56 protein-coding genes and 1 tRNA gene (1 of these 57 cut by a window edge) are annotated in these 56,350 nt (G+C 63.2%); 18 read left to right on the forward strand and 39 right to left on the reverse strand.

The window, feature by feature from the left end; all coding sequences use genetic code 11:
• Positions 1-508: 508 nt before the first annotated feature.
• The 3 genes from purM to HMPREF2736_RS00765 are packed head-to-tail and all read right to left on the reverse strand — an operon-like array spanning position 509 to position 3,507.
• Complete coding sequence (gene purM / locus HMPREF2736_RS00755; protein WP_070483391.1) at positions 509-1,576, reverse strand: phosphoribosylformylglycinamidine cyclo-ligase; 1,068 nt, start codon at positions 1,574-1,576, stop codon at positions 509-511.
• Positions 1,576-3,114, reverse strand: coding sequence for an amidophosphoribosyltransferase (purF, locus tag HMPREF2736_RS00760; protein ID WP_083322927.1), 1,539 nt, complete (start codon positions 3,112-3,114; stop codon positions 1,576-1,578). Before purF ends, purM begins: the two co-directional genes overlap by 1 nt.
• Positions 3,115-3,129: 15 nt before the next feature.
• Complete coding sequence (locus tag HMPREF2736_RS00765) at positions 3,130-3,507, reverse strand: sterol carrier family protein (protein ID WP_070422523.1); 378 nt, start codon at positions 3,505-3,507, stop codon at positions 3,130-3,132.
• A 24-nt stretch (positions 3,508-3,531) separates the two neighbouring features.
• Between HMPREF2736_RS00765 and HMPREF2736_RS00770 the strand changes: the two genes are divergently transcribed.
• Positions 3,532-4,542: an acyl-CoA thioesterase gene (locus HMPREF2736_RS00770; protein WP_070422522.1), complete on the forward strand. Its 1,011-nt coding sequence runs from the start codon at positions 3,532-3,534 to the stop codon at positions 4,540-4,542.
• Here HMPREF2736_RS00770 and purL read toward each other — a convergent pair.
• Genes purL through purS form a run of 3 tightly spaced genes read right to left on the reverse strand, consistent with a single transcriptional unit; the run spans position 4,539 to position 7,723 of the window.
• The gene (gene purL / locus HMPREF2736_RS00775) at positions 4,539-6,815 is read right to left on the reverse strand and encodes a phosphoribosylformylglycinamidine synthase subunit PurL (protein WP_070828674.1); all 2,277 of its coding nucleotides are present in this window, start codon (positions 6,813-6,815) and stop codon (positions 4,539-4,541) included. The two genes, HMPREF2736_RS00770 and purL, sit on opposite strands and share 4 nt — an antisense overlap.
• Before the next feature lie 6 nt (positions 6,816-6,821).
• Positions 6,822-7,496 (reverse strand): phosphoribosylformylglycinamidine synthase subunit PurQ, encoded by a 675-nt coding sequence (gene purQ, locus HMPREF2736_RS00780; RefSeq protein ID WP_070828675.1) that lies wholly within the window; start codon positions 7,494-7,496, stop codon positions 6,822-6,824.
• Complete coding sequence (gene purS / locus HMPREF2736_RS00785; RefSeq protein ID WP_070422519.1) at positions 7,493-7,723, reverse strand: phosphoribosylformylglycinamidine synthase subunit PurS; 231 nt, start codon at positions 7,721-7,723, stop codon at positions 7,493-7,495. The genes purQ and purS overlap by 4 nt, the downstream gene beginning before the upstream one ends.
• Positions 7,724-7,832: 109 nt before the next feature.
• Between purS and HMPREF2736_RS00790 the strand changes: the two genes are divergently transcribed.
• The 4 genes from HMPREF2736_RS00790 to HMPREF2736_RS00805 are packed head-to-tail and all read left to right on the forward strand — an operon-like array spanning position 7,833 to position 12,656.
• Positions 7,833-10,235, forward strand: coding sequence for an ExeM/NucH family extracellular endonuclease (locus tag HMPREF2736_RS00790; RefSeq protein ID WP_083322934.1), 2,403 nt, complete (start codon positions 7,833-7,835; stop codon positions 10,233-10,235).
• Positions 10,236-10,251: 16 nt separating this feature from the next.
• Positions 10,252-11,151, forward strand: coding sequence for a metal ABC transporter solute-binding protein, Zn/Mn family (locus HMPREF2736_RS00795; protein ID WP_083322928.1), 900 nt, complete (start codon positions 10,252-10,254; stop codon positions 11,149-11,151).
• A gap of 15 nt (positions 11,152-11,166) precedes the next feature.
• Entirely contained in the window at positions 11,167-11,838 is a 672-nt protein-coding gene (locus tag HMPREF2736_RS00800) for a metal ABC transporter ATP-binding protein (protein ID WP_070568790.1), read from the forward strand.
• The gene (locus HMPREF2736_RS00805) at positions 11,835-12,656 is read left to right on the forward strand and encodes a metal ABC transporter permease (protein ID WP_070828677.1); all 822 of its coding nucleotides are present in this window, start codon (positions 11,835-11,837) and stop codon (positions 12,654-12,656) included. The genes HMPREF2736_RS00800 and HMPREF2736_RS00805 overlap by 4 nt, the downstream gene beginning before the upstream one ends.
• Here HMPREF2736_RS00805 and HMPREF2736_RS00810 read toward each other — a convergent pair.
• The 3 genes from HMPREF2736_RS00810 to HMPREF2736_RS00820 are packed head-to-tail and all read right to left on the reverse strand — an operon-like array spanning position 12,638 to position 16,325.
• Positions 12,638-13,312, reverse strand: coding sequence for a DUF2334 domain-containing protein (locus HMPREF2736_RS00810; RefSeq protein ID WP_070828678.1), 675 nt, complete (start codon positions 13,310-13,312; stop codon positions 12,638-12,640). The genes HMPREF2736_RS00805 and HMPREF2736_RS00810 overlap by 19 nt on opposite strands.
• An 8-nt stretch (positions 13,313-13,320) precedes the next feature.
• Positions 13,321-15,417, reverse strand: a complete 2,097-nt coding sequence (locus HMPREF2736_RS00815; RefSeq protein WP_070828679.1) for a S9 family peptidase — start codon at positions 15,415-15,417, stop codon at positions 13,321-13,323.
• Positions 15,418-15,428: 11 nt separating this feature from the next.
• Positions 15,429-16,325 (reverse strand): phosphoribosylaminoimidazolesuccinocarboxamide synthase, encoded by an 897-nt coding sequence (locus HMPREF2736_RS00820; RefSeq protein WP_070422513.1) that lies wholly within the window; start codon positions 16,323-16,325, stop codon positions 15,429-15,431.
• Between the two features lie 19 nt (positions 16,326-16,344).
• Between HMPREF2736_RS00820 and HMPREF2736_RS00825 the strand changes: the two genes are divergently transcribed.
• Positions 16,345-16,872 (forward strand): hypothetical protein, encoded by a 528-nt coding sequence (locus HMPREF2736_RS00825; protein ID WP_070828680.1) that lies wholly within the window; start codon positions 16,345-16,347, stop codon positions 16,870-16,872.
• Here HMPREF2736_RS00825 and purB read toward each other — a convergent pair.
• Entirely contained in the window at positions 16,869-18,302 is a 1,434-nt protein-coding gene (gene purB / locus HMPREF2736_RS00830; protein ID WP_371326397.1) for an adenylosuccinate lyase, read from the reverse strand. The two genes, HMPREF2736_RS00825 and purB, sit on opposite strands and share 4 nt — an antisense overlap.
• Positions 18,299-19,549, reverse strand: a complete 1,251-nt coding sequence (gene purD, locus HMPREF2736_RS00835) for a phosphoribosylamine--glycine ligase (RefSeq protein ID WP_070828682.1) — start codon at positions 19,547-19,549, stop codon at positions 18,299-18,301. Before purD ends, purB begins: the two co-directional genes overlap by 4 nt.
• Before the next feature lie 31 nt (positions 19,550-19,580).
• Between purD and HMPREF2736_RS00840 the strand changes: the two genes are divergently transcribed.
• Positions 19,581-19,997 (forward strand): HIT family protein, encoded by a 417-nt coding sequence (locus HMPREF2736_RS00840; RefSeq protein WP_070422510.1) that lies wholly within the window; start codon positions 19,581-19,583, stop codon positions 19,995-19,997.
• On the opposite strand, the gene HMPREF2736_RS00845 is transcribed toward HMPREF2736_RS00840, so the two are convergent.
• The 3 genes from HMPREF2736_RS00845 to HMPREF2736_RS00855 all read right to left on the reverse strand — a co-directional run bounded on the left by HMPREF2736_RS00845 (position 19,975) and on the right by HMPREF2736_RS00855 (position 22,327).
• Entirely contained in the window at positions 19,975-21,369 is a 1,395-nt protein-coding gene (locus tag HMPREF2736_RS00845) for a sensor histidine kinase (RefSeq protein ID WP_070422509.1), read from the reverse strand. The two genes, HMPREF2736_RS00840 and HMPREF2736_RS00845, sit on opposite strands and share 23 nt — an antisense overlap.
• Before the next feature lie 15 nt (positions 21,370-21,384).
• Positions 21,385-22,089, reverse strand: a complete 705-nt coding sequence (locus HMPREF2736_RS00850; protein WP_070422508.1) for a response regulator transcription factor — start codon at positions 22,087-22,089, stop codon at positions 21,385-21,387.
• Between the two features lie 165 nt (positions 22,090-22,254).
• Positions 22,255-22,327, reverse strand: a tRNA-Thr gene (locus HMPREF2736_RS00855).
• Positions 22,328-22,393: 66 nt separating this feature from the next.
• Here HMPREF2736_RS00855 and HMPREF2736_RS00860 point away from each other — a divergent pair.
• The 6 genes from HMPREF2736_RS00860 to HMPREF2736_RS00885 are packed head-to-tail and all read left to right on the forward strand — an operon-like array spanning position 22,394 to position 27,400.
• Complete coding sequence (locus tag HMPREF2736_RS00860; protein WP_246822022.1) at positions 22,394-23,842, forward strand: threonine/serine exporter ThrE; 1,449 nt, start codon at positions 22,394-22,396, stop codon at positions 23,840-23,842.
• Between the two features lie 58 nt (positions 23,843-23,900).
• Entirely contained in the window at positions 23,901-24,275 is a 375-nt protein-coding gene (locus HMPREF2736_RS00865) for a hypothetical protein (RefSeq protein WP_070422506.1), read from the forward strand.
• Complete coding sequence (locus HMPREF2736_RS00870; protein ID WP_070828684.1) at positions 24,275-25,552, forward strand: alpha,alpha-trehalose-phosphate synthase (UDP-forming); 1,278 nt, start codon at positions 24,275-24,277, stop codon at positions 25,550-25,552. Before HMPREF2736_RS00865 ends, HMPREF2736_RS00870 begins: the two co-directional genes overlap by 1 nt.
• The gene (locus tag HMPREF2736_RS00875; RefSeq protein ID WP_070828685.1) at positions 25,549-25,950 is read left to right on the forward strand and encodes a YajG family lipoprotein; all 402 of its coding nucleotides are present in this window, start codon (positions 25,549-25,551) and stop codon (positions 25,948-25,950) included. The genes HMPREF2736_RS00870 and HMPREF2736_RS00875 overlap by 4 nt, the downstream gene beginning before the upstream one ends.
• Positions 25,944-26,651, forward strand: a complete 708-nt coding sequence (locus tag HMPREF2736_RS00880) for a trehalose-phosphatase (protein WP_070828686.1) — start codon at positions 25,944-25,946, stop codon at positions 26,649-26,651. The genes HMPREF2736_RS00875 and HMPREF2736_RS00880 overlap by 7 nt, the downstream gene beginning before the upstream one ends.
• Entirely contained in the window at positions 26,633-27,400 is a 768-nt protein-coding gene (locus tag HMPREF2736_RS00885; RefSeq protein ID WP_246822023.1) for a CE1 family esterase, read from the forward strand. Before HMPREF2736_RS00880 ends, HMPREF2736_RS00885 begins: the two co-directional genes overlap by 19 nt.
• On the opposite strand, the gene rlmB is transcribed toward HMPREF2736_RS00885, so the two are convergent.
• The 6 genes from rlmB to HMPREF2736_RS00915 all read right to left on the reverse strand — a co-directional run bounded on the left by rlmB (position 27,379) and on the right by HMPREF2736_RS00915 (position 33,046).
• Entirely contained in the window at positions 27,379-28,311 is a 933-nt protein-coding gene (gene rlmB / locus HMPREF2736_RS00890; protein ID WP_070422501.1) for a 23S rRNA (guanosine(2251)-2'-O)-methyltransferase RlmB, read from the reverse strand. The two genes, HMPREF2736_RS00885 and rlmB, sit on opposite strands and share 22 nt — an antisense overlap.
• Positions 28,312-28,314: 3 nt before the next feature.
• A complete protein-coding gene (gene cysS, locus HMPREF2736_RS00895; protein ID WP_070828687.1) occupies positions 28,315-29,673 on the reverse strand; it encodes a cysteine--tRNA ligase in 1,359 nt (452 codons plus the stop codon).
• A gap of 5 nt (positions 29,674-29,678) precedes the next feature.
• Entirely contained in the window at positions 29,679-30,164 is a 486-nt protein-coding gene (ispF, locus tag HMPREF2736_RS00900) for a 2-C-methyl-D-erythritol 2,4-cyclodiphosphate synthase (RefSeq protein ID WP_070422499.1), read from the reverse strand.
• Entirely contained in the window at positions 30,161-31,636 is a 1,476-nt protein-coding gene (locus HMPREF2736_RS00905; protein ID WP_070828688.1) for an HNH endonuclease signature motif containing protein, read from the reverse strand. The genes ispF and HMPREF2736_RS00905 overlap by 4 nt, the downstream gene beginning before the upstream one ends.
• Positions 31,637-31,735: 99 nt before the next feature.
• Positions 31,736-32,458, reverse strand: coding sequence for a 2-C-methyl-D-erythritol 4-phosphate cytidylyltransferase (gene ispD / locus HMPREF2736_RS00910; protein ID WP_070422497.1), 723 nt, complete (start codon positions 32,456-32,458; stop codon positions 31,736-31,738).
• Between the two features lie 9 nt (positions 32,459-32,467).
• Positions 32,468-33,046, reverse strand: coding sequence for a CarD family transcriptional regulator (locus tag HMPREF2736_RS00915; RefSeq protein ID WP_070450262.1), 579 nt, complete (start codon positions 33,044-33,046; stop codon positions 32,468-32,470).
• 157 nt (positions 33,047-33,203) lie between these two features.
• Between HMPREF2736_RS00915 and HMPREF2736_RS00920 the strand changes: the two genes are divergently transcribed.
• Together HMPREF2736_RS00920 and radA are read left to right on the forward strand one after the other, a co-directional pair.
• Entirely contained in the window at positions 33,204-33,743 is a 540-nt protein-coding gene (locus tag HMPREF2736_RS00920; RefSeq protein ID WP_070422495.1) for a hypothetical protein, read from the forward strand.
• A gap of 118 nt (positions 33,744-33,861) precedes the next feature.
• Positions 33,862-35,226 carry a DNA repair protein RadA gene (gene radA / locus HMPREF2736_RS00925; RefSeq protein ID WP_070483429.1) on the forward strand — a complete coding sequence of 455 codons (1,365 nt, stop codon included), beginning with the start codon at positions 33,862-33,864 and terminating at the stop codon, positions 35,224-35,226.
• A gap of 10 nt (positions 35,227-35,236) precedes the next feature.
• Here radA and HMPREF2736_RS00930 read toward each other — a convergent pair whose 3' ends face one another.
• Together HMPREF2736_RS00930 and HMPREF2736_RS00935 are read right to left on the reverse strand one after the other, a co-directional pair.
• On the reverse strand, positions 35,237-35,917 hold the full coding sequence (locus tag HMPREF2736_RS00930) for a hypothetical protein (RefSeq protein WP_070828689.1): 681 nt from the start codon (positions 35,915-35,917) through the stop codon (positions 35,237-35,239).
• Between the two features lie 9 nt (positions 35,918-35,926).
• Positions 35,927-36,547: a carbonic anhydrase gene (locus HMPREF2736_RS00935; protein ID WP_070828690.1), complete on the reverse strand. Its 621-nt coding sequence runs from the start codon at positions 36,545-36,547 to the stop codon at positions 35,927-35,929.
• 133 nt (positions 36,548-36,680) lie between these two features.
• Here HMPREF2736_RS00935 and HMPREF2736_RS00940 point away from each other — a divergent pair, with 133 nt between their 5' ends.
• Complete coding sequence (locus tag HMPREF2736_RS00940; RefSeq protein WP_371326396.1) at positions 36,681-37,433, forward strand: HhH-GPD family protein; 753 nt, start codon at positions 36,681-36,683, stop codon at positions 37,431-37,433.
• Here the strand turns inward: HMPREF2736_RS00940 and HMPREF2736_RS11825 are convergent.
• Positions 37,412-37,582 (reverse strand): DUF4236 domain-containing protein, encoded by a 171-nt coding sequence (locus HMPREF2736_RS11825; protein ID WP_083319467.1) that lies wholly within the window; start codon positions 37,580-37,582, stop codon positions 37,412-37,414. The two genes, HMPREF2736_RS00940 and HMPREF2736_RS11825, sit on opposite strands and share 22 nt — an antisense overlap.
• A gap of 24 nt (positions 37,583-37,606) precedes the next feature.
• Between HMPREF2736_RS11825 and HMPREF2736_RS00945 the strand changes: the two genes are divergently transcribed.
• Positions 37,607-39,070 (forward strand): lipase family protein, encoded by a 1,464-nt coding sequence (locus HMPREF2736_RS00945; protein WP_070828691.1) that lies wholly within the window; start codon positions 37,607-37,609, stop codon positions 39,068-39,070.
• Here the strand turns inward: HMPREF2736_RS00945 and HMPREF2736_RS00950 are convergent.
• Positions 39,022-41,763 carry an ATP-dependent Clp protease ATP-binding subunit gene (locus HMPREF2736_RS00950; protein WP_070422490.1) on the reverse strand — a complete coding sequence of 914 codons (2,742 nt, stop codon included), beginning with the start codon at positions 41,761-41,763 and terminating at the stop codon, positions 39,022-39,024. The genes HMPREF2736_RS00945 and HMPREF2736_RS00950 overlap by 49 nt on opposite strands.
• Before the next feature lie 160 nt (positions 41,764-41,923).
• Between HMPREF2736_RS00950 and HMPREF2736_RS12845 the strand changes: the two genes are divergently transcribed.
• A complete protein-coding gene (locus HMPREF2736_RS12845; RefSeq protein ID WP_168167605.1) occupies positions 41,924-42,151 on the forward strand; it encodes a hypothetical protein in 228 nt (75 codons plus the stop codon).
• Here HMPREF2736_RS12845 and HMPREF2736_RS00955 read toward each other — a convergent pair.
• The 15 genes from HMPREF2736_RS00955 to ftsH form a co-directional block, all read right to left on the reverse strand.
• The gene (locus tag HMPREF2736_RS00955; RefSeq protein ID WP_070450280.1) at positions 42,148-42,960 is read right to left on the reverse strand and encodes a MetQ/NlpA family ABC transporter substrate-binding protein; all 813 of its coding nucleotides are present in this window, start codon (positions 42,958-42,960) and stop codon (positions 42,148-42,150) included. The genes HMPREF2736_RS12845 and HMPREF2736_RS00955 overlap by 4 nt on opposite strands.
• Positions 42,961-43,017: 57 nt before the next feature.
• Positions 43,018-44,709, reverse strand: a complete 1,692-nt coding sequence (gene ptsP, locus HMPREF2736_RS00960; protein WP_070828692.1) for a phosphoenolpyruvate--protein phosphotransferase — start codon at positions 44,707-44,709, stop codon at positions 43,018-43,020.
• A 10-nt stretch (positions 44,710-44,719) separates the two neighbouring features.
• The gene (locus HMPREF2736_RS00965; protein ID WP_070828693.1) at positions 44,720-46,717 is read right to left on the reverse strand and encodes a glucose PTS transporter subunit IIA; all 1,998 of its coding nucleotides are present in this window, start codon (positions 46,715-46,717) and stop codon (positions 44,720-44,722) included.
• Between the two features lie 69 nt (positions 46,718-46,786).
• Positions 46,787-47,647: a hypothetical protein gene (locus HMPREF2736_RS00970; RefSeq protein WP_141761567.1), complete on the reverse strand. Its 861-nt coding sequence runs from the start codon at positions 47,645-47,647 to the stop codon at positions 46,787-46,789.
• Positions 47,648-47,652: 5 nt separating this feature from the next.
• Positions 47,653-49,194 carry a lysine--tRNA ligase gene (lysS, locus tag HMPREF2736_RS00975; RefSeq protein WP_070820576.1) on the reverse strand — a complete coding sequence of 514 codons (1,542 nt, stop codon included), beginning with the start codon at positions 49,192-49,194 and terminating at the stop codon, positions 47,653-47,655.
• Between the two features lie 16 nt (positions 49,195-49,210).
• Entirely contained in the window at positions 49,211-50,464 is a 1,254-nt protein-coding gene (locus tag HMPREF2736_RS00980; RefSeq protein WP_070450286.1) for a hypothetical protein, read from the reverse strand.
• 38 nt (positions 50,465-50,502) lie between these two features.
• Complete coding sequence (locus HMPREF2736_RS00985; RefSeq protein ID WP_070422484.1) at positions 50,503-51,300, reverse strand: pantoate--beta-alanine ligase; 798 nt, start codon at positions 51,298-51,300, stop codon at positions 50,503-50,505.
• A 12-nt stretch (positions 51,301-51,312) separates the two neighbouring features.
• Positions 51,313-52,014: a 6PGD fold domain-containing protein gene (locus HMPREF2736_RS00990; RefSeq protein ID WP_070568718.1), complete on the reverse strand. Its 702-nt coding sequence runs from the start codon at positions 52,012-52,014 to the stop codon at positions 51,313-51,315.
• The gene (locus HMPREF2736_RS00995) at positions 52,015-52,833 is read right to left on the reverse strand and encodes a DUF6779 domain-containing protein (RefSeq protein WP_070828708.1); all 819 of its coding nucleotides are present in this window, start codon (positions 52,831-52,833) and stop codon (positions 52,015-52,017) included.
• Between the two features lie 10 nt (positions 52,834-52,843).
• Positions 52,844-53,311 (reverse strand): DUF3180 domain-containing protein, encoded by a 468-nt coding sequence (locus tag HMPREF2736_RS01000; RefSeq protein ID WP_070828696.1) that lies wholly within the window; start codon positions 53,309-53,311, stop codon positions 52,844-52,846.
• Positions 53,308-53,766 (reverse strand): 2-amino-4-hydroxy-6-hydroxymethyldihydropteridine diphosphokinase, encoded by a 459-nt coding sequence (gene folK / locus HMPREF2736_RS01005; RefSeq protein WP_070828709.1) that lies wholly within the window; start codon positions 53,764-53,766, stop codon positions 53,308-53,310. The genes HMPREF2736_RS01000 and folK overlap by 4 nt, the downstream gene beginning before the upstream one ends.
• Positions 53,767-53,771: 5 nt before the next feature.
• The gene (gene folB / locus HMPREF2736_RS01010; protein ID WP_070828697.1) at positions 53,772-54,143 is read right to left on the reverse strand and encodes a dihydroneopterin aldolase; all 372 of its coding nucleotides are present in this window, start codon (positions 54,141-54,143) and stop codon (positions 53,772-53,774) included.
• The gene (gene folP, locus HMPREF2736_RS01015; protein ID WP_070828698.1) at positions 54,136-54,978 is read right to left on the reverse strand and encodes a dihydropteroate synthase; all 843 of its coding nucleotides are present in this window, start codon (positions 54,976-54,978) and stop codon (positions 54,136-54,138) included. Before folP ends, folB begins: the two co-directional genes overlap by 8 nt.
• A 7-nt stretch (positions 54,979-54,985) precedes the next feature.
• Complete coding sequence (folE, locus tag HMPREF2736_RS01020) at positions 54,986-55,561, reverse strand: GTP cyclohydrolase I FolE (RefSeq protein ID WP_070828699.1); 576 nt, start codon at positions 55,559-55,561, stop codon at positions 54,986-54,988.
• Positions 55,548-56,350, reverse strand: partial view of an ATP-dependent zinc metalloprotease FtsH gene (ftsH, locus tag HMPREF2736_RS01025; protein ID WP_070828700.1) — the final stretch only. 1,546 nt of this gene lie beyond the right edge of the window; 803 of the gene's 2,349 nt are visible here — the last part of the coding sequence; the start codon falls outside the window, past its right edge; the stop codon is at positions 55,548-55,550. Before ftsH ends, folE begins: the two co-directional genes overlap by 14 nt.

The following is a 56,350-nucleotide window of genomic DNA, read 5'->3' on the forward strand; positions in this document are numbered from 1 at the left end:
GCATGCATAGTATGCGCTTTAAGGGTGTTTTCAGGCGAAACCCGCCTGTTTGAATCGCGACCTGCGGAAATGCCGGAACACCACCCGAAAACGTCCTAGAAATGGTCGGAAAGATTGTTCAACGACCGTGGAAACGGCCTGAAATGGTCGTAACGTGCGGATTGTTCAGCAATCCACACCACCGCCCTACCCCCGCAAATTACCCCCGTTTTACGAGCACAGACGCAACAACAGCGCTCAAGACACGAAAACAGGGTGTTTCACGCCCGTCTGCGCCGCCACAACGACCATCGTCTAGCTCCCCGAAACGCCAACCAGACGATCAGCTCCATAGTGACAATGACCCTCAACACCACCTGGGGGTTTGGAGCCGTCGAAACGAGACCGTCTAGCAACATCACGAGACCAGCTAGACGACCAGCAAAAGACACCGCGCCCTAAAAGCAGAAACGGGCTGATACGAGAACGAATCCTCGTATCAGCCCGAAAACAGGCCTAGCGATCGCGTTTAGTACTGCGGGTGGGAGCCTGTCAGCACGGCGCGTTTCTCGTCGCCTTCGCTGGTGGCGCGGACCTCGCCGAGCACCCACGCATCCACGTGACGGGCGGCCAGGATGGCCAGGGCGCGATCGCGGTCTTCCTCGGCAACGACGGCAGTCATGCCGACGCCCATGTTGAAGGTCTTCTCCATCTCCTCGTCCGGGACCTGGCCGACGGACTTGATGGTGCGGAAGATCGGACCTGGGGTCCAGGTGTTGCGGTGCATCTCTGCGACAAGGCCCTCAGGAATGATGCGTTCCATGTTGCCTGCCAGGCCACCGCCGGTGACGTGGCAGAACGTGCGGACCTCGCACTCGGCGGCCAGTTCTAGGCAGTCGAGTGCGTAGATGCGGGTTGGCTCGAGAAGTTCCTCGCCGAGCGTGCGGCCCAGCTCTTCCATCTCGGCGTCCAGGGGCAGGCCGGCGCGCTCGAGAAGCACGTGGCGGGCCAGGGAGTAGCCGTTGGAGTGCAGGCCAGACGATGCCATACCGATGATGATGTCGCCCTCGCGGACCTTTTCAGGACCAAGCAGTTCCGAGGCCTCAACGACACCGACGGCGGTGGCGGAAACGTCGTAGTCGTCCGGCTCCATCACGCCGGGGTGTTCAGCGGTCTCGCCGCCGAGCAGAGCACAGCCAGCCTGGACGCATCCCTCGGCGATGCCGCCGACGATTTCGGCGACCTTCTCCGGCACGACCTTGCCAATAGCGATGTAGTCCTGCAGGAACAGCGGCTCGGCACCACAGACGACAAGATCGTCTACGCACATTGCGACGAGGTCGATACCGATGGTGTCGTGCTTGTCCATCGCCTGCGCAATGGCCAGCTTGGTGCCCACGCCGTCAGAGCCTGCTGCCAGCAGTGGCTCCTTGTACTTGCCCAGCGCGAACAGGCCTGCAAAGCCGCCGAGGCTGCCACGAACCTCAGGACGGGTGGCGCGCTTGGCGTGCGGGGCGAACAGTTCGACGGCCTTATCGCCGGCCTCGATGGATACGCCGGCGGCCTCGTAGGAAACTGGGGTCTGCTCAGTGGTCATTAGGCTTCAGCACCTTTCTGGATGCGTCGGACAAGGTCGGCGTTGGGGTTACCGTCGGGCAGCCCCAGGGGGTATTTGCCTGTAAAGCAGGCGGCACAAAGGTTGTCTTCGTGTTGGTTCGTGGAGGCGATCATGTCGTCGATAGGCACGAACGCGAGCGAGTCCGCCCCGATCATGGTGCGGATCGACTCCGCGATCGCCTCATCGGAATCAGTACGGCCGTGGTTGGCGATGAGTTCGCCGGGGCTTGCGAAATCGATGCCGTAGAAGCACGGCCACTTCACCGGCGGCGACGCGATACGCACGTGCACCTCGGCGGCGCCGGCTTCGCGCAGCATGCGGATGAGTTTGCGCTGGGTGTTGCCGCGCACGATGGAGTCGTCGACAACGATGAGCTTTTTGCCCTCGATGACTTCGCGCACCGGGTTCAGCTTCAGGCGCAGGCCCAGCTGACGCAGGGTGTCCGACGGCTGAATGAAGGTGCGGCCGACATAGGCGTTCTTCATCAGGCCCTGCTTGAACGGGATGCCGGACTCTTCCGCGTAGCCGATGGCGGCGGGGGTGCCGGATTCGGGCACCGGCATTACCAGGTCGCCGTCCACCGGGGTGACGCGGGCGAGACGGCGGCCGATCTCGATGCGCGACAGGTTGACGGTCTGGCCGTCGATGATGGAGTCGGGGCGGGCGACGTAGACGTACTCGAACACGCAGTGCGCCTTCGGGGTCTCGGCGAAGCGTTCGGAGTGGACGCCCGCGTTATCAATCGCCACAAGCTCGCCCGGCTCGATATCGCGCACGAACGAGGCGCCGACGATGTCCAACGCACACGTCTCGGAGGCGATCACCCAACCGCCGTCGAGGCGGCCCAGCGACAGCGGGCGCACGCCGTGCGGGTCGCGCGCGGCGTAGAGGGTCTGGCCGTCGGTGACCATGAAGCAGAATGCGCCTTCGACGCGTGGGAGGAGTTCCCGTGCGGCGTCGAGAAGCGTCTTGTCCTCAGTGACCAGATCCGCCAGCAACGCAGACACCACAGCGGTGTCTGAGGACGAGCCCTGTCCATCCACGCCCGACGCCGGGATGAGCTTGCGCTCGATCGCTTCTTCTTCGAGTTCCTTGAAGTTCACCAGGTTGCCGTTGTGCGCCAACGCAATGTCGGTGCCATTGGGCGAGGTGCGGAACATCGGCTGGACGTTTTCCCAGGAGTTCCCGCCAGCTGTGGAGTAGCGGGTGTGGCCGATCGCCACATCGCCCTGCAACGCCTCCAGGACAGGTTCGTCAAAGACCTGGCTGACCAGGCCGGTGTCTTTAAACACCACGACGTTGTCCTTGTCGCCTACGGCAATGCCGGCGCCTTCCTGGCCGCGGTGCTGCAGCGCGAACAAGCCGAAGTAGGTCAGCTTGGACACGTCCTCGCCCGGTGCCCAGACACCGAACACGCCACATTCGTCGCGTGGTTCGTCGGCCTTGTCAACACGGTCGACAAGGCTGTTTTCGAAGTTGGTCTTCCCCGTGGGGCTCTTCGTATGCACGACAAACACTGTATCCGAGGAATGTCAGCGGAGGGCAATTACTGGAAGACCCGCCGCGATCTCGCCTGCGCGCGATCCGGAAGCATCCACGTTGCCTTGCGCGAGTTCTTCCTCGAAGGTGGTTAAACCGGTGGCCAGTCGCATCCAGGTGCGGGGATCCATCTCCACCACGTTTGGCGGCGTGCCACGAGTGTGGCGTGGGCCTTCGACGCATTGCACGGCCACAAATGGGGGCACGCGCAGTTCCACGGAGTGGCCGGGGAGTTCTTCGGCGAGGGTGCGCGCGGTTCGTCGACAAGCATTTGCAATCTCGCTTCTCGACGACTCCTCATCCCCCTCAATCCATGCTTTGACCGCATCGACGGCCTGGCGTGTCAGTATCGGGTCCTGCTTTTGCACCATGTGGACCCATATTAAGGTGTCGGCATGTCCAAAACCCATGTAGTTGCTACCGAACGCTCCCCGCGCGTCACCCTGCGGTTTATGGCCTCCCCCACCGATGTGCTCCACTACGGCGCACAGGGTGTCTCCGGTGGTCGTGTGCTGGAGTGGATCGATAAGGCCGCCTACGCTTGCGCCGCCCAGTGGTCCGCCACCTACTGTGTGACCGCGTATGTGGGCCACATTCACTTCACCCGCCCGATCCCTTCGGGCCACATTGTGGAGGTGCGCTCGCGCATCGCCATGACGGGGCGATCCTCGATGCACATTGTCAACGAGGTGCTTTCCGCCGACCCGCGCGAGGGCGTGTTCACCCGCGCCTGCGACTGCCTGGTCATTTTCGTGGCAAAGGACCCGGACACGGGCAAGTCCATGCCTGTGCCGACATTCGTTCCGACCAACGCCGAGGAGCGCCGCGTGGCCGAAGCAGCAAAGTCGCGCATCGACCTGCGCAAGGCCATTGAGGCGGAGATGGAGTCGCAGACATACACCGACGACTCCACGGCGCAGCGCATCGTGCACCGTTTTATGGCGAAACCAACCGATGTGAACTGGGGCGGCAACGTCCACGGTGGCACCGCCATGGAATGGATCGATGAGGCCGGCACGGCCTGCACCATGGAATGGTCCGGGGAGCGCACCGTCGCCGTCTACGCGGGTGGTATTCGCTTCTACCACCCGGTGCACATCGGCGACCTGATTGAGGTGGATGCGCGCATCACCCGTACGGACGCGCGTTCCATTCACACCTCAGTGCACCTGCGCGCGGGCGACCCGCGTGGTGGCCGCGACAACTTGAAGGATGCGATCCACGCGACGTTTACCTACATCGGCATGGATATCGACGGCACCCCGCTGCCGGCACGTAAGTTCACGCCGGTTACGGATGAGGACAAGCGCCTCTGGGATCACACGCAGACGCTGAAAGACCTGCGCGCACAATATGAGCCGGTGCCCATTGTAGAACAGGCACCGGCTATGCAGCGGACGGACTAGACGGCCGCGTTCGGCGCGGTTGCGGCTGCGAAGTGCGACGGCATGGTCGCAGCCCACGCATCGGCAAGCTCCTGCACGGAGATTTCTTCGCTGGCGACGCGCAGGACGCCGTCGCCAGTCGTGTCGCCAAGCACTGCGACCGGGATGCCGGCTGCGGTAGCACGCTCGACCGCTGCTTCTGCGCGGTCACGAGAGACTGCTACGAGCACGCGGGATGCGGACTCGGAGAACAGCGCGGTAAACGCGTCCTCGTGGACGCCTTCGAGGTTCAACTCAGCGCCCTTCTTGGAGCCGAGCAGCATCTCGAACACAGCCTGGGACAGGCCGCCCTCGGACAGGTCGTGTGCTGCTGCTACACCGGCTGCGTTGCCGCCGAGGAACTGCGCAAGGCGTTCCTCGTTAGCAAGGTCCACCTGCGGCGGAAGGCCCGACAGGCCAGCGCCGGAGATGTCCTGCCACACGGAACCGCCGAACTCGTCCTTGGTTTCGCCGAGCAGGACCAGGGTGTAGTCCTCCTCATCTGCGGGCAGGGCGTGCGGGATTGCCTGGGCAACGTCCTCGATGACACCGAGCACACCAACAACCGGGGTCGGCAGGATCGGGGTCTCGCCGGTCTGGTTGTAGAAGGAGACGTTGCCGCCGGAGACCGGGATTTCCAGTTCGGCGGAGCCGTCTGCCAGGCCGTGGACTGCTTCGCGGAACTGCCACATCACGTCCGGGTTTTCCGGGGAGCCGAAGTTCAGGCAGTTGGTTACCGCAAACGGGGTGGCGCCGGTGACGGCGACGTTGCGGTAGGCCTCTGCCAGCGCCAGGCGTGCGCCCATATTCGGGTCCAGGTAGGTGTAACGGCCCGACGCGTCTGCGGAGATGGCGACGCCGCGGTTGGTCTCCTCGTTGATACGCAGTACACCGGAGTTGGCGTACTTGGCCTGTACGGTGTTGCCGCGCACGTAGCGGTCGTACTGCTCGGTGATGAAGTCACGCGAGCACAGTGCCGGGGAGGCAACCATCTTCAGCCAGGCATCCTTGATGTCCGCCTGCTTATCGACGACACCACCGCCCTGCACCTCATCCAGCCACGCCGGACGTGCGTACGGGCGCTCGTAGACCGGGCCTTCGTCAATCGTTGACGGCGGCGCGTCCACCACGAGTTCACCGTTGTGGAATACCTGCAGGCGGTCCTTGTCGGAGGTGACCTCACCGATGACGGAGGCCAGCACGTCCCACTTGGCGCAGATTTCCATGAACTTGTCCACGTCCTCCGGCGCCACTACAGCACACATGCGCTCCTGGGACTCGGAGGCGAGGATCTCTGCTGCGGACATGTTCTCAGCGCGCAGCGGCACGTTGTCCAGGTTGACGGTCATGCCGCCGTCGCCGGATGCAGCCAGCTCGGAGGCGGCACACGACAGGCCACCGCCGCCGAGGTCCTGAATGCCTTCGACCACACCTGCGGCGTAGAGCTCGAGGCAGCACTCGATGAGCACCTTCTCCGCGAACGGGTCGCCCACCTGGACTGCCGGAAGCTTGCGCTCTTCGCCTTCCTCGAAGGTGGCGGAGCCCAGCACGGACACGCCGCCGATGCCGTCGAGACCGGTGCGGGAGCCAAACAGGATGACCTTGTTGCCGGTGCCGGATGCGAACGCGAGGTGGAGGTCCTCCACCTTCAGGGTGCCCACACACAGGGCGTTGACCAGCGGGTTACCGGCGTATGCTTCGTCGAAGACGGTCTCGCCGCCGATGTTCGGCAGGCCCAGGCAGTTGCCGTATCCGCCGATGCCGTGGACCACACCCGGCAGGACGCGCTTGGTGTCCTCGGCGTCGATCGGGCCGAAGCGGAGCTGGTCCATCACGGCGATCGGGCGGGCACCCATGGCCATGATGTCGCGGACGATGCCGCCGATGCCGGTGGCAGCACCCTGGTACGGCTCGACGAAGGAGGGGTGGTTGTGGCTTTCCACACGGAAAGTCACGGCGTCGCCGTCTCCGATGTCTACCACGCCAGCGTTCTCACCGATGCCGGCGAGGATCTTCTTTTCCATCTCCTCGGTCATGGTCTGACCGAAGTAGCGCAGGTGCGTCTTGGAGGACTTGTAGGAGCAGTGCTCCGACCACATCACGGAGTAGAGCGTGAGCTCCGCGTCCGTTGGGCGGCGGCCGAGGATTGCCTTGATCTTCGCGTATTCGTCATCCTGCAACCCGAGTTCCGCGTACGGCTGCTCAAGGTCAGGGGTGTCGACGGCGTTTTCAACGGTGTCATTGTGCACAGTCATGGTCTTTTACGCTCCGATCTTCGAAATCGCGTCGATGGCGGAAGTGAACAGGCCCAACCCGTCGGCAGACGGCCCGGTGAGCGTCTCAATCGCATGCTCCGGGTGCGGCATGAGCCCCACAACGCGGCCGGTTTCGTTGGTCACGCCGGCGATTGCGTTGATGGAGCCGTTGAAGTTGTCGGTGTAGCGGAAGACCACGCGGCCTTCCTTCTCCAGCGCCTCGATGGTTTCCGGGGACGCCTGGAAGCGGCCTTCGCCGTGCTTGGCAGGCACGTAGATGCGCTCGCCCAACTGGCTGGTCCATGCGGTGTCGTTGTTGGCTACTTCAAGGTAGGTGTCCACGCAGTGGAAGTTCAGGCCCTGGTTGCGGGTCAGCGCGCCAGGCAGCAGGCCGGCTTCGGTGAGGATCTGGAAGCCGTTGCAGATGCCAAGGACCGGCATGCCCTTCTTCGCGGCCTCCACAACAGCGCCCATCATCGGGGCCTGCGCGGCGATCGCGCCGGAGCGCAGGTAGTCGCCGTAGGAGAAGCCACCCGGGACGACAACGGCGTCGACGCCAGTCAGGTCGTTGTCGGCGTGCCAGAGTTGCTTCGGCTCGGCACCGGCGAGGCGGACGGCGCGCAGCGCGTCAACGTCGTCGAGGGTGCCGGGAAAAGTAATGACTCCGATAGTTGCGCTCATCGCACAACCTCGAAGTCTTCAATCACAGTGTTAGTCAGCAGGGTTTCCGCCATGCGCTGCAGTTCGGCGTCGGTGACGGAGTCGTCCACCTCGATCTCGAATCGCTTGCCTTGGCGGACGTCGCTCACCCCCTCGACACCGATGCGGCCCAGTGCGCGCAGCACCGCCTGACCCTGGGGGTCAAGAATTTCGGCCTTGGGCATGACATTGACGACGACTCGTGCCATGAGAATCCTTCACATTTCGGGAGGTTGATCGACCTTTGCGGTACGGCAGCGAGTATATCGGACGGACAGACGCGTCCAGCAATATCGGATGACCGGCTACGTTAAGGGAATGTTTCGGGCTCGTCTGCTGTGGTTAGTGCTGGTGTCGTCGTTAAGCATCGCGCTTGTGCCACACGCTGAGGCGGTGGTGATCAACGAGGTCTACGGTGGCGGCAGCAACGCGCAGGCGCTACTGAACGCGGACTTTGTGGAACTGTTCAACCCCACCGGTCAGGACGTTTCAATCGACGGCTGGGAGCTGGAGCAGTTTTCCGCCAAGGGCAACTCCGGCACGGTGGTTGAGTTGTTCGGGGTGGTGCCGGCGGGTGGGTATTACCTGATCAGCGGGGTTTCCGGCGAGACGGGAGCCGATCTGCCGGCGCCGGACCGTGAGGCCGCGTTTAACTTTTCTGCCACGAGTGCGGTTGCGGTGCTGCGCAACGCGGACGGCGAGGTAGACCGTGTGGCTTGGGGTGATACGCCACCCGATCTCGCGGAGGGCACACCCGCCGAGAAGACGACGAACCAACTGTCCATCCAGCGCGTCACCGATGGCGCGGATACCGACAACAACGCCGCCGATTTCCGCGCGGGTGCCCCCACTCCGCGCAATTCTGGGATCGCGCAAGCAGATCCGCGGGTGTTGACCATCGCGGAGATCCAAGGCACCGGTGCGACCACTCCATATGAGTCAGCGACCGTGATCACCACCGGCGTAGTCACGGCAGTCTACGACGAGGGCGGCAAGCGCGGCTTCTTCATGCAGACGGGCGGATCCGGCCAGCCGAAGCAGCCGGGGGACGCCTCGGACGGCATTTTCGTGTTCGTGGGCAAGCAGGGCCGCTATCCCGCCCACGGCGATTCGGTGCGAGTGGAAGGCACGGCGAAGGAGTTCTACGGCCAGACCCAGATTTCAGCGAGCAGCATCTCGCTTCTCGACGACCCCCTGCCCGCCCCAACGCCCATCCCCCTCGATGCCCTACCGGCGGGCGACGCCGCCCGCGAGCCTTACGAGGGCATGCTGGTCAGGCCCGGCGCCTACACCGTGACCGGCAATGACAACCTCAGCCAGTACGGCACCGTGGGTCTGGCACCGGGCGCCGAGCCGCATTTTTGGCCCACGGAAAAGATCCGCCCCGACGCCCACCAGGTAGCGCGGATGAGCGCGCAGCAGGCGGCGGAGTTCGTCAACCTCGACGACGGACGCACCCGCAACTACGCCAAAGAACCCGACGTGCCACTGCCGTACATTTCCCACACGAGGTCCATCCGCACATTCGACACCGTGGCCTTCCAACAAGATGTGGTGGTGGGCTACAACAACGGGGATTGGACGTTCCAGCCGTTGCGCCCAATCACCGGTCAAACCCGTGCCGAAGATCTGCCGATCACCTGGGACGATTCCCGCGCAGGCATCCTCGATGAGCCAGCGAAGGTACGCGGGAATTTGTCCATCGGGTTTTTCAACGTGATGAATTACTTCACCCACTTCCCCGACATCGACCCGGAGACCGGCTGCACGAACTGCCACCTGTTCCGCGGCGCGCACGATGCGCAGGCCCTCGCGCTGCAAGAGGCGAAACTCGTGAACGCAATCAACCGGCTCGACACCGCCATCCTCGGCCTGTCAGAGGTGGAGAACACCGCCCGCACCACAGGCGATGTCGCCCGGCGCGACGAGACGCTGCAGCACTTGGTCGATGCGCTCAATGCTGCGGCGGGGGAGGATCGGTGGGCGGTGGTGTCGTCGCCAAGCGAGCTTGGCACTCGCGAAGATGCGATCCGCGTGGCGTTTATTTACCAGCCGGCGAAGGTGCGTCCGGTTGGGCAGTCGCGCATTTTCGACGACCCCACGTTCACCGGCATCGCCCGCCAGCCGCTCGCCCAGGAGTTCGCGCCTGTCGCCGGCGGTGACCACATTGTTGCGGTGGTGAACCACTTCAAGTCCAAGGGCACAGTCTCGCGTAATGACGACGCCACCGCCGACGGCCAAGGCAACAACGCCCGACTCCGCGCAGACATGTCGCGGACGCTGCTGGAACACCTCGACATGCAAGACGACTGGCACGGCCTACCCACGTTCCTCATCGGCGACTTCAACGCGTACTCCCAAGAAGACGCGATCGCCGTGCTCAACGACGCCGGCTACGCCACGATCCCGCAGGAACGCCCGTCGTATCAGTACGACAACAAGGTAGGCTCACTCGACCACGTGTTAGCCAACGATGCCGCGATGGACCTCGTGAAAGATTCCCTGGTGTGGGCGATCAACAGCGACGAACCGCTCATCGACGAGCCCGGGACCCCATTCCGGTCCTCCGATCACAATCCGGTGAAGGTGGGTTTCGACGCCACCAGCTCACAGTCGTTGTCGTACCTCCGCGCCGGGTGGATTGTGGGCGCGGTGTTGTTGATGGCACTGCTCGCAGCACTGGTTCTTCGTCCGAAACAGATTGAAAACAGTTTCCAATAGTGATTGAATACCGCGTATGCACAATCGTTTTCAGGCCAAGACCCTTGCCACGCTGGCTGCACTCACTCTTGCAGGCACCGCGCTGACCGCATGCTCTACGGAGTCCGAAGACGCGGCCGAAGGTTCCGGCATCATCGCCACCACCGGGGTGTGGGCAGATGTTGCCGCCGCCGTGACCGGGGAGGACGTGGATGCGATCATCACCGGCGACGCTGTAGACCCGCACCACTTCGAGCCGTCCGCCAAGGACCTGTCTCGTATCAAGGAGGCGGCGACGGTCGTCGCTAATGGTGGCGCCTACGACGCGGCCTTGTACACCGTCGCGGAGCAGGACCGCATCGTGCACGCCATCCCGCTGCTCGACCACGCAGAGCACGAGCACGCCCACAGCGATCACCTGCCGGAGTCCCTCGACGAGTTGGAGCACGCCTGGTTCGCACCGTCAAAGGTCCGCGAGGTAGCCGATGCGGTGGCGCAGCGTACCGGTGGGGATGCTGGGGTCGTCGATACGCGAATTGCTGCGATCGAGGAGAAGCTCGCTTCCGTGCCGCACGTGCACATCGGCATGACCGAGCCGATCGCCGCCGGGCTTGTATGGGGCACTGAACTGCACGACATCACCCCGGAGGAGTACGTCAAGGCCAGCCTGAACCACCAGGAGCCGTCTGCGGCTGCGGTGTCGGCGTTTTTGAACCAGATCAAACAGGGCGACATTGACATGCTTTTCGTCAACCCACAGAGCACCAACAGCGCCACCGAACGGTTGGCCGCTGTCGCGCAGATGAAAAATGTCCCCATTGTTGAGATTCGGGAAACTCCCCCGGCAGGCGAGAACTTCCTCGACTACTTTGAGAAGATCGTGGACCAAATCGTGGAGATCGCCAACAACGCCGAGCCGAGCTTCCACCACCATTAGTCAGGACATACACATTTGATTGCTGAGCTACGCGGCGCCGCCGTCGACCCGTTGTGGTCGGGCCTCGACCTGACCATTGAACGCAGCGAATTCATCGCGGTGCTCGGCCCCAATGGGGTGGGCAAATCCACCCTGTTGGGCACGTTCATGGGAACCCGCCGCCTCACGCACGGCTCGGCGGAAGTGCACGGCCGCATCGGGTTTATCCCGCAGCAACACATGTTCCCCAAAGACCTCCCCGTTCGCGGGCGTGACCTGGTCAAACTTGCAATGGGGAAACGTACAAAACCAGAAGACGTCGAGGCGCAGCTTGCCTCCGTCGGCGCGCAATCGTTCGCCGACCGCCGCGTCGGCATCCTCTCCGGTGGGCAGCAACAGCTCATCCGCCAAGCACAAGCCTTCGCACAGGATCCGGAGCTTGTGCTTGCCGACGAACCCCTGCTCTCCCTCGACCCCGCCCGCGCACGCGATACTGTTGAGCGTTTAGCAGGGCACCCAGCTGCCGTAGTGTGCGTGACGCACTCCATCAACCCGGTGCTCGACGTGGTGGACCGAGTGCTCTACATCGGACCTGAGGGCCACGTCATCGGGCCCGTGGCCGAGGTAATGCGCTCGGAGGTGCTTAGCGAGCTCTACGGCACACGAGTAGACGTTGTGGAAGTCGACGGACGGATGGTGGTCCTGTGAGCACGTTTATCGCCGATACCTCGTACCTGCTTGGCCAGGACTTCGTCCAGACCACGCTCATCGCGTGTGCGTTTCTGGGCATCCTGTCAGGCGTGATGGCGCCACTGATCGTGCTGCGCCAGATGTCGTTTTCGGTCCACGCCACCTCTGAGCTAGCGCTCATGGGCGCGTCCGCCGCGCTGTTGTTCGGCCTCAACGTCGGATTCGGCGCGGTCGCGGGTGCGATCGTGGCGGCGCTGGTACTCGCTGCGCTGGGGCTGAAAGGCCAGCAAGATTCCGCCGTGGGCGTGGCGATGAGTTTCGGCATGGCCCTATCCGTGCTGTTTATCCACCTCTACCCCGGCAACTCCAACCGTGCGCTGGCACTTCTGACGGGCCAGATCGTGGGTGTGTCCGCCCAGAACGTGATGCTGTTGGCGGCAACCACGGTCCTGGTCGCCGTCGCGGTTGTCGTGTTGTGGCGCCCGTTGCTGTTCGCCTCCGCGGATCCGGTGATGGCAGCCGCGTGCGGTGTCCCGGTACGCACGATGGCGCTGGTGTTCGCGGTGCTGGTCGGCATCGCTTCCGCACAGTCGGTGCAGATCGTCGGCGCACTGCTGGTCATGTCGATGCTGATCACGCCCGGCGCGGCCGCCGCCCAAGTCACCGCGAACCCGGTGCGTGCCGTGTGGCTGTCAATCCTGTTCGCCGAGGTTTCCGCGATCGGCGGCATGGTGCTCTCGCTCGCCCCTGGCGTGCCGGTGAGCGTGTTCGTGGCGTTTATCTCTTTCGGCATCTACCTCGTGTGCCGGGCGATCGCTTACCTGAAGGCGCGGTAGTCGGCAGGTTTTGCGCCAGCCTCGATGGCCTCAGCCGCCGCAGCGAGGAAGTCGCGGCGCACCTTCTTCTGCCCCAACTCACGCCCGGACACGGACAGGCGGATCGTGTTGCCTTTCTCCGCGCCGCGCCCGGCGGCCTTGATCACGTTTCGGCGCCACCACTTCGCCGCACCGTAGCCCTCACCCACCGACAGGTTGCGGGCCTGAGCAAACTCTCCGCGAGCCAGCCGGTAGATCCCCTTCGTCGACGCCGCGACCACAAACCCGAACTCCCCCATCACCTCAAGCGTACCCTCGGACATGCGCCAACGCGGCGGGGCAAACATGTCCAGGTCAAAGCCCAGCGCAGCCATCTGGCGGGTCGCCCCCTTTAAGCGCAGCCGTGCTTCGTGGGCACCGAGGGTGGCAAACTCGCTGCGCCTACCCTGCACCGGCTGGTCGAACCCGTTGAGCAGCAGCGCACGTGTATCGTGCTGCTCTGCAAGCCAACCCCTGGTGGTGGTGTCTTTGGCCAGGTGCCAGGTGGCGTCGATATGCGGCGCCACAAGCAGCGACACCGGCACGCGTTCCTTATCCAGGTCGCGCACCATGCTTGTCACGTCGTCCAACGTGGCGTCGAAGATGGACGAGATAGAGACAAGCAAGCTGCCGGGCATAGCCGGGATTATCGCACAGGTTCGTCGACTGCGCCCGACTTCACCAACGTCCATGCGTACTCAAACGCGGTCTGCTTCCACTTGGCGTACCGGCCCGATACGCCGCCGTGGCCTGCGGACATTTCGGTCTTGAGCAGGATCTCGCCACCGGTGGCTACCTCGCGCAGTTTTGCCACCCACTTCGCGGGCTCCACGTAGAGCACACGGGTGTCGTTCAGGCTGGTAATCGCCAGAATGTCCGGGTAGTTCTGCGCCTTGACGTTCTCGTACGGGGCGTATGTAGCCATGTAGTCGTAGACGGTGACGTCGTGGTACGGGTCGCCCCATTCCTCCCACTCGCCGACGGTCAGCGGCAGTTCGGGTTTCAGGATGGAGGTCAGCGGGTCCACGAACGGCACGATCGCCTGGATGCCGGCGAACTTCTCCGGGGCCATGTTCGCCACCGCGCCCATCAGCAGGCCACCTGCGGAACCGCCCTCGGCGACCATCTGCTCGTGCGTGGTCAGCCCCTCGGCCACTACGGCGTCGGCACATGCGATGAAGTCGGTGAACGTGTTCACCTTGTGCAGCATCTTGCCGTTGTCGTACCAGCCTCGGCCCATCTCGCCGCCGCCGCGCACGTGGGCGCACGCCCAGATCATGCCGCGATCCAGCAGCGACAGCCTCGCTACAGAGAAGCCCGGGTCCATCGACGCCTCATACGAGCCGTAGCCGTACAGCAAAAGCGGCGCAGGGCCTGTGACACCCTTGCGACGCACCACGGATACCGGCACCTTCGCGCCATCCTTCGCGGTGGCCCACACGCGGAAGGCCTCGTAGTCGTCGGCGTTGTAGCCGCCTTCGACTTCCTGTTCCTTCAGCAGCGTCATCTCACCGGTCGCCACCTCATAATCAACGACCTGCGACGGCTGCGTGTACGAGGAGTACACGATACGCACCACCGGCGCGTCCCACTCCGGGTTGCCGCCGAGGCTCGCGGTGTAGAGCTCCTCAGAGAACTCAAGCTCGGTGAACTCGCCGAAGCCATTGCTTAGCGACGACACCGCCAACCGCGGAATCCCTCCCCGGCGATACCCCATGAACATGAAGTCGCGGTACGTATCGATGCCCTCGATACGCATCGAATCTGAGTGCTCCACCAGCACGTCCAAATCGCGCAGGGCCGGCAACTCACCGACCGGCGTGGTGGCCACACAGAAGTTCGGCCCGTGGGCATTGTGGGTGATCACCCACTGCTCTTTACCGTCCATCACGCAGTAGTCCGGGTGGTACTCAATGCCGGACTCGCGCGGCCACAGCACCTCGAACTCACCGGTCGGGTTGTGCAAATCCAGCACCCGGTACTCCGAGGTCAGCGAAGAGGACGTCACAATCATGAGGAACCGCTCGGCGCGGTCCGCCCCCACACCGACGCCGAATTTCTCGTCCGTCTCTTCGTAGATCAGCACGTCGTCTTCGGCCGGGGTGCCCACCTTGTGGCGCCAGACCTGGTGGGGGCGCCAAGCGTCGTCCACACGCACGTAGAACAGGTACTCTTCGCCGGCCCAGGTGGCGCCGTAGAAGATGTTGTCGAGGCAGTCGTCGAGAAGCTCGCCCGTCTCAAGGTTCTTAATGCGCAGCGTGAAGCGCTCGTCGCCTTCAGTGTCGTAGGAGTAGGCCAACAGACGACCGGTCGTGGCCACCGACGAGGCGCCCAGGGAGAAGAACTCGTGGCCTTCTGCCAGTTCGTTGATGTCCAGCAGAACCTGCTCGTCCGCCATGTGGTCGTTGACCTCGGGCGGTGTCCACGGCTCGTCACGCGTCGGCACACGGCAGGAAATGCCGTAGTTCTTGCCCTCAATGGTGCGGCCGTAGTACCACCAGTCGCCCTGGCGCTGCGGCACGGACATGTCCGTTTCCTTGATGCGGGACTTGATCTCGGCGTAGATGTCGTCGACAAGACCCGTCCAAGCGGCAGTCTTCGACTCCGTGTAGGCGTTTTCAGCTTCGAGGTAACTGATTACCTCGGGGCTTTCTTTGTCCCGCAGCCACTCGTAGTCGTCGATAAAGTCGCGGCCGTGGAACGATCGTGTAATCGGGTGCTTCGCAGCTTTCGGAGCAGTCATACCCGGAGAGCCTACGCGTGCTCCCCCGGCCACTCAGAGAAGCGTCGGCCACTGAGGCGCTCGTACGCCTCGATGTAACGGTCGCGGGTGGCCTCCACCACGGATCCGGGCAGTTCAGGCGGCTGCACACCATCGGCTGGGTCCCAACCGGACTTCGAGCTTGTCAGCCAGTTGCGCACGTACTGCTTGTCAAAGCTCGGCTGGACCACGCCCTCTTCGTAGCTGTCGGCTGGCCAGTAGCGGGAAGAATCCGGGGTGAGGACTTCGTCGGCAAGCACGAGCTCACCGTTTTCGTCCAAACCGAACTCAAACTTGGTGTCCGCGAGGATGATGCCCTTGGTCTCCGCGTACTCGGCGGCACGGGTGTAGACATCCAGCGTTGCTGCACGCAGGCGCTCAGCCAGGTCAGAACCAACCTTGTTGGCCACGAACTCAAAGGTGACGTTCTCGTCGTGGTCGCCCTGCTCCGCCTTGGTCGCCGGGGTGAAAATCGGCTCAGGCAACTTCGATGCCTCAGTTAGGCCCTCCGGCAGTTTCACACCACAGACGCGGCCAGTGGCGTCGTATTCCTTCTTGCCAGAGCCGGTGAGGTAACCACGCGCAACGCACTCGAAGGGCACCATGTCGAGCTTCTTGACCACCATGGCGCGACCGAGGACCTCTTCGGGAATGCGCTCGTCGTCAATCGGCCCCGCAAGATGGTTCGGGACATCGCCGAGCAGGTCGAAGAAGAACATCGACGTTGCGGTGAGGATACGCCCCTTGTCCGGAATGGCCGGCTCGAGCGAGAAATCGAACGCCGAAATACGGTCGGATGCCACCATCAGCAGCGTGTTGTCATCGACTTCGTAAATTTCGCGGACCTTGCCGCCGGCGAGATGGGCATAATCAGAAAGCTCTGGACGCATGCGCGTTAGTATATTCCCCGTGATCAAACGCGCGACTGCAGTCCTACTCCCCCTCGTTTTGGCTGCGTGCGGCACCCCTTCGGAGTTCGCTGGCAACATGCCAGCGTTTGAACCAACCCGCGACGGCACCACATTGTCCTTCGGCGACACCGCCCGCGTGGTCACCGAGGATGTGAGCTTCCACGTCCCCGTGCAGTGGGACGTCACCGTCGGTGCCCCCAAAACGCGGCGCGCTCCACGCAGCGCCGAGCAGGCAAACATGCTCGTGTGTTTCCCCGTCACGTTCACCCCGGTTGCGGTGGGTGAGTTCCCCGTGGACGTCACCGTCACGCTGCCGAAGCTCACGCTTGTCGACGACACCCTCACCGCCAACACCGCCAACCCCGAATACTGCGGCGAAAGCACCATCACCGGCTACACCCCGGACCTCACCGGGACCCAGCACGGCTATGTGGCCTCCTGGTCCGGCACAGCGGACCCAGGTGTGGTGGCCACCGGCGTCGAGGTCAGCACCCGCGACGCGACGGTGACCTTTACTTCTTCCTAGAGGATGTCGCCCGGGGTGTAGTTCGCCGCCTCCGGGTGGGCATCCACAACCTTCTGGATGCGCGCAAGCACACGATCCACCTGCGCCTCGGCTGCACCGATGAACGCGTGGCGGTCCTCCAACGCTTCGTCCAACGCGGCCTTGTCCAGCGGAAGGCGCTCGTCGTCAGCCAAGCGCTCCACAAGGTTCTGCTCTGCGCCGCGCTCGCGCATGTCCAGGGCCATGGCCACGGCGTTTTCCTTGATCACTTCGTGTGCGGTCTCGCGGCCGACACCCGCGCGCACCGACGCCATAAGGATGCGGGTGGTGGCGAGGAACGGCAGGTAGCGGTCCAGCTCACGGTTGATCATGGCCGGGAACGCGCCGAACTCGTCGAGCACGGTCAGCATGGTTTCCAGCTGGCCGTCAATGGCGAAGAACGCGTCCGGTAGCGCCACGCGGCGCACCACGGAGCAGAACACGTCGCCCTCGTTCCACTGTTGGCCAGCAAGGTCGCCAACCATGGTGAGGTAGCCACGCAGGATGACCTGGAAGCCACCGACGCGCTCGCAGGAGCGTGCGTTCATCTTGTGCGGCATCGCCGAGGAACCAACCTGGCCTTCCTTGAAGCCCTCCGTGACCGTCTCGTTGCCGGCCATGAGGCGGATCGTGGTGGCCAGCGACGACGGGCCTGCACCCAACTGCACCAGCGAGGACACCACGTCGAAGTCGAGCGAGCGCGGGTACACCTGACCCACCGAGTCAAAGACGCGGTCGAAGCCGAGACCTTCTGCGATGCCCTGCTCGAGCTGCGCCAGCTTGGCCTCGTCGCCACCCATGAGATCCAGCATGTCCTGCGCGGTACCCATCGGGCCCTTGATGCCGCGAAGTGGGAGCCGATCCAGCAGTTCCTCAATGCGTTCGATGGCCACCAGGATCTCATCGGCAGCAGAGGCGAAACGCTTGCCCAGCGTGGTGGCCTGCGCCGCAACGTTGTGGGAGCGTCCAGCCATGACCAGGGACTTGTACTCGCTAGCGCGGTTGCCCACCGCCTTGAGCAGTGCGACTGCCTTGTCGCGGGTCAGTTCCAGTGCCTTGCGCACCTGGAGCTGCTCCACGTTTTCGGTCAGGTCGCGCGAGGTCATCCCCTTGTGGATCTCCTCGTGGCCCGCCAGCGCATTGAACTCCTCAATGCGTGCCTTCACGTCGTGGCGGGTGACCTTCTCGCGCTGCGCGATCGAGTCCAGGTCGACCTTGTCGATGACCTTCTCGTAGTCCTCGATAGCGCCCTCGGCGACCTCGACACCGAGTTCCTTTTGGGCCTTGAGCACTGCGATCCACAGTTGGCGCTCAAGGATGATCTTGTGCTCCGGAGCCCACAGGGTGGCCATCTCCGGGGAGGCATAACGGTTGCTCAGAACATTGGAATTATTCGGTTTCACGGCATTTATCCTAGGGAAATAGCGCCTTCGATGGCGGGGCGGGCGATGTCTTTGCGGTAGAAGGATCCGGGCAGTTCGATGCCCTCAATGATGCGGTACGCGTTGTCCACGGCCTCCTTGAGCGTTGCGCCATTGCCGACGACACCAAGCACACGGCCACCAGACGCCACATAATTGCCGTCCCCTTCCTTGGTGCCTGCGTGGAGGACCTTCGTCGGGTCATCGAGTGCGTCGCCGGTGATCACACCACCGGTCTTTGCGGCCTGCGGGTAGCCCTCGGCAGCCAGCACGACCATGGCAGCGAACCCGTCACGCCACTGCAGCGGCTCGATCTCACTCAAGCGACCTTGTGCGACAGCCAGCAGCACGTCCGCCAGCGGGGTCTCCAACAACGACAGCACGGCCTGGGTTTCCGGGTCGCCGAAGCGGGCGTTGAACTCCACAACCGCCGGGCCTTCCGGGCCCCACGCGGCACCGATGTAGAGCAGGCCCTGGTACGGAATGCCACGGTTGACCATTTCGGTGGCCACGGGGCGGGCGATGTCGTCGACAAGCACCTGCACCCCATTCTCCGGCAACCACGGCAGCGGCGCGTACGCACCCATGCCACCGGTGTTCGGGCCTTCGTCATTGTCGTAGGCGCGCTTGTGGTCCTGGGCCGGCAGCAGCGGCACAACCGTCTCACCGTCGACGAGGCAGAACAGGGACACCTCAGGGCCTTCAAGGAAGGACTCGAACAACACCGGGTTGCCAGCTGCGATGACAGCCTCTGCGTGCGCCTTGGCTTCGGCGCGGTCCTCGGTGACCACAACGCCCTTGCCGCTTGCAAGGCCGTCGTCCTTGACCACGTAGCGCGGCCCGTACTCGTCAAGCGCTGCCTCGATGGTGTCGGCGGATTCCACGCGGGTCGCCGTCGCCGTCTTCACACCAGCTGCCGCCATGACTTCCTTGGCAAACGCCTTCGAGCCCTCAAGCTGCGCGGCCGCCTTCGTTGGTCCGAAGACGGGGAAGCCGGCGTCGATCAGCGCGTCGGCTGCACCCGCAACCAACGGCACCTCAGGTCCGATGACCACAAGTTCCGCGTCGATCTCACGGGCGAGCGACACAATATCTACTGGGGACGACACGTCGAGCGGACGCACCGTGGCCAGGCGGGACATACCCGCGTTACCCGGCGCGACAGTGAGCTCATTGCCGTGCATTGCATGGAGAAGGGCGTGTTCCCGGCCGCCCGAACCGATGACAAGGATGCGCATGCGATCCAACTTACCGGTAGCGTCGGAGACTATGAGCACTGTATTCAGCAAAATTATTGCAGGCGACATCCCGGGCCGAATTGTGTACCAGGACGACAAGGTCGCAGCCTTCCTCACCATCGAACCGGTCGCGTACGGCCACACGCTGGTCGTTCCCATCGAAGAGATTGACAAGTGGACCGACATCCCGGCGGACCTGTGGGCGCACATGAATGAGGTGGCGCAGAAGGTCGGACGGGTGATCGTCGATAAGTTTGATGCGCAGCGCGCGGGCTACCTCATCGCAGGATTCGAGGTCCCCCACGCCCACATCCACGTCTTCCCCGCCAACGACATGTCCGGCTACTCGCTGGCCAGCGCAATGCGTGCCGACGAAACCGACGCCGCCAAGATGGACGCCGCCGCCGACACCATCCGCGAAGGCATTAAGCAGCTGGAAGCGAAATAGTAAACGTCGAGCCCTCGCCCGGCGCCGTATCGACAACCACGGTGCCGCCGTGGGCCTCGATCAGCGACTTGGTAATCGCCAACCCCAACCCCGAGCCTCCGCCCGAGCTGCGGTTGCGCGATGCATCCGCACGGTAGAAGCGCTCAAAGATGTGCTCGGCGTCCTTCTGTTCCATGCCGCAGCCATTATCCGCAATGTCGAGGACCACACGGTCCAGGTTGTGACGGATCGTGATGGTCACCTCAGCATCCGGGCCCGCATGCTTGAACGCGTTGGTGACCAGGTTGACCACCACCTGGCGTAGCCGGCCGGGATCTCCCACCACGACAGGGACGTCTGGGGTGTCCTTGACCACGTCCACCACCCGCTCTGGGTAGGCGGCGTGCATCGAGTCCTTCACCGAAAGCGCAAGCTCGAGCACATCCACCTCCTGCTTCTCCAGGCGGGAACCCTCCGCACGGGTTAGCGCCAGCAGGTCCTCGACGAGCAGCTGCATACGCGCGGACTCTTCATCGATCTTGCTCAGCACCATTTGCGGGTCATCCACCATGCCCTTGCGGTACAGCTCGGTGTATCCGCGCACGCTGGTGAGCGGTGTACGCAGTTCGTGTGAAGCATCGCCAACGAAGCGGCGCATCTGCTCTTCCTGCGTTTTCGCATTTTCCAGCGATTCTTGCAAGCGGCTCACCATGGTGTTCATGGCAAACGACAGACTGCCCACTTCTGTCTCACGTGGCCAAGCGGGCACTCGCCTGTCGGTATCGCCTCCGGCGATCGCCAGAGCGGTGTTTTCCACAATCTTTAACGGAGCCAACGCACGTGCCACGAAGTAGTTACTTGCAATGCCAATGCCGACGAGCACCAGAGCCCCAACCAGCGCCTCAATCTGTGCCAGGGAGCGCAACATCCGGTACTCCGACTCCAGCGACTTCGCCACATACTGCACGGAGCCGTCGGACTGCTCCGTGGCAATGGCACGCCAGCGCTTCACAGTCGTCGTATTTGGGTCGCTGAGATCAGAAGTGATCGTGACCAACTGTCCGAAGTCAGTCGTTTTGATCTGGCTCCAATCTGGCGAGTTGACCTCCCCCGGGCGCGACACCATCACGCCCCGGTCCGGGTACAGCCTGGATTGGGTGAACTCACTCGGCAGGTTCCAAGGGTTGAACTGCCACACCGGCCCCTGGTGCGCCCACGTATCCAAGCCTTCCCGCAGCTGGTCGTCTGCACGGTCCAGCAGCAGGTTGCGCATGAGGAAGTAGATCAGCACGGAACTCAGTGTCGTACCGATCACGGAGATGACCATCACGGTGGTGACAAGTTGCCGCTTCAGTGGCTTCTTTGTCGGCCCCGTAAATAAGGAATACGCCATAACGTTGCGAAAGGCCTACTGGCGTGGGGTGCGCAGCACGTAACCGACACCACGGACCGTGTGGATCAGCGGCACATCGCCCGTGTCTACCTTGCGGCGCAGGTAGGAAATGTAGGACTCGACCACGTTGCCGTCGCCGCCGAAGTCGTAGTGCCACACGTTGTCCAGGATCTTCGCCTTGGACACGACCACCTCAGCGTTGAGCATCAGGTAGCGCAGCAGGTTGAACTCCGTCGGGGAGAGCTCGACGATCTCGCCGGCTTTGGTGACCTCGTGGGTGTCGTCGTTAAGCGTCAAGTCCGCATAACGCAGAGTGGAATCCTGGTTCGAATCGTCCACCACGTTGCCGCGCCGCAGGATCACACGCAGGCGCGTGATCACCTCTTCGAGCGAGAACGGCTTGGTCACGTAATCATCCGCGCCAATGGTCAGGCCGTGGATACGGTCCTCCACGGCATCCTTTGCTGTCAGGAACAGCACCGGACTGTCAAGTCCTTCTGCTCGTAGCTTGCTGAGCAGCTCAAAGCCGTCCATCTCCGGCATCATCACGTCCAGGATGTACGCATCCGGGCGGGAGGTGCGCGCCAGCTCGAGGGCTTCCGCACCAGAGTTGGCGGTCTCCACATCAAAACCCTGGAACTTCAGAGACACCGTCAACAGTTCGACGATGTTCGGCTCGTCATCAACAACCAGCACCTTGAGGTTCTGCGAGTCAGCCATGGTTTGTGTTCTCCTTAATTTTTGCGGCAATCATGCACTTGCCACGATTAAACAACACAACGCTGTACGTCGCCTGTGTACTTGCTGCCCAAGGTTGAGCAAGTCGATCTTTGTTCGCCAAAGAAAATGTCCCCTCGCCGATACGTATCGACGAGGGGACCCACGAGCTGGAGACGAGACTTGAACTCGCAACCTACGCATTACAAGTGCGTTGCGCTACCGATTGCGCCACTCCAGCAACGCGCTAGATCTTACACATAGCCCGTGGTCGCGCGAAAACCGCCAAGCCGATAGTGTGGCCTGTGTGGAAAAGAGATTGTGGGGAAAGCTCAGAGGTTCGCGCCAACGCTTAGCGACGATCGACGCTGCCCGCACCTCTCCTCCCCCATCCGTCCTCGCCCCGATCAACCTGACCGATCCGACCGAGGTCGCCGCGGTGATGAACATCGCCGCCCGCATCGGGGAAATCCTCATCGCAAACGCCACTACATCCGCGGATGCGATCAAGCAGATCCACACCGTGTGTTCGTCGTACGGCCTGCACTACGTGCACGTATCCATCACGGTGAACACGATTACGTTGAACACCATCATCGGCGTGGACCATCGCACCCCGGTCACCGTGTTCCGCGTGGTCACCATGATCAGCGAGAACTACCACAAACTGCAGGAAGTGGACCGCCTGATCCGCTCGATCCGCTCAGGTGCAACACCGCCTGAGATGGCGGAGAAGATTCTCGACGAGATCGACAACGCCCCCATCCCCTACCGCAACACCCGCAACTTGGCCGGCTGGACTGTGATGGGTTTCTTCGTCGCCATGCTGCTCGGCGGCGATTTGCTGCTCATGTTCTTCGGCGGCCTGACCGCGTTTCTCATCATGGGCTTTTCCAAGTTGCTCTCCCGTGGCGGGTTGCCCGGGTTTTTTCACAATGTGATTGGTGGGTTCGTCGCCACGCTGCCCGCTGCAATCGCCTATGACTTTTCCGCCTCGATCGGGCACACGATCAACCCCAGTCAGCTGATCGCAACAGGCATCATCGTCCTGCTTGCAGGTTTGACGCTGGTGCAATCGCTTCTCGACGGCGTCACCGGGTCCATGGTCAACGCCTCCGCCCGCTTCTTCCAAGCCATGTTGGGCACCGGCGGCATCGTCGCAGGCGTCGCCGCTGGCGTGCAGATTTCCGAGCTGGTCGGGATGCCACTGCCACCAGTCGAGGTGCTCCCAGCTGATGCGGCGTACAACAACGTGTGGCTGACCACCTTCGGTGGCGCGATGGCGGCAGCCTCGTTCGCGGTGTGTTGCTTTGCGGAACGAGCCGCTGTGCTGCTGTCCTTTGTCACCGCAGCGACAGGTTCATTCATCTTCTACATCGTGCTCACTCCGCTCGGCGCTGGCCGACTGTTGGCTATCGCGGCGTGTGCGGTCGCCGTCGGCTTGGCCGGCGGTCTCATTTCCCGTCGCTTCCTGATCAACCCGGTGATCACTGCTGTCGCCGGCGTGACCCCGTTCCTGCCCGGTTCGTGGATCTACCGCGGCATGTACGCACTGATGAACGAGCAGCTCCTGCTCGGCATGATGAACCTACTGACCGCGATCGGCACCTGCCTCGCCCTAGCCGGCGGTGTGGTGTTCGGCGAGTGGCTGGCCCGCCGCATCCGTGCCCCACAGCTCTACGTGCCGTACGAGGCGTTTAGGCGCGCTGGCCGGCTGACTTTCCAGCAGATTCGTCGGGTACGGCGCCGTCGTTAAGCAGGTGGCGTAGAATGATGGGGCTTTAGCTGTCGTTCTTGCAAGGAGGAACCCCCAAGTGCCACCTAAGATCACCGATTCGCGCCCCACCGCCGAACAAACGCATGCCGTTGAGGAGCAAACTGCGTCGGGCGCCCGTCGGATCGTGGCCACTTACGCTGAGGACTTCCTGGACGGCGTAACGCTCATGTCCATGCTGGGTGTCACCCCGCAGGGCTTCGTGTACAAGCGCTACGTCGAGGACCTGGAGCAAGCAGCGGAAGAGGAAGCGCCGAAGAAGGCCACCAAGAAGAAGGCCACGAAGAAGAAAGCGTCCAAGAAGAAGGCCACGAAGAAGAAAGCGACGAAGAAAAAGTCCACCAAGAAGGCAGTAAAGAAGGCTGCCAAGAAGACTGCTAAAAAGTCGACGAAGAAGACCGCCAAGAAGGCCTAATGGGTAGCAACGAGTTCCTCGTCGTGGCCAACCGCCTGCCTGTAGACAAGGTGGGCGACCATTACGAGGTCTCCCCTGGCGGTTTAGTCGCAGCCCTCGCACCGGTACTGCGCTCCCGTGGGGGCTGCTGGGTGGGATGGCCTGGCGATACCAGCGCAGAACTCGAACCGTTTGAGTTCAACGGCATCTCGCTGGTCCCCGTGTGCTTGGACCAGGACGACTTCGAGGGCTTCTACGAGGGCTTTTCCAACTCCACATTGTGGCCGCTGTACCACGACCTCATCGTCACCCCCGAGTACAGGCAGGAGTGGTGGGAGCGCTACGTCGCCGTCAACGAAAAGTTTGCGCGGGCGACCGCCAAAGCCGCTGGCAAAAACGCCACGGTGTGGGTGCAGGACTACCAGCTTCAGCTCGTACCGGGGATGCTGCGCGAACTACGCCCCGACTTAACCATCGGCTTCTTCCTGCACATCCCGTTCCCGGCACCAGCGCTGTTCCAGCAGTTGCCGTGGCGCGACGAGATCCTCTCCGGCCTGTCCGGCTGCGACCTGATCGGTTTTCAGCGCACCACCGACGAAGAGAACTTCCGCCTGCTCACCACCGATATTCGTACTGGCACCTTCCCCATTTCTATTGATGCGGATGAGGTGCAGGCGGCGACGGAGTCGTCGATACGCACACTGCGCAATTCGCTCGGCAACCCGAAGCACGTGCTGCTGGGCGTGGATCGGATGGATTACACCAAGGGCATCCTGCAGCGGCTGCTGGCGATTGAGGAGCTGCTCGAGGAAGGCGAACTCGACGATATTGCCATGGTGCAGTTGGCCACGCCGTCGCGCGAACGCCTCGAGCACTACCGCAAGACCCGCACGGAGGTGGAGCAGGCGATCGGGCGCATCAACGGCCGCTTCGGCGAGGTCGGCCGTCCGGTCGTGCACTACATCCACCGCGGCGTGTCCAAAGACAAGCTGGGTACCTTCTACGCGGCGGCCGACATCATGCTGGTCACACCGTTTAAGGACGGCATGAACCTCGTGGCCAAGGAGTACGTCGCCGCCCACCCAAACGGCGACGGTGCGCTGGTGCTCTCCGAGTTCGCGGGTGCTGCGGTGGAGCTCAACCAGGCCTACCTGTGCAACCCGTTCGACCTGGGGTCCGTCAAGGCCGCGATTGTGGCCGCAACCAATCCTGATCCGGCACGCATGCGGGCGATGCACGACTGGGTCATGGAACACGACGTGACCCGCTGGGCGCAGGACTTCTTGGAGGCGTTGTGAAGCGCGCGCTGCTGCTCGCCCCGGTGATGCTGCTCGCGGCGTGTTCGAGCCCGCAGCAGTGGCACGTCGTTGGCGTGTACACCGACCCAGAGGCGCCCGTCGCGCGCAATACCGGCGGCGCATCCGTCACCTTTTCGGGTTCGTCATTTTCCGGCACCACCGGCTGCGCTGAAGTGTCCGGCGAGTTTGAGGGCGACGACACTGTCCGTTTGCGCGACGTCACCGTCGGCGACCCGGGCGACTGCGCCGGTTGGGCCCGCCACATGCACGACCAGTTGGCGCCCATGCTTCACGACGACACCGAGTTCACCGTCACCCGCCCAACCGATACCGACCTTGTACTCACCCTGCTCAGTGACGCCGTGGATGCCCCGGCCGTTAAACTGCGCACATGGTGATTGCTCAGGCCGAAACGTTGTTGGTATGCCTCGACTTCGACGGCACGCTTGCTGAACTCAACCCCGACCCCTACGCGGTCACAATGCATCCGGCGGCCGAGGACGCGATCCGTCGCCTTGCTGCTCTCCCCGGCACCGAGGTTGCAATCCTGTCCGGCCGCCACCTCGACGGTCTGCGCCAGGTCCTCCCTTCCGGCCTCAATGTCACCCTCGTCGGCTCCCACGGCGCCGAGCCCGGGCCCACGCTTGACGACGACTCCCGCGCCCACCTCGACGACATCGAACGCCAACTGCGCGACATCGCCATCCCGCCCGCCTATGTGGAGGTGAAGCCGTATCAGAGGGTGTTGCACGTGGCGCCGGTCGCGGATAAGCAAGCGGCCCAGGACATGCTCGACGCCGCCGCTGCCCTGCCCGCCCGCAAGATCACACTCGGCCACAATGTGGTGGAGTTTTCGGCCGTGGATATCACGAAGGGCACCTGGCTCGCCGAATACAAGCGCGACTTCGCGGCCACCGTGTTCGCGGGTGACGACGACACCGACGAAACCGCCATCGCCGCCCTCGGCCCCACCGACCTGGCGGTAAAGGTCGGCGACAAACCCTCGCTGGCGTCGCGTCGCGTCGCAGATGTTGACGCCATGGCTGAGCTCTTGGCGGAACTCGCCGACGAAAGGGAAGCATGGAACGCCTCTCGCTAGAGCACCAGGGACGCACTCGCACCTGGACCGCCGTCGAAGGCGACCCCGACACGCTCCTGCTGGTGCTGCACGGCTCGCGCCAATCCGGCAACGTGATGCGCAGCTTCACCGACCGCACCTTTGAAACCCTCGGCGCGACCGTGGCCTACCCGGACGGTGTGGAACACCACTTCAACGACCTGCGCACCGGTTTCAACGAGACCGCGCGCAGCCTGAACATCGACGACGTCGGATTCCTACGGAAGGTCATCGCACACCACGCCCCGCGTCGCGTGATCGGCATCGGCTTTTCCAACGGCGGCCAAATGGTCATGCGCCTCCTTTTCGACGCCCCCGGCCTCCTCGACGGCGCCGCCACCTTCGGCGCCTCCATGCCCGTCGAATCCAACACGTGTGTTGGCACTTCCGATTATCAGCCCACCCCGCTCGTTTCCGTCCAAGGCACCGCCGACCCGCTCGTCCCCTACAACGGCGGCGAAGCCGGGATCGGCGGCAACAACCGTGGCCAGACCCGTTCCGCAATCAACTCTGCGCAGTTCTTTGCGGAACTCAACTCGTGTGGGTGGCGGGGGGTCGTCGACAAGCGGTGCCCTGCGTATCGACGACTGGCACGGCCCCGCCCCCGTCCGCCTCATCACCATCGACGGCTTCGGCCACATGGTGCCGGTAGCCAAAACGCTCGACGCGCGGCTTGGGCCCGGCACCGACGAGATCACCGGCGGGGAGGTTATTCAGCGATTCTTCTTTGACGAGCGAACTCGCTAAGCACCACGCCCGCCGCCACCGACGCGTTGAGGGACTCCACCCAATCCGTCATCGGCACCGACATGATCACGTCGCAGTTCTCGCGCACCAGGCGTGAAATGCCCTTGCCTTCGGAGCCAACCACGATCACTACCGGGCCCGTGGCCTGGTCAAACGTGTCCAGGGTGTGCTCGCCGCCCGCATCCAGGCCGACGACCGTGTAGCCGTTGTCCTGGAACTTCTTCACCGTGCGAGTCACGTTGGTCACGCGCGCCACCGGCAACTGCGCCGCCGTACCCGCCGACGTCCGCCACGCCACACCCGTGACCTGCGCCGAACGCCGTTCCGGGATGATCACGCCGTTACCACCGAACGCCGCAGTCGAACGAATCACCGCACCAAGATTGCGCGGATCCGTAATGTTGTCCAGCACCACAAACATGCCGGGGCCATCCACCGACTCCAGCAGGTCATCCAGGTCCGCGTACTTGTACGGCTGGATCTTCAACCCAATGCCCTGGTGTAGGCCGTTACCGGTCATCGCATCCAACTGCTGACGCGGCACTTCCTGCACCGGAATGTTCTTGCTGTTCGCCAGCGCAACGGCCTCGCTCAGACGATCATCGTGGCCGGTGCCCTGCGCGACGAACAACGCCTCCGACGGCACCTTCGCCTTCAGACACTCAATGACCGGGTTGCGGCCCACCACCAGATCCGCCACCTCACGATCGTGCCGGCCCTGCGCGCGGCGCTTTTGCTCCAACTTGCGCTTATGCGCCGCGTGGTAGACGCGATCCTCAGCCTTCGGCGTCGCACCCTTGCCCTTCAGGCCACGGCGACGCTGCCCGCCAGAGCCCTTCGTTGGGCCCTTCTTGTTCTTCTTCTGTACGTCACGACGCTGATACGGTTTCGCCATCGTCTACTCCTTTACCTGCCACTGCGGCCCCTCGGCCGTGTCGGTCACTTCAATTCCCGCACGCGCCAACCGGTCGCGCACCTCGTCCGCCGTGGCCCAATCCTTCTCCGCACGCGCGGTCGCACGGCGTTCCAGTTCAGCTTCCACCAGCACGTCTAATGCCTTGCTATTGCCATTGCTTGACGACGACGGCCACGCCCCCGGATCAACACCCAACACCGCCGCCATCGCACGCACCTGCGCCGCGATCGGGGCCGGATCGGCTGCCTTATTGCCCTCGCGCACAAGGTTGTGGATTTCTGCGAGGGCTTTCGGGACGGCGAAGTCGTCGTTAAGCGCCTGCTCAAATGCCTCAGTCCACGTCGACGGCTCCGGCATACCTGCGCGCTTCACAAACTCCTCAATGCGCCTAAAGCCGGCCGCAGCTTCCTTGAGCGCCTCCGGCGAATACTCCAACACGCTGCGGTAATGCGCCGACCCGAGGTAGTAACGCAACTCCACCGGGCGCACCTCCTCCAGCATGTTGTCGATGGACAGCACATTGCCCAGGCTCTTCGACATCTTCTCGCCAGCCATGGTCACCCAGTGGTTGTGCATCCAGTACTGCGCGAAATCATCGCCCGCCGCATGCGACTGCGCCTGCTCGTTCTCGTGGTGCGGGAACTGCAGGTCAAGGCCACCACCATGGATGTCAAACGTGCCACCCAGGTACCACGTGGACATCGCCGAGCACTCCAAGTGCCACCCCGGACGCCCATCGCCCCACGGGGTCGGCCAACTCGGCTCACCCGGCTTCGCCGCCTTCCACAACGCGAAATCACGTGCGCCACGCTTGCCCGCGTTCGACGTCTCCCCCTGCTCCATCTCCTCAACCTTGTTGCCGGAAATCGAGCCGTAATCGCCGCCCGCCTTCACCCAAGCGTCGACGTCGAAGTACACCGAACCGTCCGCTGCATAGGCGTAGCCGTTATCAATCAGGCGCTGCATGTAATCGACCATCTGCGTCACATGCCCAGTCGCCCGCGGCTCCACCGACGGCGGCAACACACCAAGCGTGTCGTACGCGCGGGTGAACTCACGCTCGTACGTGGACACCCACTCCCACCAGGGGCGATTGTGCTCATCTGCTTTGGCGAGAATCTTGTCGTCAATATCCGTAACGTTGCGCACAAACGCGACGTCGTTGCCCTTCGCCGCAAACCAGCGACGAACAATATCGAACGCAACACCCGAACGCAGGTGGCCAATATGCGGCTTCGCCTGCGGAGTGGCGCCACACAAATAAATCGAAACGTGGCCAGGATTCACCGGCTCGAAGTCTCGCAGCGTGCGGGGCTTGGTGTCGAAAATACGTTGATTCACGCCGTTTATCCTACGTTGCCGTTCAGTTCCACCAACGCAGTGGCAATCGCCGCCCGGCCCTCACCCGAACCAGTGAACCCCATGTGGTCCGTCGTCGTTGCCGACACCGACACCGGAGCACCCAAAGCCTGCGACAACACCCGCTCTGCCTCCTCACGCACCGGGCCCATCTTCGGGGTCTGCCCAATCATTTGTGCAGAAACATTGACGACGGTGTGGCCGTGGTCGTCTACAAGCGCACGGAGCTCCTCGAGCAACTGCACCCCTCGGACCCCGTCATACTCCGGGCGGCCGACCCCGACGAACGAGCCGAGATCTCCAAGGCCCGCCGCCGACAGCACCGCGTCCACGATCGCGTGGCTGACAACATCGCCATCTGAATGACCTTCGCAACCATCCTGGCCCTCGTGCAGAATTCCGGCGATCCAGCACTCCTTCCCGGCCTGGATCTGATGGGCATCGAAGGCAGTACCAACTCGCAGATTCGTCATGGACTGAACACTACCCACTCCGGGGACGCCGAGTCGTATTCTTCGAAGCCCTCGCGCTCCAGTTCGAGGTCGCGCAGGTGTCTCTTCAGCGAGGCGAGGAGTTCCGGCGTAATCTCCGGCATCTTCTCCGGCGCATACTCGAACTTGCGGCCAAACTTATCCTCCAGCGTGGTGATCGTTTCCACGCAGGCTTCCCAGTCGTAGTCCTTTTCGTACTGCTCCACCGCCGAGTGACACCGGGCGTTGAACTCCGCACTGTCGCGGCGCCGCTTCCGACGCTGTTCCAGAGTGGACTTCCACCGCGGGTTTTCACCTTCGGCGAGATACTCGACGATCAAGCCGTCGGGTTCGCTGACCTGGAAGGTGCCGTCATCGAAAAGCCAGACGACTTCGCCCGTGACGTGATCGACCACATAGGTAGCGCGGCGGTCCGTCTTGATGTTGTGGTGACGCTGGCACAGACAGAACAGGTTCGACGGCGTCGTTTTGCCGCCGTTGCCGTAGGGAATGCGGTGGTCGAGCTGGCAGCGCTTCGCGGCAACGTTGCAACCCGGCCAACGGCAGGTACCGTCGCGGGTTTGCACGAACGCCTTCATTGCTTCGGTGGGCACATAGGCGTCAGTCTCGGCATGTTCAGCCTCGTCGAGGTCGATGACCTTCACCTTGGCGGTTTCTTTGAGCGCATCGATGATTTCCGTGCCGTCTGCCCCCGACCAGCCGAAGCCGGGAACGAAGTAGCCGGCGCCTGGGGTCTTCGGCGAAAACACGTGCAGCACCAACTGAATCGACGAGTGCTGCTGGCCGGTGAGGATCATCTGCAGTGCATCGTCACGACTGAGCTTGTGTTCCTTCGCGACGGCACCGACATACATATCCATCAGACCAATCGTTGCCGAGTCGCCAGAGATATTCAGACCGGCGTCCCCGTCGTCTTGGCCATAGAACACGCCTTGGCAGGTGCCGAATGGCGCATCTTTTGCTTTCTTGCGAGCTTTCGTTTTCTTCGGGCTTGGTGCCAACTTCGCATCAACCTGCTTGATCCGGTCCCGCAGGCGGCGCTTTAGCGACGTCGCCGATGGCAACTCCATCCCGGCGGAACGCGGCGTGAACACCTTGACTAGGTAGTCGTCGAACTCAGCCAACACTTCGGGCGTGGCGAGATCGTTCAACCGGTTTAGCACGGTCTCGATTGCGCTAAGGCGCGTGATATCTAGCCGTCGCATATCAGCCTGCATTTGGCGTAGTTTCGGCAGGTCTGCCAAGACGCTATACCCAAGAATTCCGCTTTCAGCCCAGCTCACGGTACGGCCGGCGGCGCTTGCGATGCGCTGGCTTACCAGTTCGAAGTCGTCGATAATCGCACCGGGCTCAGCGTAAGCGTGAAAGATACTGTATTCCGCGTCTCGCATCGCTTGACCTGCGACGCTAATCTGGTCATCCTGACGTTCTGTTGCGAAGTATCCGGTAGACACTGTCCCCCCTTTCGATCTTTCAATCGAACATACATGCCACCACCGCGACAATGCAAGGGTTTTTCGAAACTTTTTAGATAATTCGTTCGAACGCCCTAGCTAGTTGCCGGGGATCTCGAACACGGTCGGCTCGGCCTCATCGGTAATGCTTTTCGCCAGGCGAAGATCGATCGGGGTGGTAATCTTGAACGCCATCGGATCGCCCTGAACAGTGGTGACGGGGGCGCCGTACCACTCCATTAGAGACGCGTCATCAGTTGCCACGAACTCGGGCGACTGCTCAAGGTAAGCACGGTTGGCGGCACGCAATTGGCGCAGGTCAAAGCCTTGCGGTGTCTGTGCGGCCCGCAAACGGCTGCGGTCCAGCGTCGCCTCCACCGCATCCACCGCACCCCCACTGACCTGTTTAATGGTGTCCGCGACAGGTACAACCGGCACCACCGCGGGCGCGCCATCGAGCACGGCACGGGCCACGCGGGCAATCATGCCGGGAGGGGTGAGGGCGCGGGCGGCGTCGTGGACGAGCACGCAGGCGTCGTCAAGCGAAATTGCTTCGAGCGCTGCGTAGATGGAGTCCGCGCGCTCCGCACCGCCATGCACAAACTGCACGTCGTGCCCCCGCAGGCACTGTCGGGCATGCTCCTCCATCGCAGGACTGATGACGACGACCACCTGGTCCACAATCTCGGAGGTTTCCATCGCGGTGACGGAACGCTCCAAAAGCGTGCGCCCGCGCAACGGGACGTACGCCTTTGGCACCTCAGCGCCCAGCCGGGTGCCCTGACCTGCTGCGGCAACAACCGCTACAACACGGCGGTCCAAGGGCTCGTCTTACTCGTCGTCGAAAGAAAGCTCGTCGAGGTCAACATCATCTTCGGCGTCAACATCGCCCGGCGCCTCGGAGATACCGGCCTTGACCTGCTCGTCGATGATCTTCTGGATCTCGGCTTCCATCTCCTCGACCTTCTTCTCATCGACAGGCTCTGCAAGCGCGAGCTCGCCGACGAGAATCTGGCGAGCTTTGCCAAGCATGCGCTTCTCACCAGCAGAAAGACCCTTGCCCTGGTCACGGCGCCACAGGTCACGTACAACCTCGGCCACCTTATTAATGTCGCCGGAGGCAAGGCGCTCCTGGTTCGCCTTGTAGCGACGAGACCAGTTGCCGGCCTCCTCAACATCCGTCTCACGCAGCACGGAGAACACCTTCTGCAGGCCCTCCTCGTTGACTACGTCACGCACACCGACAAGCTCGGAGTTCTTTACGGGCACGCGAACCTCAAGGTCTGAGTGGAGAATCTGCAGCACCAAGAAGTCCAGCTTCTCGCCGCGCATCTCACGCTCTTCGATGTCGGCGATACGCGCCGCGCCGTGGTGCGGGTAAACGACCACTTCTCCGACCTTGAATTCCATAAACGCTCCTTGGTGCTCCCGGCGAAGTTTTGACCCCACAACCCTACCACCGCCTTCAAAGCTCCGAATAGGGGATAAAATGGGAAAAGTTGCTGTCTAGGCGCTAAAGTATTCCAGAGAATAACCTTCGAAACCGTTTGACTATGGAGGACCCCACGTGAAGTCCCTGAAGCAGGTAGCCGTTATCGCTGCCGCTGGCTGCGCATCCTTGGCCCTTGTTGGCTGCTCCGCTGGCCAGATTACTCAGACCTCGAACCAGGTCGCTGCTGTGGATGGTGCCAGCGCCGCAACCGAGAACGGCGAAGTTGCTGTGCAGGATGTCACCGTCGTCTTGGCTGAGGACGGCAAGGCTGCCCTCAAGTTCACCGCGACGAACCAGGACACCTCCATGACGGATCACACGTTGAAGTCCGTCACCGCTGGTGGCAACACCGTCAAGATCGCAAACAACAACACGATTAAGTACAACTGCGTGTTGGTTGCTGATTCCGCCGAGGGCCTCGAGCGCCTGCCGCAGGATGACGCGAACTGCATCAGCTACACCGCTACCTCGCTGGCTAACGACGATTTCGCGTACGGTGGCAACGTCCCGGTCACGTTCAACTTTGACACCGGCTCCATCGACGTTGTGGCTACCGTGTCTGCCCCGCACCTCGTTTCGGGCCAGGTTGACCGCGAGACTGGCGCGAAGCACTAAGAGCTTTTCGCTTATCGACGAACACATGCCGCTGGGTTAACCAGCGGCCTTTTCGTTTTCGAACACTTTTCGAACACTTGCAGGCTCCGTGTCGTGTGCGTGTTATACGGTGTCGCACATGGCTAAGAAACCTCGCGTGATCCACACGTGCTCCGAATGCGGCTACTCTTCCCCGAAGTGGCTCGGCCGCTGCCCTGAGTGCGGGTCGTGGGGAACGTTGCAAGAAGAAGCGCCGGCTGCGGTTTCCGCAGGTCCGGTAAAGACATCTGCGCTGACACCGACGTCGCCCGCGACCCCGATCACGAAGGTGAACGCGACTGCGACGCGCACGTTGCCCTCTGGCATCCGGGAACTCGACCGGGTGTTGGGTTCCGGTGTCGTGCCGGGGTCGGTGGTGCTGATGGCCGGTGAGCCGGGCGTGGGTAAATCGACGCTGTTGCTTGAGGTGGCATCCCGGTGGGCGGCGATGGATGGCCGCAAGGCGCTATACGTGACTGCTGAGGAATCTGCAGGCCAGGTCCGTGCCCGTGCTGAACGCACCGATGCGTTGAAAGACACGCTGTACTTGGCGGCGGAGTCGAACCTGGACGTGGTGTTTGGCCACGTCCAGCAGGTCAACCCCTCGTTGCTCATTGTGGATTCGGTGCAGACCATGCACGCCGCGGGTGTGGAGGGTGTTGCGGGTGGGGTGGCACAGTCCCGCGCAGTAACGGCTGCGCTGACCACACTGGCGAAGACGACGAACCTGCCGATCATCCTGGTGGGGCATGTGACTAAGGACGGCAACGTGGCCGGCCCGCGCGTGCTCGAGCACCTGGTGGATGTGGTGTTGAACTTTGAGGGTGACAGGCAGTCGTCGTTACGCATGCTGCGTGGCATGAAGAATCGCTTCGGGGCGACGGACGAGGTGGGGTGCTTCGAGCAGACCGCTGGTGGCATCCGGGAGGTACCGGACCCATCGGGGCTGTTCCTCTCTCACCGTGGGAAGACTCCGGACGGTTCTGCGGTCACGGTGGCGATGGATGGCGTCCGGCCGATGCTGGCGGAAGTCCAGGCACTTACCGTCGATCCGGTGAATAAGAGCCCGCGACGCGTGGTCACGGGCTTGGATTTCAACAGGGTGCCGATGGTGCTCGCTGTCCTGCAGGCACGCTGCGGGCAGCGCACGAATGACAAGGACGCGTACGTAGCAACCGTTGGCGGTGTGAAGATCACCGAAACAGCAACGGATCTTGCGGTCGCGCTGGCTACATGGTCGAGCCTGCACGAAACACCGCTGCCGCCGAAGACTGTGGTCATCGGCGAAGTGGGCCTCGCGGGTGAACTACGAAGGGTGCCTAACCTCGGACGCCGCCTGCAGGAGGCGGCGAGGTTGGGATACGAAAACGCGATCGTGCCCAGCGGAGAACTCGAACCGGTCGAGGGAATGCGGGTCAGTCAGGTCTCTACGCTCGGGGAGGCGATCGCGCTGTTAGCTAAATAACTACAAGAAACTAGGTGATGTTGAAGGGGGCTGCTTCCGAAGCATTGTCGCCGATGACCGTGTGCAGGAAGTAGGACCCCGGCTCGATCGCGGGACGGTCATCACACTTACCCGGCTGAGATACGGTGCCGGACCAGCGAGCCTGGTAGCCCTGCTTCTCCCCCGCCTTGTAGGTCTGGGTGCCGGACACGACGGGCTGGTAGCAGTCGGTGTCTGCCCACATGCGCTCGTTGGTACGCATGTCGTACACCTCGAAGCGCAGGATGTTCTCGTCAAGGTCGATGACGCAGTCGGTGTCGGTCGGGTTTTCCACTTCCATGTAGAACACCGGCTCGGTGCCTGCGGCATAGGACGGCTGGTTCGGCAACGCCTTGATCCGTAGGTCCTTGAGTTCGCATGCGCCAGTGCGGGCCGGTGCGGCCTCAACACTGGAAGGTTCCTCGGACGGGGATGCGGACGCAGTCTCAGACGTAGATTCCTCAGGCGCGGCGACGGTCGGCTCGGTAGCCACGGTCGGGTTCACGGTTTGCTCGGTGGAGGTTTCGGTTGCCCCATCCGATCCGGATCCGCCGCTGCGGGCCATGGCGGAAAGCGCCCAGACCAGCAACGCCACAACCACGAGGAGGATGACGAGGGCCGCGACGCGGCGACGCATGTAGATCTCCGGGGGCAATGGGTGCTGGTTCGACATGCTTATAACTTAATCACCGAAGTTTTCGTAAGTGGTCTCGACACGGCCGTCGGACAGACGGTAACGCGCACCAACCACACCGATGCGGCGCTTTTCCAGTCCGGTGACGACGGCGGGGATGCGGGCAACCAGGTGCTCGGCGCCGTGGCGGGCGTGGGCTTGTTCGACCTGTTCGCCGCGCTTTTCGGCCTCGACGATGGATGGGGCGATCTTCTCGACGAACAGGCGGGTCAGGCCGTGCGGGATCTCGCCGGACTCGAACGCCTGAACTGCGGAGCCGACAGCGCCGCACTTTTCGTGGGACAGGAACAGCACGAGGTCTACGCCGAGGCCGTCGACGGCGAACTCGACGGATGCGGAGACAGCTGAGTCGACGCAGCCGCCGGCGGTGCGGATGACGAAGATGTCGCCGAAGCCGGCGTCGAAAAGCAGCTCGACGGGCACGCGCGAGTCAGAACAACCGATGACACATACGGCTGGGTTCTGGCCGGAGGTGAGCTGCTGGAGTGTTTCGGCGTCGCGGTGCGGGGCGACGGTGTTGCCGGTGGCGAATCGCTCGTTGCCTGCGCGAAGCAGGTCCCACACTTCGCGCGGGGAGGTAGCGGCCTGGAGCTCTGTTGCATTAGTCATACCGGCTATTGTGGCACGCATTGTGCAGAATATTCGCCCAAATCAGATAGTTGATTGGTATCGCGCCAACGCACGGGATTTGCCGTGGCGCAAACCGGGCACGTCACCGTGGGGTGTGCTGATCAGCGAGGTCATGAGCCACCAAACTCAGGTGGAGCGTGTTGCCCCCATTTGGTTGGAGTGGATTGAGCGCTGGCCGACTCCGCACGATTTTGCGCAGGCGCGTATCGACGACATCCTGCGCGCCTGGGCCAACCTCGGCTACCCACGGCGGGCGTTGAGGTTGCGGGAGTGCGCGCAGGTGATCGTCGATAAGCATGGCGGCGTTGTGCCGGACGATGTGGACGCGCTGCTGGCACTGCCTGGCATTGGGGACTACACGGCGCGGGCGGTGGCGTGTTTCGCCTACGGGAAGAACGTGCCGGTTGTGGACACGAATGTGCGTCGCGTGGTGGCGCGTGTGGAGCGCGGCCAGGCGCTGGGGGTGCCGGGGAAGAAGGAAATCCAGGAGGTTGCGCACCTGCTGCCGGAGGACAGCGGTCCGGAGTTTTCGGTCGGGCTGATGGAGCTTGGTGCGCTGGTGTGCACCGCGAAGGCGCCGAAGTGCGATGCGTGCCCGGTTGCGCAGGATTGTGCCTGGTTGGCGGCGGGCAGGCCGGAGCCTGAAGAGGGGCAGCGGCGACCGTCGCAACGTTTTGAGGGCACGGATAGGCAGGTGCGTGGCAAGATTATGAAGGTACTGCGCGAGGCAGATTCGCCGGTTGAGCAGGCGATTATCGACGCCGTCTGGCCCGACGACGCCCAACGCTCACGCGCCCTGTTCTCACTGTTGGAGGACGGCCTCGCTGAACAGGATGAGCGCGGTTACTTCCACTTACCGCGATAGGTCAGTCCACCCGGCAGCTTGACCCATACGCCGCCGCGGGAGTTGATGGTCACTGGCCCGACGCGTTTGGAGGCGGAAACGCCCGAACCGGAGTAATTCAGCCAGCTGTCCTTGCTGAGCTTCTGGCGCTTACGAAACTGGAATCCCATAGCCGGCAGTTTACACTGCTGTACATGCAAAAACGTTGGTGCTCCCTGCTCATTCCGGTGTTATTGGCCCCATCCGCGCAGGCTGCGGACCTGAGCGCGGAGTCGTTGTCGTCGCTGTCGTCGGTGGGGTCGTCGACACTCGAGGTGGTACGCGACGCGTCGTCGTTGTCGTCGCTTCCGGAGTCATCGTGGAAACCACTGGCCGGCGCACCAGGTAACGAGGCGGGTTCCCTCGACGCAGTGAAGCGGGTGCCAGGGTCGACCGGCCAGCGCATCCGCTACACCACCACGAATGACAAGGGCGAGAAGGTCGCGGTGACCGGGGCGTTTTACAAGCACCGCCGCGCGAAGGGACTCATCGCGCTCGCACCGGGCACGCGTGGTCTGGGTGATCAGTGCGCGCCGTCGGCAGGCTCGTCCATGCTGGTGCGCATCGAAGACGGCACCGTGAACATTAACTATGAGGCGCCCCTGGTACAGAAGCTGCTGGATGCCGGCTATTCCGTAGTGGTCACCGACTACATCGGGTTGGGCACCGATGGGTTGCACACCTACTTGAACAGGGTGGATCAGGGGCATGCGCTTATCGACGCCGCCCGCGCCGTTGCAAAACCAAACCAAAAAGTGGGCTTCTGGGGCTACTCCCAAGGCGGTGGCGCTGCCGCGGCCGCTGCGGAACTCGTCGCCGACTACGCCCCCGAACTCAACGTGATGGGAACGTTCTCCGGTGCTCCGCCAGCCGACCCGCTGGGTGTGCTGGAGCAAGGTACCGCCCCGATGCTTACTGCTGTGGCCGGTTTTGCCGCTGCGAGCTACTCCGAAAGCTACTCGGAATTCGGCGAGGCCCTGCAGGAACACCTCACCGACGAGGGCAAAGTCTGGCTCGAAGGACTGAAAAACTCGTGCGTGGTCGACGCCTCGTTGTCTGCGCCGGCCGACCCTTCCACACTGTTCACCGCAGGCAACTCGTTCGCTGAAGTGGTGCACTCGGATGAGCGGCTGGCGAAGTATCTGGAACTGAACAAAATGGGCACCGTCGCGCCGTCTGCGCCGATCATGGTGATGACGAATGCCGACGACGACCTCGTTCCGGAGCCGCAAGCCACCCAACTGGCAGAGGACTATTGCGCCGTCGGTGCGCAGGTGGAGTACCGACGCGTGGTGGTGCCGGGTTCCCCGACGCAACCGTTGTCGTCGGGGCGTCTGCAGTTGACGCCACGCGTTCCTGGTTCGGGCCATGCCGCTCCCCTGCTTTTGCAGGCCGATAATGCGATTGCGTGGATGGATGATCGTTTCGCCGAACAGCCTATGAAACGGGTGTGCCCCTCCGACCATCCTGCATATGAGGTGGTGAAGGGGCTTGACGCGGTGGAGATCACCGCGTTAGTCCTCGGCATCCTTGGGATGCTGGGGATACTCGGTGGCGCAGCCTGGTGGGGCTACACCGGCTCGGGGCCGTTGTCTTCCTTGCCCTCGTTGCCGTTCTGATCTTCCGCGGTCGTGTCGCGTTCATCCGGGAACTCGGAGGCTTCAGACTCCGGCTGGGTGCGCTCCGGCTCGATGTCGCGGACCTCTTCTTCCAGCTCGACGTCGAAGGCCTCCGCTGGCAGCGGGCGTGGACGTGGGGTGAAGGTGAAGGTCGCATCCGGGGCGGCCTTGCCGCGATCCTTGCGGGCCGTCTCCACGTCGCCATCCCAACCCTCGACGTCCACGGTGATGATCTCCCCGGCACCGATCTCGCCGAAGAGGATCTTCTCGGACAGGATGTCCTCGATCTCCCGCTGGATGGTGCGACGCAGCGGACGTGCACCCAGCACGGGGTCGAAACCACGGACTGCAAGCAGGTTCTTGGCGTTCTCGGTGAGCTCGATGCCCATGTCCTGCGCGGCCAGGTTCTTGTCCACTCGAGCGATGAGCAGGTCCACCATCTGGACAATCTCTTCCTGGGAGAGCTGCTTGAACACGACGATCTCGTCGATACGGTTCAGGAACTCCGGGCGGAAGTGCTTCTTCAGCTCGTCGTGGACCTTACCCTTCATGCGCTCGTACTGCGCCTCGGAATCCGCGGCGGTGTCCCCGGTGAAGCCCAGGCCGACCGGCTTGGAGATGTCGGAGGTACCCAGGTTCGAGGTGAAGATCAGCACCGTGTTCTTGAAGTCCACGTTGCGGCCCTGGCCGTCGGTGACGTGGCCTTCTTCCAGCACCTGCAGGAGGGTGTTGTAGATCTCCTTGTGGGCCTTCTCGATCTCGTCGAAAAGCACGACCGAGAACGGCTTGCGGCGCACCTTCTCGGTGAGCTGGCCGCCCTCTTCGTAGCCGACGTATCCCGGAGGGGCACCGAAGAGACGCGACGCCGTGAAGCGATCGTGGAACTCGCCCATGTCCACCTGGATCAGGGAGTCGTCGTCGCCGAAGAGGAACTCTGCAAGCGCCTTCGACAGCTCCGTCTTACCCACACCGGACGGGCCAGCGAAGATGAACGAACCGGACGGACGGTTCGGATCCTTCAGACCTGCGCGGGTGCGGCGGATGGAACGGGACACAGCCTTAACAGCCTCGTCCTGGCCGATGATGCGCTTGTGCAGCTCGCCTTCCATGTTGAGCAGGCGCTTCGACTCGCTCTCGGTGAGCTTGAACACCGGGATGCCGGTCCAGTTGGCCAGCACGTCAGCGATCTGCTCCTCGCCAACCTCGGCGATGTCCTCGAGGTCGTCCGAGCGCCACTTCTTCTCCTTCGCGGCGCGCTCCTCGGTGAGCTTGCGCTCCGTTTCGCGCAGGCTGGCTGCCTTCTCAAAGTCCTGGGCGTCGATCGCCGCTTCCTTTTCCTTGCGGACCTCGGCGATACGGTCGTCGACCTCACGCAGGGAATCCGGGGCGGTCATGCGCTTGATGCGCATGCGGGCGCCGGCCTCGTCGAGAAGATCGACTGCCTTATCCGGCAGGAAACGATCGTTGATGTAGCGATCCGACAGGTTCGCGGCGGCCTTGAGCGCATCGTCGGTGTAGGACACGCGGTGGTGCGCCTCGTAGCGGTCGCGCAGGCCCTTGAGAATCTGGATGGTGTCCTCGATGCTCGGCTCGTCCACCTGCACCGGTTGGAAACGACGCTCAAGGGCGGCGTCCTTCTCAATGTGCTTGCGGTACTCGTCAAGCGTGGTGGCACCGATGGTCTGGAGCTCGCCACGAGCCAGCTTCGGCTTCAGCAGCGAAGCAGCGTCGATCGCACCTTCGGCGGCACCGGCGCCGACGAGGGTGTGGATCTCGTCGATAAACAGGATGATGTCGCCGCGCTGGTTGATCTCCTTGAGCACCTTCTTCAGGCGCTCCTCGAAATCACCGCGGTAACGCGAACCTGCAACCAGGGAGCCCAGATCCAGCGAGTAAACCTGCTTGTCCTTCAGGGTCTCCGGGACGTTGCCGTTCGCAATGTCGAGCGCCAAGCCCTCCACGACGGCAGTCTTACCGACGCCCGGCTCACCGATGAGCACCGGGTTGTTCTTGGTACGGCGCGACAGGACCTGCATGACGCGCTCGATTTCCTTGTCACGGCCCACAACCGGGTCGAGCTTGCCTTCCTTGGCAGCTGCGGTGAGGTTACGGCCGAACTGGTCGAGTACGAGCGAGTTGGAACGCTCGCCGCCCTGCGGGCCGCCACCACCTGCGCGGTTGCCGCCAGCACCCGCACCTGCAAAGCCCGGTCCGCCGCCCTGCTGCGGGGACTCCGGATTCTGTGCCTCGCCGCCCTCGTAACCAGACAGCAACTGGATAACCTGCTGGCGCACACGCGGCAGGTCAGCGCCGAGCTTGATCAGCACCTGGGCTGCAACGCCCTCGCCCTCACGGATCAGGCCGAGCAGCAAGAACTCGGTGCCGATGTACTTGTGGCCCATCTGCAAACCCTCACGCAGGGAGAGTTCCAGGACCTTCTTGGCGCGCGGGGTAAACGGGATGTGGCCGGTGACCGGCTGGGTGCCGTGGCCAATGATGTCGATGACCTCGCGGCGCACATCCTCAAGGTTGATACCCATGGATTCGAGGGCCTTCGCGGCGACGCCCTCGCCTTCCTTAATCAGGCCGAGCAGGATGTGCTCGGTGCCCATGTAGTTGTGATTGAGCGCGCGCGCTTCCTCCTGCGCCAGGACGATGACGCGACGGGCCCGGTCGGTAAACCGCTCGAACATATGGCTGACCCCTTCTATAGCTAAATCGTTGTCCACCACCATAACGCCGGGGTGCGACATCACTTCCCACGTTTTGGCTGCCGGGGGCGTGGAATCTTCGAAAAGCAGTGCTCAGAGGGGATGTTCACCCTTAGCGAACATCCCTGAAATACACACTTTCATGCAGTTTGCAGCCCGGATTAAACGGGTGCCCGCACGCGCCGCACATCACAGAGCGCAGTTGCTTATCGACGCCCACAAACCGGTGATCCGCCAACTCGTCATGGCACAGCGAACAGGCCCAGAGTTTGTGGCAGGACCCGCAGGTATTGGCAATGACGTCGCACTCCGAGTGCCAGTGGGCGCACCGGCCTTGCGGGTCGACGTCGATACCGTGGCTTTTCATTAATTCACCGGGATTACGGAGCCGCTGTACTTCTCGCGGATCCACTCTGCGGTCTCCGGCGAGCTCAGGTCCGCCGCCAGCTTCTCGATGCGGGGATCCTTCGCCGCGTCCTCATTGGCTGCGAGGATATTCACGTACGGGTTGTTCTCCGGACTTTCGGCAATGACAGAGTCCTCCGACGGGTTCAGGCCAATTTCCAGAGCGAAGTTCGAGGTTACGATGACACCGGCGACAGACTCGTCCGACAGCGACTGAATAACCAGGGTGTCTTCGACCGGGACGATCTCAATGTCCTTCGGGTTGTCGGTGATCGACTGCAGGTTGATCTTGGACACGTTTGCCGGATCGATCTCCTGGTCCAGACCGATGACACCGTTGGCCTCCAGCAGGATCAGCGCACGGGCAAGGTTGGACGGCGAGTTATGAGTCACGATCTTCGCCCCCTGCTCCAACTCGTCAATGGACTTGATGGAGTTGGAGTACATCCCCATCGGCTCAATGTGGACTCCGACGATGTTGACCAGGTTCTTGCCAGTCTGAGTATTCCAGTCCAGCAGGTACGGCGAGTGCTGGTAAAAGTTCGCGTCTGCGGAACCGTTGGCCACCGACATGTTCGGTTCCGACCCACCAGAAATGACCTTGACATCCAGCTCGTACTCCGGATTTTGCTCGTCGACGTAGCGCAGAATCTCCGCGTGGGGCGTGGCTTGCGCCAGGACGGTGAGCGGTTCTTCACCGCCTGAATCACTGGAGCAAGCAACGAGGCCAAGGCCAACTGCGGCAGACAAAGCAATGGACGCGAAACGCTTCATGGGGAAGCCCTTTCCCTATTGTGAACAACCTTGTCTGCCAATACTAGACTATGCGGTTCACAGTAGGTCAAGAATTACCGAATCCGCGATCCCAAGCACCGCCTCACGTGCATCTTCAGCGGTCCGGGCGGCAAGGGCAGCATCGGCCATCTTCCGGCAGGTATCCATGTCGTGCAGGCGCAGTGCCGCGCGCACGGCATTGACCTTGCCGGGTGCCATAGATAGCGACTTCACACCAAGGCCGACAAGGACGAGGGCCATGAGCGGGTCGCCGCCGGCCTCGCCACACACTCCGATGGGTTTGCCAGTAGCTTCACCGCCACGGCAGGTCTCGCGGATCATGGACAGCACCGCGGGCTGCCAGGGCGAGAGCAGTTCGGCGAGTTCGCCCTGCATGCGGTCAGCGGCCATCGTGTACTGGGAAAGGTCGTTGGTGCCGATGGAGCCGAAGTCCACAACGTCTAGCACCTGCCCGGCGCGAATCGCGGCCGCAGGGGTTTCGACCATGATGCCCACCTGCTTCAGGCCAGCAGCGCGGGCGCGTTCAGCGAACCACTCGGCCTCCTCGACCGTGGCGACCATGGGCGCCATGACCCACAGTTCGGCGTCCGGCACGTTACGCTGCGCGTTGGCGAGTGCCTCCAACTGGTCGGCGAGCAGATCCTCGCGGGCTTTGGACAGGCGCAGGCCGCGGCGACCGAGGGCTGGGTTTTCCTCCTCGCCAAGGTCCGCAAACGACAGCGGCTTGTCGGCGCCGGCGTCGAGGGTGCGCACCACCACGCGGCGCTCGCCGAAGGCCTCGAGGACCTTGGTGTAGGTCGCGGTCTGCTCGTCCACGCTGGGCGCGGAGTCGCGGTCCAGGAAGAGAAACTCAGAGCGGAACAGGCCGGAGCCTTCCAGGTCGTAGCCCGCAGCCTTCACCGCGTCTTCGGCGGTGCCGATGTTGGCCAGCAGTTTCACGGCGTGGCCGTCGCGGGTGGCGCCGGCGCCGGCGGAGCCTTCCAGTGCGGCGGCGCGGCGGCGGGAGCGCTCGTCGAGTTCGGCGACGTCCTCATCGGACGGGGCGACGATGATTTGGCCGGTGCTGCCGTCGAGGGCGATGCGGGGGTCGTCGACAATCGCATCGGAAATGCCCTTGACCTGCACTGCGGCGGGGATGCCGAGCTGGGCGGCGAGGATCGCAGTATGCGAGGTCGCGCCACCCGCCTCGGTGACAATGCCGAGCACCATCGCCGGATCCAGTGTGGCGGTCTCGGCGGGCGCAAGATCGTGCGCGACCAGCACAGACGGTGCCGTCAGATCCGGCACGCCCGGCTCCGGCAAGCCGCGAAGGCGTGCGGTGGCGCGGTCGCGGATGTCGTAAAGGTCGGTGACACGCTCGGCCATGTAGCCGCCGAGTTTGCGCAGCTTGTTCGCGTACGTCTCCACCGCGTCGTGTACCGCTTTGGTGGGGCCGCTGCCCTTCTTCAGTTCCTTGTCCACCCCGCGGATCAGGCCACGATCCGTGGCCAGCGCCGCGGTGGCCTCGAGCACCTCCTGCGACGCCTTCGAGTTGGCGTGCGCCGCGCGTTCGCGTAACGACGACGCCACCTCCCCCAACACTTCCCGTATCCGCTGACCATCCGCCTCGGGGTTCACGGAGGCGGGCTCGTGGTTATCGATACCCACCGCCGGGGTCACTACCGCGACGGGTCCGCAGGCAGTACCAGCGGACACACCAATGCCGTGAAGAACTGTGCGCTCAGTCATGCCACCGAGCCTACTCGGCGGGCGTGATCTCGAGGATGGCATCTCCAATTTCGACGGTGCCATCGGCCACGTCGTTTACTCCGCCGAGTTTCTTGGAGTTGACCACGGTGGTGATCACAGTGGTGTCGACCCCCTTGGCGGCAATCGCCGGGAAGTCCACCTCCGCCAGTGCGTCACCGGCAGCGACCTCCTGTTTCTTCTCTACCAGCGGGGTGAAGCCCTCGCCCTCGAGTTTCACGGTGTCGATGCCGATGTGCACCAGCAGTTCCGCGCCGTCATCAGTCTTGATGCCGTACGCGTGGCCCGTCTTTGCCACAGAAATCACCTTGCCCGCAGCGGGCGCAACCACGGTGAGTTTGTCATTCGCCGGAATCACACCAACAGCCTGGCCGAGGGCGCCGGAGGCGAAGGCGGCGTCGTTAAGCGCTGCCATCGCCACAACCTCACCAGCGACAGGAGCGAGCACAGTGCTTTCAGTGCTTTGCGACGACCCCACAACCGCAACCGGCTCCTCCTCACGAGCAGCAGCCGCGCGAGCAAGCGCGTCCGCCTTCTCCTCAGGGGTGCGGTAGTCGGTGATCAGGATGATGAAGAACGAGGTGAAGAACGCCACTGCGATGGCGATCATGTAGACCCACATTGGGTCGAACACGAACATGGTCGGGATGGAGGTGAACACGAACGCGTTCGTCTTCACGCCACCGAACGGGGTGCCCAGGATCGCGATAGTCAGGCCGCCGGCGAAGCAGCCGACGAGCATGCGCGGGTAGATCTTCTTAAAGCGCAGGTGGATACCGTAGAGCGACGGCTCCGAAATACCACCCAGCAAGCCCGCGGCAAGTGCGGAACCGGAAGTCTGGCGCATCAGCGGGTCACGGTCACGGATAGACAGGGCGAGCACCGCGGCGGTGGCGCCGAAGCAGGCAAAGTTCCACGCACCCATTGGTCCCTGGATGAAGTCGTAGCCAAGGGAGTTGATGTTTACCAGCATCAACGCGTTGAGCGGCCAGTGCAGACCAAGCGGCACCAGGAACGGGTAGAGCATCGGAATGAGCAGCGCGAACAGGAACGGTGCGTTGCCGTTCATCCATGCCAAGCCAGTACCAATCCAGGCACCGAGCAGGTAGCCGAACGGGCCAATGATGAACGCGGTGACCGGGATCATGACCAACAGGGTCAAGAACGGCACGAACACCATGTGCACGGTAGACGGGATGATCTTCTGCAATCCCTTATAAAGCAACGCAGCGACCGCGGCCATGATCAGCGGCACGAAGACGTTGCCGTTGTAGCCGTTATGGATCATGGGCAGGCCGAAGACGTCGATGACGTCGGTCGGCGCGCCGAACAGATCGATCACTCGCGCATCCGGGTGCTCGGTCAGATCCACGAAGTCCGGGGTGAACAACGCCAGCATGATCGCGGCCGGCACCCACGGGTCGATGTTGAGCTTCTTGCCCGCGTTGTAGGCAACCGCCACCGGCAGGAAGAAGAACACCGAGCCCCACATGGCGTCGACGAACTGCCAGCCCGGCGTCTTCACTTCCGCGTGGAAGTTCACGATCTCAAACGCGTCAAGGAACGCCGCAAACGCAATGATCAGCGACGCGCCCAACAGCACACCCAGGATCGGACGGAACGAGTCCGAGAGGTACTCGAAGAACGCGTCCAGCCACGGCATCTTGCCCTTGGCCTTGTCGCGCTGCTGCTTCTTCAACTCATCGTTGGAAACCGAGCGGCCCGCCATCTCGGGCAGGTTATTGATCGCGTTGTACACCGTAGCCACGTCACCACCGACGATGACCTGGTAGTGGCTGCCGCCCTGGGGGACCGCGCCCATTACCTTCGGGTTTGCTTCGAGGCGGTCTTTGTCGGCCAGGGAGGCGTCGTTGAGTTCGAACCGCAGTCGGGTCGCACAGTGTGTCATCGACGCGATGTTGTCGGCCCCGCCGATTCCGGCGAGGATATCGGCAGCCTGATCCTGCAGGCTCGCCTTAGTGGTCGCCATGCTGATGCTCCTTTCAACCACATGGTTTAGTCACATCAAACGTTAGTTGGTTATAACCACCGTGCACAATTAGCAGGGGTCGAGATATTCCTCACGATCCGACAACACTCGCGCGTTCCCGCCGTAGTCCTTCTTCGCAGCACACAGCGCATCCGTGTCGTGACCAAAGTCGAGATACACCGGGTAGATGTCGTTGCCATCGACCTGTGCGCGAAGCGACGGGCAGTGGCCTGGATAGGTGAACTCAGCATTTCCATCGCCGAGATACGCAATGTCAAACGCAAGCTTGGAGTGTGTCGAGCCAATATCTCCGTCCGCAATTACGGAATCGAGAATGAGAATTCCTCGTCCATCACAATTCGGCGCAGAGATTTGACGCTTGACCCCTTCAAACTGCGCCTCGATAATCACGCCATCGCTGTCGCGCTTAATCCCCCAGTTTGGGTCGAGTGTGCTCGATGTCGGCACAGGGGTGGAAGCCTTCGCCTGCTTCTTGTGCGGCGGCTCCTGACCAGGCGGGTATACGCCGCAGCGTGGCTCCTTATCCGCCAGGGATTCGGGAACGCCGAGCTCCTCAAGACGACCCGGGTTAAAGCACGGCCGCGCCATACCCATGCCGTCCCACACGCCGTCCGGCTCTACTTCTACCCAGTGCTTGCCATCCCACTGCGCGAGGATGATGTTGCCGGAATTCGGAACTCCGGGACGAGTGAAGCCACCTTCGCAAGGACCATACAGCTCAAACTCTTCAAGCCCTGGCGAATTTTTGATTGCATCAGTGGAGCAATCCGGTGGGGGCAGCTGCGACGTTGTTGTGGTTGGCGTGGTAGGCACCGTTGGCTCCGCAAGCTCTGCTTGTTCACTACTGCCACAGCCCGCCAACGAGGCTGCGAGGAGTACTCCGGCTGCTGCGAGGGGCCAACGGCGCATCGTCGTTACGCCTCCGGCTTCACCATCGGGAACAGGACGGTCTCGCGGATACCCAGGCCGGTCAAGGCCATCAGCAGGCGGTCCACGCCCATGCCGCAACCTGCTGTCGGCGGCATGCCCTGCTCCATAGCGGCGAGGAAGTCCTCGTCGAGCACCATGGCCTCGTCGTCACCATGCGCCGCCAGGCGGGCCTGGTCTTCGAAGCGCTCGCGCTGGATCACGGGGTCGATGAGCTCGGAGTAGCCGGTGGCCAATTCGAAGCCACGGACGTAAAGGTCGAACTTCTCGGTCACACCCGGCTGCTCGCGGTGGTCGCGGGTCAGCGGGGAGGTCTCCACCGGGAAGTTAATGACAAAGGTCGGCTCATAGAGCTGGTCGGAGCAAAGCTCCTCCCAGATTTCCTCAACAAGCTTGCCGTGCAGCCAGCCTGCATTCTCCGGAACCTTCAGACCGATAGTCTCAGCGATGCCCTTGAGTTCCTCCACGGAGGAATCGATGGTCACCTCAGGCTGGCCCGGGAACTTACGCTGCAGCGCCTCGTTGAGCGATGGGTACATCTCCAGTACCTTCCACTCGCCGCCGAAGTCGTACTCGGTGCCGTCAGCCAGCGTGACCTTCTGGGAGCCGAAGACTTCCTGGGCACAGAACTGGACAAGACCCTTCATGGTTTCGGCACCGTCCTTGTAGGTGCCCCACGCCTGGTAGGTCTCCAACATGGTGAACTCCGGCGAGTGGGACGAATCCACACCCTCGTTGCGGAAGTTCTTGTTGATCTCAAAGACGCGCTCCAGGCCACCAACAACGGCCCTCTTCAGGTAAAGCTCCGGCGCGATGCGCAGGTAGAGGTCAATGTCCAGCGCATTGGAGTGGGTGACAAACGGACGAGCCGCAGCACCGCCGTGCAGCGTCTGCAGCATCGGCGTCTCAATCTCCACAAAGTCCAGGCCCGTCAGGTACTTACGCACCGCGGCCATGACCTTGATGCGGGTCATGGCGTTCTTGCGCGCATCCTCGCGCATGATCAGATCCGTGTAGCGGCGACGGACGCGCTGCTCCTCGTTCATGTCCGCAAACGCGACCGGAAGCGGGCTCAAGGCCTTCGAGGCCATGTGCCAGGACTGTGCCTGGACGGAGAGCTCGCCTCGTCGAGAAGCAATGATGCGCCCACGAACCGAGACAATGTCACCCAGGTCCGTGTCAGCCTTCCACTGCGCGAGGGCTTCCTCGCCCACCTCTGCCAGCGACAACATGACCTGCAACTGGGTGCCGTCACCCTCCTGCAAGGTGGCAAAGCAGAGCTTGCCGGTGTTGCGCTGGAACATGATGCGGCCGGCGACGGCCACCACATCCTGGGTTTCCTGGCCGGCCTCAAGGCGGGTCACACCGTCGCCTTCGCCCTCTTCAACGACCTGGTACTTCGCCCGCAGGTCCTTCAGCGAGGTCGTACGGTCAACTTCGACGGGGTAGGCATCACGGCCCTCGCCGATAAGCCGTTGCCTCTTCTCCCGGCGGATTTGCTGCTGCTCTGAAAGATCCTGCGTACTCACGCCGGTCAATCGTAGTCTATTGGCAAAGCGGAAGATCCAGACGCTGCTCTTCCGAGTTCAAACCGTTAATAATCATGAGGTATTCAGGCTTGTCCTGCGGCACCATCACATAGGCAGGCGGGTTCGCGTCCGGCAACTCATAGGAGTTCACGGTGCACTCACCGGAGCCCAGAACGACGGCCTCGCGCGGGTCCGGCACCGCATCGTCGCGGTCATACTCGTCGGCGTACTTCACCACAGACACGCCCAACTCTGCGTTGGCGCAGCGGATCTTGCCTTCCTGGTCCGGATCGGTCGAGCCGTTCTCGCAGCGCAGGTCCTGCCAGCCCTTCTGGCCGGACTTCTTGGACACGATATCCGGGTACTCCTCGGCGATCTGCGCCTCCGCACCCTCCCAGGCCTCGCCGCGGTTGGCGGACCAATACCACAGTGCCGCAATAGCGATGAGCAGTAGCGCCAGGATCGCGATGATCCACGGCCACGGGACTTTCTTCTCGTTCGTCGCCGCCGGGCGGGTGTAGTTGCCGTCCGGGCCGTACGCGTACGGCTCAGGGCGCTTGCGATAGCCGTCCTCCGGGTTGGGAGCAACGTCGATGTTGGACGCCTCCTGGGGCGCCTCGCCCACCGGCACCATATGCAGCACATCCGCACAGGTGCGCACGCCCTCGCGTGGGGCCTCGCCCGTCATCAGACTGACCACGCTGGCGAACTTGTCCACATTCGCCTTGGCCAACTCCTCATCCGAGCCAACCGCGTCGGTACTCGGACCAACCAGGGTGAGCTTCACCGGGGTGGTCGACCACTGCGGCTGCACCAAAAGTCGCTCCGGCGAAATAGAACGGGAGACGAACCCGGACAGGCCCTTGAGGTCGTAGTCATCGATGGCCTCGACCACCGGGGCGAGCAGGTCACGCACTTCCTGCTGGGTAAACGTCGCGCCCTTCTCCGCAATGAGGTCGCTCAGCGGCGTGCCGGTTGCGGCCTCGCGCAGGACGAAAAGCTGCCCTTCGTCGGTGGTACCCACACTGCGCGGCTGGAACGCGCCCGGATGCGCCGCCAGCGCGAGGCGGCTGTTGAGCGTGTTCACGTCGGCGCCGAGGTGTTCCGCCACCTTCGTGTCAAAGACCTCCACCTCTACGGCGTGGCCTTTGTCGTCCGACGCGGTGTACAACGTGGACGTTTCAGTACGGCCGCTTTCACGCACCTGCTCAGGGGTGAAGGCGAAGCCGAAGCGGTCGGCGAGGATTCCGGCGATGTTGGGCACAGACATGCGCCGCATTCTACCGCCTGCGACCGCAGCCCGTTCGGCTACCTATCTTCTTCGATGTGCTTGAAGCCAATCCCGAGCGGCAAACCGACGTTGTCGGCCAGGCGCACAGGGCCGAGGTCGACGGCGGCGAGGAGGCGGGCGTCGCCACGCTCGGGCGCTTCGCGCATTGCCAGGTCGCGCAGCTCAAGGTAGGCCGGTTCAAGGCCTTCGGCGGCGAGCACACCACGCACGGTTTCCAACACGACCTCGGCGCCCTGCTCAGCGGCGTGGGCACCTGCGGTCAGCGCCGCAGGCAGTGCGAGAGCTGCCTCGCGCAGATCCTCCGGCACGTCGGCGTTGCGCAGCGACACCGCCAGCCCGTTCGGAGTACGCACGGTGGGAACCGAGTGCAGTTTGACCTCCATACGCAGGCCAGAGACCGCATATTGCGTGGCGACGAGCACCTCAAAGTCCTTCTCCCCCAACACCACATCCGTCGCATGCGAGGCGTTAATCGCAGCAAGGATGCGCGCCACCTCGCGCTGCGTGTGCTCCGGGTCCTCCAGCGGATCCACCCCGGAATCCACCCGCACCTTGGTCTCCAGCGGGCCGTGGAACACCACGTCCACCTTCTCCTCGGCGAAGATGTCCGGCACCTCGTCGCCAGTAAACGTGACCACGACGTACGAGCCGAGCAGCGACTTCGCCGCACGGATTAGCTCAATGTGACCCGCGTGCACATCGCGACCCAACGGCACGACCACAACGGACTTGCCAATCTTGCGAAACGCCCGCCCGTACGTTGCCAGCAGCGCCTCATCCGTAACGACGACTGCCTTACCTGCCTCAAACGCCATCTATCTTCCCCTTTATCTTCCCTCGTATTTCTGAATAACCCACAGTTCCGTATCCGTGTCCTGCTCCATCTCACCGCGTCGGCGCTGCAGATCCACAAACAGCCTGCGCACCCCGGGTTCCGGCAGTGCGTCCAGCATCCGGTCCAAGTCGTTGACGCTTTTTGCGTATCGACGACCCGACGCCGCCTCGATGAACTTCTCCGCCACCGCCTCAAACGCAGGAACCGTATCGATGAGCAGCTCGAGCGCGTCGTCGCGCACCGTCGCTTCCAGCGCGCGAAGTTCTTGGGCGGCGGCGATGGTGGGGCGGACGGTGTCGTCGATACGCATGCTCGTGCCGCCGATCTCCGCGATGAGCAGCCCCACGACGGTCTCGCCGAGTTCGTCCGCGGCGGAGGTGACCCAGATGTTGTCGAAGAGGTTGTGGGCGCACATGGTGATGGCCTGGGACGTTTCGACGTCGTCAAGCAACTGCGGGCCTTCCTCCAACGCGGTGTGGAGGAACATCTGCTGCGGGCGCGCGTAATCAGCCAGGATTTCTGCGGCGGCGCGGATATCGTTCGCGGAGCCGTCGATGAGCACGAGGTCCACGTGCGCGATTGCGCCCGGGTCGGTGTTGATATCGATCGGGCGCACGGTGTGCCCGGCGCGCTCCATGTCGAGAGCGAGTTGGCTGTGGCCGGGGATTGCGCCTACGAGCAGGCGTGGCGCCATTTACTTCCCCCGGCGGGCGAGCAGTTCAGCGACGGAAATGGAGTTCTCGCGCTCGTCACGACGACGGCGGCCCGAACGGTGCGGCTCCTCCTGCGGTTCCGGTTCCGGGGTTGGCTCCGGCTTGAGTTCTGGCTGCGGTTCTGGCTTTGCTTCTGCTTCCGCTTGCGCCTTTCGCTCGCTGATCAGGTCAGACAGCGGGTTGCGTGCGGGACGGCCGGACGGCTGGGTGCCAATGCGGCCAGCGATCGCATCCGAGCTCGGCGCACCTGTCGGACGCACGCGGTCGAGCACAACCGTGTCGTCGGTCGACGGCGACGGGCGCGCAGGTTCCGGCTCCGGCGTTGGTTCCGGCTCCGGTGTCGGCTCTGGTTCTGGTTCTGGGGTGCTCTCCAACTCGGAGATGCGACGCGCAGAGGCGCGCACGGCGGCTGGCTCGTACTCGAAGACGCGGCCGTTGAGCTCCTCCAACTGTGCTCGCAGTGCCTGGATCTCGTCCTGCAGCGCGCGAAGGGCTTCCATGTCCACCGCGGAACCCTCGCCCTGCGGCAGGGCGGCGATGACGGCCTTGTGGCGCTCTTCCTGCTCGCGGACTTGCTCGCGGGCGGCTTCGGCGTCCCGGGTGGCGTCGTCACGCTCGCGGCGGCTGCGGAAGTTCAAGATCAACCCGGCCGCTCCGGCCCACAGCGCGAAGATCAACGCGATCTTCAGCGCGTTGGCAGAGTTGGTAAACAGCATGACAACGGTGCCAATTACGGCGACAACAAAGGGGACGATGACCCACAGGGTTGCGCTGTCACTGGATGTGTTTTTGGCACTCATGCTCAACACTCTAGCCAACCCCCTGCCCGTCGGCGGGTGGCGACACCTCGCAGTTTTTCTCCAGCACCAACCCGGCCACACACAGCGCGATGCCGCCGAGGGTGCCCACGGTCAGCGGCACGACGTCCTCGGATGCGGCCGCCAGCACGTCAAGTTTGCGCACCACATACATCAACGCGCCTGCATACATGCCGCCGCAGATCGCACCCGCCCACGCGCTGGCCTTGCCGAACACCATGAAGTTCGCCGCCTGCATCGGGTTGAGTTGGCTCCGATCCAGCCCCACCTGGCCGTCCTTGCGGCGCTTATGCACCACCCACGCCAGCCACCCAGCCACCGCAGCGATGCACCACAGCGACAGCGGCACGATCAAATCCAGCGACTCCAACCAGCTGTAATAACGCCGCACCACAATCAACGCAGCTGCGGCACTGAAGCCAGCGGCGGCGATAAGGCCTTCGATCGGCGTGCGCTTCATAGTTTGCGCACCTCTTGATCCTCCAGGCCATCGAGCAATTCGCGTATCGACGACCCCCTCAACTCCGCACCCGGATCAATCTCCAACCACGGCTCGAGCACAAACTGGCGCAGGTGCGCGCGCGGGTGCGGGACCGTCAGCACCGGGTCGTCGGAGGTGTAGCCCTCGATCCAGACAATGTCCACGTCCAGGGTGCGAGGGCCCCAGCGCTCCACGCGCACACGGTCGGCCTCGTTTTCCAGGCGCTGGCAGCGCTCGAGCAACTCGTGCGGGGTTTGGTCCACCTCCACCAGCAGGCTCTGATTGAGAAAGTCCGGCTGGTCCGTCTTGCCCCAGGGGGCGGTGGCGTAGACGGAGCTGGCGGCAACGGTTTCGCTCACGAACTCGTCCACAACCGCGCGCAGGTGCGCACGCGCATCACCCATGTTCGATCCGGAGGACAGCACTGCGCGCATGGGCATCACATCCGTTTCCGGGAGCGGCGAGCCACTACTGCGACGTCGTCGAACACTGCCGGGATCGGCGCGTGCGGCTTGTGCAGAGTGACCTCGATGGCCTGCAGCACGTCGTAGGTGCGCATAGCGGTCTCTGCGATCTCGACAACCACGGTCTCAATCAACTGGCGTGGCGTACCGATGGCAATGGCCAGCGCGGTGTCGGCCAGTTCGGCGTAGTTGACGGTTTTGGTCAGGTCGTCGTCACGCGCGGCGTCTGCAAACTCCAACCAGCACGTGATGTCCAGCGAGAACGCCTGGCCAAACTCGGTTTCGTGCTCCAGCACGCCGTGGTTGGCGTGGAATTGCAGCCCTTTGAGTTCGATGCGGTCAGCCATGGTTCCACCTTGCCACCACATCCACCGCGTCGCGCGAGACCGCAACCTCGTGCACACGCACGCACCACGCGCCGGCCTGGGCGGACAGTGCGGTCACAGCAGCGGTGGCCGGGTCCGCATCCACCGGCGAGTGATCCAGACCGCGGTCGGCGCGGATCTCGGTGAGGAAGCGCTTGCGCGACGCGCCGACAAGAATCGGGAACTCGCCGGCAATGAACTCCGGCAGGGCGTTGAGCAGCGCCCAGTTATCGGCCGCGGTCTTAGCAAAGCCCAACCCCGGGTCCAGCGTGATCTGCTCCTTGGCCACCCCCGCGGCCAGGGCGTTCTCGACGAGTTCGGCCAGCACCTGGTGGACATCCTTGACCACATCCCCGCCGTGGTCGGCCGCACCCGAGGCATTGACAAACGCGTCTGCGCGCCAGTGCATGAGGCACACCGGCAGCTGCGTTTCCGCCATCACCCGGTACATGTCCTCATCCGCCAGGCCGCCGGAGACATCGTTGATCAGGTCCACGCCCTCTTCAGCTGCGGCCTTCGCGGTGGCGGCACGCATCGTGTCAATCGAGGTCCGGATGCCATCCTCGTGCAACGTCCGGATCACCGGGCGAATGCGCTCCGCTTCCACCTCCGCGGGAACGCGGGTGGCGCCGGGTCGGGTGGATTCGGCGCCGACGTCGATAATGTCCGCGCCCAACTTCACCAACTCGTGGGCATGGGCGATGGCATCGTCGGTGGCGAGCCACTTGCCGCCATCCGAAAACGAATCCTCCGTGACGTTGACAATCCCCATCACACTCGTGCGTCCGGGCAGTGTCAGGTCGGCGACAGTGGTCATTGGTGTTCTATCCCCTAATCAGGCTCATGACCTCGGCACGCGAGGCCGCGTTCTTCTGAAATCCTCCACGCACCGCGGACGTGGTCGTCGTCGCACCCGGCTTCCGAATTCCACGCATTGCCATGCACAAGTGCTCGCATTCGATGACGACGATCACCGCAGACGCATCAAGCTTTTCGACGATCGCGTCCGCAATCTGCGCCGTCAACCGCTCCTGCACCTGTGGGCGCTTCGCATACATATCCGCCACACGGGCCAGCTTGGACAGGCCGGTCACCTTGCCGTCCGGGCCCGGGATGTAGCCAATGTGGGCCACGCCGTAGAACGGCACGAGGTGGTGCTCGCAGGTGGAGTAGATCGGAATGTCACGCACGAGCACCAACTCGCGGTGGTTTTCCGAAAAGGACTTCTCCAAATGCACCTTCGGGTCCTCGTGCAGGCCCGCGAACACCTCAGCGTAGGCACGCGCCACACGCGCTGGTGTTTCCACGAGCCCTTCGCGGTCCGGGTCTTCCCCCACCGCAATGAGCAGCTCACGCACGGCGGCTTCGGCGCGGGCCTGGTCAAACTTAGACGTCGTCATCGTCGTCCCTCCTGTGCTTCGGCTCCCGCGGCTCGCGCGGCAACTGGGTGGTCTCGTCTTCAGACGCAGTCGGACGGGTCTCCGGCTCCGGACCACGCGCCGGGTTGTCCGGGCGCTCGTGCTCCGGCAAACGGAAGCCGATCTCCTCGGTCTCCCGGGTTGGGTAGTTCTCCGCACCCGGGTGCTGCTTCGGCTCGGGCTGCTGTGGTTTGGGCCCGCCCACGTAGGTCCAGTCCGCCGGTGGTTTCTCACCGCGGTACTGCGGGGCCTGGCCCTTCGGCGGCTGCCAACGCGTGGAGCTCTTCTTCTCCGCTGCCTTCTCTTCCGCCTCGCGTTCCTTGCGACGACGCTCACGCGTCGCCTTCGACGCCTCCAGGATGGAGAAGCGCTTCGGCGGCTCCTCGCCACGCTCCTTAGCAATCTCCACCGGAGTCTTCACCGGCTCGCGACCGATCTGGCGGCCGAAGCGCACGTCGTGCTCCGGCAAGGTCGGGCGTTGCGGCTCGATCGAGTCGAAGATCTCCTCCAGATCGCCCCGACGCAGGGTTTCCTTCTCCAGAAGCTTCGAGGCCAACGTATCCAGCTCGTCGCGGTAGCGCTCGAGGGTTGTGTAGGCGACCTTGTGGGCTTCGTCGAGAAGCGCCTGCATCTCCTCGTCGATCTTCGCGGCGACTGCCGGCGAGTACTCGAGCGTGCCGCCGGAGCCTCGGCCGGAGAACGGATCGCCCTGCTCCTGGCCGTACTTCACCGGGCCAAGCGAGGAGGTCATGCCGTATTCGGTGACCATCG

The organism is Corynebacterium sp. HMSC036E10 (assembly GCF_001836265.1).
Classification (GTDB): domain Bacteria; phylum Actinomycetota; class Actinomycetes; order Mycobacteriales; family Mycobacteriaceae; genus Corynebacterium; species Corynebacterium coyleae.

Coding starts and splice junctions, on each gene's coding strand:
- purM (WP_070483391.1), bottom strand. CDS start 1,576: ATGACCACTGAGCAGACCCCAGTTTCCTACGAGGCCGCCGGCGTATCC.
- HMPREF2736_RS00765 (WP_070422523.1), bottom strand. CDS start 3,507: ATGGTGCAAAAGCAGGACCCGATACTGACACGCCAGGCCGTCGATGCG.
- HMPREF2736_RS00770 (WP_070422522.1), top strand. CDS start 3,532: ATGTCCAAAACCCATGTAGTTGCTACCGAACGCTCCCCGCGCGTCACC.
- purL (WP_070828674.1), bottom strand. CDS start 6,815: ATGACTGTGCACAATGACACCGTTGAAAACGCCGTCGACACCCCTGAC.
- purQ (WP_070828675.1), bottom strand. CDS start 7,496: ATGAGCGCAACTATCGGAGTCATTACTTTTCCCGGCACCCTCGACGAC.
- purS (WP_070422519.1), bottom strand. CDS start 7,723: ATGGCACGAGTCGTCGTCAATGTCATGCCCAAGGCCGAAATTCTTGAC.
- HMPREF2736_RS00790 (WP_083322934.1), top strand. CDS start 7,833: ATGTTTCGGGCTCGTCTGCTGTGGTTAGTGCTGGTGTCGTCGTTAAGC.
- HMPREF2736_RS00795 (WP_083322928.1), top strand. CDS start 10,252: ATGCACAATCGTTTTCAGGCCAAGACCCTTGCCACGCTGGCTGCACTC.
- HMPREF2736_RS00810 (WP_070828678.1), bottom strand. CDS start 13,312: ATGCCCGGCAGCTTGCTTGTCTCTATCTCGTCCATCTTCGACGCCACG.
- HMPREF2736_RS00815 (WP_070828679.1), bottom strand. CDS start 15,417: ATGACTGCTCCGAAAGCTGCGAAGCACCCGATTACACGATCGTTCCAC.
- HMPREF2736_RS00820 (WP_070422513.1), bottom strand. CDS start 16,325: ATGCGTCCAGAGCTTTCTGATTATGCCCATCTCGCCGGCGGCAAGGTC.
- purD (WP_070828682.1), bottom strand. CDS start 19,549: ATGCGCATCCTTGTCATCGGTTCGGGCGGCCGGGAACACGCCCTTCTC.
- HMPREF2736_RS00840 (WP_070422510.1), top strand. CDS start 19,581: ATGAGCACTGTATTCAGCAAAATTATTGCAGGCGACATCCCGGGCCGA.
- HMPREF2736_RS00845 (WP_070422509.1), bottom strand. CDS start 21,369: ATGGCGTATTCCTTATTTACGGGGCCGACAAAGAAGCCACTGAAGCGG.
- HMPREF2736_RS00850 (WP_070422508.1), bottom strand. CDS start 22,089: ATGGCTGACTCGCAGAACCTCAAGGTGCTGGTTGTTGATGACGAGCCG.
- HMPREF2736_RS00870 (WP_070828684.1), top strand. CDS start 24,275: ATGGGTAGCAACGAGTTCCTCGTCGTGGCCAACCGCCTGCCTGTAGAC.
- HMPREF2736_RS00880 (WP_070828686.1), top strand. CDS start 25,944: ATGGTGATTGCTCAGGCCGAAACGTTGTTGGTATGCCTCGACTTCGAC.
- HMPREF2736_RS00885 (WP_246822023.1), top strand. CDS start 26,633: ATGGAACGCCTCTCGCTAGAGCACCAGGGACGCACTCGCACCTGGACC.
- rlmB (WP_070422501.1), bottom strand. CDS start 28,311: ATGGCGAAACCGTATCAGCGTCGTGACGTACAGAAGAAGAACAAGAAG.
- ispF (WP_070422499.1), bottom strand. CDS start 30,164: ATGACGAATCTGCGAGTTGGTACTGCCTTCGATGCCCATCAGATCCAG.
- HMPREF2736_RS00915 (WP_070450262.1), bottom strand. CDS start 33,046: ATGGAATTCAAGGTCGGAGAAGTGGTCGTTTACCCGCACCACGGCGCG.
- radA (WP_070483429.1), top strand. CDS start 33,862: ATGGCTAAGAAACCTCGCGTGATCCACACGTGCTCCGAATGCGGCTAC.
- HMPREF2736_RS00930 (WP_070828689.1), bottom strand. CDS start 35,917: ATGTCGAACCAGCACCCATTGCCCCCGGAGATCTACATGCGTCGCCGC.
- HMPREF2736_RS00935 (WP_070828690.1), bottom strand. CDS start 36,547: ATGACTAATGCAACAGAGCTCCAGGCCGCTACCTCCCCGCGCGAAGTG.
- HMPREF2736_RS00940 (WP_371326396.1), top strand. CDS start 36,681: ATGAGCCACCAAACTCAGGTGGAGCGTGTTGCCCCCATTTGGTTGGAG.
- HMPREF2736_RS11825 (WP_083319467.1), bottom strand. CDS start 37,582: ATGGGATTCCAGTTTCGTAAGCGCCAGAAGCTCAGCAAGGACAGCTGG.
- HMPREF2736_RS00945 (WP_070828691.1), top strand. CDS start 37,607: ATGCAAAAACGTTGGTGCTCCCTGCTCATTCCGGTGTTATTGGCCCCA.
- HMPREF2736_RS00950 (WP_070422490.1), bottom strand. CDS start 41,763: ATGTTCGAGCGGTTTACCGACCGGGCCCGTCGCGTCATCGTCCTGGCG.
- HMPREF2736_RS12845 (WP_168167605.1), top strand. CDS start 41,924: ATGCAGTTTGCAGCCCGGATTAAACGGGTGCCCGCACGCGCCGCACAT.
- HMPREF2736_RS00955 (WP_070450280.1), bottom strand. CDS start 42,960: ATGAAGCGTTTCGCGTCCATTGCTTTGTCTGCCGCAGTTGGCCTTGGC.
- ptsP (WP_070828692.1), bottom strand. CDS start 44,709: ATGACTGAGCGCACAGTTCTTCACGGCATTGGTGTGTCCGCTGGTACT.
- HMPREF2736_RS00965 (WP_070828693.1), bottom strand. CDS start 46,717: ATGGCGACCACTAAGGCGAGCCTGCAGGATCAGGCTGCCGATATCCTC.
- HMPREF2736_RS00970 (WP_141761567.1), bottom strand. CDS start 47,647: ATGCGCCGTTGGCCCCTCGCAGCAGCCGGAGTACTCCTCGCAGCCTCG.
- HMPREF2736_RS00980 (WP_070450286.1), bottom strand. CDS start 50,464: ATGTCTGTGCCCAACATCGCCGGAATCCTCGCCGACCGCTTCGGCTTC.
- HMPREF2736_RS00985 (WP_070422484.1), bottom strand. CDS start 51,300: ATGGCGTTTGAGGCAGGTAAGGCAGTCGTCGTTACGGATGAGGCGCTG.
- HMPREF2736_RS00990 (WP_070568718.1), bottom strand. CDS start 52,014: ATGGCGCCACGCCTGCTCGTAGGCGCAATCCCCGGCCACAGCCAACTC.
- HMPREF2736_RS00995 (WP_070828708.1), bottom strand. CDS start 52,833: ATGAGTGCCAAAAACACATCCAGTGACAGCGCAACCCTGTGGGTCATC.
- HMPREF2736_RS01000 (WP_070828696.1), bottom strand. CDS start 53,311: ATGAAGCGCACGCCGATCGAAGGCCTTATCGCCGCCGCTGGCTTCAGT.
- folK (WP_070828709.1), bottom strand. CDS start 53,766: ATGCGCGCAGTGCTGTCCTCCGGATCGAACATGGGTGATGCGCGTGCG.
- folB (WP_070828697.1), bottom strand. CDS start 54,143: ATGGCTGACCGCATCGAACTCAAAGGGCTGCAATTCCACGCCAACCAC.
- folP (WP_070828698.1), bottom strand. CDS start 54,978: ATGACCACTGTCGCCGACCTGACACTGCCCGGACGCACGAGTGTGATG.
- folE (WP_070828699.1), bottom strand. CDS start 55,561: ATGACGACGTCTAAGTTTGACCAGGCCCGCGCCGAAGCCGCCGTGCGT.